This window comes from Pseudomonas sp. D1-36 (assembly GCF_051132205.1).
GTDB lineage: Bacteria > Pseudomonadota > Gammaproteobacteria > Pseudomonadales > Pseudomonadaceae > Aquipseudomonas.
Genome location: NZ_CP071674.1, coordinates 4,074,658 through 4,131,802 on the forward strand (window position 1 = coordinate 4,074,658; position 57,145 = coordinate 4,131,802).

At 59.9% G+C, this 57,145-nt stretch carries 54 protein-coding genes and 2 pseudogenes (2 of these 56 running past the window's edge); 21 read left to right on the plus strand and 35 right to left on the minus strand.

Features of this window, described 5'->3' with window-relative positions:
• Positions 1-207: the 3' portion of a TorF family putative porin gene (locus J3P76_RS18030; RefSeq protein WP_434610197.1), read on the plus strand. The gene continues 504 nt to the left of window position 1, outside the view; 207 of the gene's 711 nt are visible here — the last part of the coding sequence; its start codon lies off the left edge, out of view; it ends in the stop codon at positions 205-207.
• A gap of 81 nt (positions 208-288) precedes the next feature.
• Positions 289-1,155 (plus strand): DUF6279 family lipoprotein, encoded by an 867-nt coding sequence (locus J3P76_RS18035; protein WP_434610195.1) that lies wholly within the window; start codon positions 289-291, stop codon positions 1,153-1,155.
• A 136-nt stretch (positions 1,156-1,291) separates the two neighbouring features.
• Here the strand turns inward: J3P76_RS18035 and J3P76_RS18040 are convergent, their stop codons facing one another.
• Positions 1,292-1,684: a hypothetical protein gene (locus tag J3P76_RS18040; RefSeq protein ID WP_030141150.1), complete on the minus strand. Its 393-nt coding sequence runs from the start codon at positions 1,682-1,684 to the stop codon at positions 1,292-1,294.
• Between the two features lie 188 nt (positions 1,685-1,872).
• Between J3P76_RS18040 and J3P76_RS18045 the strand changes: the two genes are divergently transcribed.
• Entirely contained in the window at positions 1,873-2,604 is a 732-nt protein-coding gene (locus J3P76_RS18045) for a DUF899 domain-containing protein (protein WP_434610193.1), read from the plus strand.
• 199 nt (positions 2,605-2,803) lie between these two features.
• Here the strand turns inward: J3P76_RS18045 and J3P76_RS18050 are convergent, their stop codons facing one another.
• Both J3P76_RS18050 and J3P76_RS18055 read right to left on the minus strand, forming a co-directional pair.
• Positions 2,804-3,061 (minus strand): BrnA antitoxin family protein, encoded by a 258-nt coding sequence (locus tag J3P76_RS18050; RefSeq protein ID WP_053186480.1) that lies wholly within the window; start codon positions 3,059-3,061, stop codon positions 2,804-2,806.
• Positions 3,039-3,317, minus strand: coding sequence for a BrnT family toxin (locus J3P76_RS18055; protein ID WP_434701062.1), 279 nt, complete (start codon positions 3,315-3,317; stop codon positions 3,039-3,041). The genes J3P76_RS18050 and J3P76_RS18055 overlap by 23 nt, the downstream gene beginning before the upstream one ends.
• Before the next feature lie 755 nt (positions 3,318-4,072).
• On the opposite strand from J3P76_RS18055, the gene J3P76_RS18060 reads away from it, so the two are divergent.
• The gene (locus J3P76_RS18060; RefSeq protein ID WP_434610188.1) at positions 4,073-4,345 is read left to right on the plus strand and encodes a hypothetical protein; all 273 of its coding nucleotides are present in this window, start codon (positions 4,073-4,075) and stop codon (positions 4,343-4,345) included.
• Between the two features lie 259 nt (positions 4,346-4,604).
• On the opposite strand, the gene J3P76_RS18065 is transcribed toward J3P76_RS18060, so the two are convergent.
• From J3P76_RS18065 to J3P76_RS18085, 5 genes and pseudogenes are all read right to left on the minus strand, one after another.
• Positions 4,605-5,051 (minus strand): hypothetical protein, encoded by a 447-nt coding sequence (locus J3P76_RS18065; protein ID WP_434610185.1) that lies wholly within the window; start codon positions 5,049-5,051, stop codon positions 4,605-4,607.
• A 362-nt stretch (positions 5,052-5,413) separates the two neighbouring features.
• Positions 5,414-5,770 (minus strand): hypothetical protein, encoded by a 357-nt coding sequence (locus tag J3P76_RS18070; protein ID WP_434610183.1) that lies wholly within the window; start codon positions 5,768-5,770, stop codon positions 5,414-5,416.
• Positions 5,771-5,861: 91 nt separating this feature from the next.
• Positions 5,862-6,564, minus strand: a pseudogene (locus J3P76_RS18075) (transposase).
• A gap of 527 nt (positions 6,565-7,091) precedes the next feature.
• The gene (locus tag J3P76_RS18080) at positions 7,092-7,538 is read right to left on the minus strand and encodes a hypothetical protein (RefSeq protein WP_434610181.1); all 447 of its coding nucleotides are present in this window, start codon (positions 7,536-7,538) and stop codon (positions 7,092-7,094) included.
• Positions 7,535-10,966, minus strand: a pseudogene (locus J3P76_RS18085) (DUF637 domain-containing protein); the annotation flags it as partial. The gene J3P76_RS18080 and the pseudogene J3P76_RS18085, both read right to left, overlap by 4 nt.
• A 156-nt stretch (positions 10,967-11,122) precedes the next feature.
• Between J3P76_RS18085 and J3P76_RS18090 the strand changes: the two are divergent.
• A complete protein-coding gene (locus tag J3P76_RS18090; RefSeq protein ID WP_434562903.1) occupies positions 11,123-11,398 on the plus strand; it encodes a hypothetical protein in 276 nt (91 codons plus the stop codon).
• 223 nt (positions 11,399-11,621) lie between these two features.
• On the opposite strand, the gene J3P76_RS18095 is transcribed toward J3P76_RS18090, so the two are convergent.
• Entirely contained in the window at positions 11,622-12,968 is a 1,347-nt protein-coding gene (locus tag J3P76_RS18095) for a DEAD/DEAH box helicase (protein ID WP_434610178.1), read from the minus strand.
• Between the two features lie 192 nt (positions 12,969-13,160).
• Here J3P76_RS18095 and J3P76_RS18100 point away from each other — a divergent pair, with 192 nt between their 5' ends.
• Positions 13,161-14,459 (plus strand): mechanosensitive ion channel family protein, encoded by a 1,299-nt coding sequence (locus J3P76_RS18100; protein ID WP_434610176.1) that lies wholly within the window; start codon positions 13,161-13,163, stop codon positions 14,457-14,459.
• Positions 14,460-14,569: 110 nt separating this feature from the next.
• On the opposite strand, the gene J3P76_RS18105 is transcribed toward J3P76_RS18100, so the two are convergent.
• From J3P76_RS18105 to J3P76_RS18115, 3 genes are all read right to left on the minus strand, one after another.
• Entirely contained in the window at positions 14,570-15,436 is an 867-nt protein-coding gene (locus J3P76_RS18105; RefSeq protein ID WP_420766658.1) for a carboxylate/amino acid/amine transporter, read from the minus strand.
• Positions 15,437-15,781: 345 nt separating this feature from the next.
• A complete protein-coding gene (locus tag J3P76_RS18110) occupies positions 15,782-16,381 on the minus strand; it encodes an FMN-dependent NADH-azoreductase (RefSeq protein WP_434610174.1) in 600 nt (199 codons plus the stop codon).
• A 150-nt stretch (positions 16,382-16,531) separates the two neighbouring features.
• Positions 16,532-16,846, minus strand: coding sequence for a 3-phosphoglycerate kinase (locus J3P76_RS18115; protein ID WP_434610172.1), 315 nt, complete (start codon positions 16,844-16,846; stop codon positions 16,532-16,534).
• A gap of 50 nt (positions 16,847-16,896) precedes the next feature.
• Between J3P76_RS18115 and J3P76_RS18120 the strand changes: the two genes are divergently transcribed.
• From J3P76_RS18120 to J3P76_RS18135, 4 genes are all read left to right on the plus strand, one after another.
• The gene (locus tag J3P76_RS18120; protein WP_256233402.1) at positions 16,897-17,820 is read left to right on the plus strand and encodes a LysR family transcriptional regulator; all 924 of its coding nucleotides are present in this window, start codon (positions 16,897-16,899) and stop codon (positions 17,818-17,820) included.
• Between the two features lie 14 nt (positions 17,821-17,834).
• Positions 17,835-18,638 (plus strand): alpha/beta fold hydrolase, encoded by an 804-nt coding sequence (locus tag J3P76_RS18125; protein ID WP_434610169.1) that lies wholly within the window; start codon positions 17,835-17,837, stop codon positions 18,636-18,638.
• A gap of 4 nt (positions 18,639-18,642) precedes the next feature.
• Entirely contained in the window at positions 18,643-19,206 is a 564-nt protein-coding gene (locus J3P76_RS18130; protein ID WP_420766662.1) for a peptidylprolyl isomerase, read from the plus strand.
• 84 nt (positions 19,207-19,290) lie between these two features.
• On the plus strand, positions 19,291-21,123 hold the full coding sequence (locus tag J3P76_RS18135; RefSeq protein ID WP_434610167.1) for an ABC transporter ATP-binding protein: 1,833 nt from the start codon (positions 19,291-19,293) through the stop codon (positions 21,121-21,123).
• Positions 21,124-21,286: 163 nt separating this feature from the next.
• On the opposite strand, the gene J3P76_RS18140 is transcribed toward J3P76_RS18135, so the two are convergent.
• The 5 genes from J3P76_RS18140 to aceK form a co-directional block, all read right to left on the minus strand.
• On the minus strand, positions 21,287-22,411 hold the full coding sequence (locus J3P76_RS18140) for a GNAT family N-acetyltransferase (RefSeq protein WP_434610164.1): 1,125 nt from the start codon (positions 22,409-22,411) through the stop codon (positions 21,287-21,289).
• 140 nt (positions 22,412-22,551) lie between these two features.
• On the minus strand, positions 22,552-23,862 hold the full coding sequence (locus J3P76_RS18145) for an OprO/OprP family phosphate-selective porin (protein WP_434562888.1): 1,311 nt from the start codon (positions 23,860-23,862) through the stop codon (positions 22,552-22,554).
• Between the two features lie 289 nt (positions 23,863-24,151).
• Entirely contained in the window at positions 24,152-25,273 is a 1,122-nt protein-coding gene (locus J3P76_RS18150; RefSeq protein WP_420766666.1) for a beta-ketoacyl-ACP synthase III, read from the minus strand.
• Between the two features lie 240 nt (positions 25,274-25,513).
• Positions 25,514-29,425 (minus strand): ATP-dependent RNA helicase HrpA, encoded by a 3,912-nt coding sequence (gene hrpA / locus J3P76_RS18155; RefSeq protein ID WP_434610162.1) that lies wholly within the window; start codon positions 29,423-29,425, stop codon positions 25,514-25,516.
• A 210-nt stretch (positions 29,426-29,635) separates the two neighbouring features.
• Complete coding sequence (gene aceK / locus J3P76_RS18160; protein ID WP_420766668.1) at positions 29,636-31,357, minus strand: bifunctional isocitrate dehydrogenase kinase/phosphatase; 1,722 nt, start codon at positions 31,355-31,357, stop codon at positions 29,636-29,638.
• A 130-nt stretch (positions 31,358-31,487) separates the two neighbouring features.
• Between aceK and J3P76_RS18165 the strand changes: the two genes are divergently transcribed.
• On the plus strand, positions 31,488-32,396 hold the full coding sequence (locus tag J3P76_RS18165) for a DMT family transporter (protein WP_420766669.1): 909 nt from the start codon (positions 31,488-31,490) through the stop codon (positions 32,394-32,396).
• 114 nt (positions 32,397-32,510) lie between these two features.
• Here J3P76_RS18165 and J3P76_RS18170 read toward each other — a convergent pair whose 3' ends face one another.
• The 3 genes from J3P76_RS18170 to cysK form a co-directional block, all read right to left on the minus strand.
• Positions 32,511-33,374 carry a DMT family transporter gene (locus J3P76_RS18170; protein ID WP_434610159.1) on the minus strand — a complete coding sequence of 288 codons (864 nt, stop codon included), beginning with the start codon at positions 33,372-33,374 and terminating at the stop codon, positions 32,511-32,513.
• Between the two features lie 335 nt (positions 33,375-33,709).
• Entirely contained in the window at positions 33,710-34,648 is a 939-nt protein-coding gene (locus J3P76_RS18175) for an aspartyl/asparaginyl beta-hydroxylase domain-containing protein (protein WP_434562878.1), read from the minus strand.
• A 349-nt stretch (positions 34,649-34,997) separates the two neighbouring features.
• Positions 34,998-35,972: a cysteine synthase A gene (cysK, locus tag J3P76_RS18180; protein WP_434610156.1), complete on the minus strand. Its 975-nt coding sequence runs from the start codon at positions 35,970-35,972 to the stop codon at positions 34,998-35,000.
• Positions 35,973-36,098: 126 nt separating this feature from the next.
• Here cysK and J3P76_RS18185 point away from each other — a divergent pair, with 126 nt between their 5' ends.
• The 3 genes from J3P76_RS18185 to J3P76_RS18195 all read left to right on the plus strand — a co-directional run bounded on the left by J3P76_RS18185 (position 36,099) and on the right by J3P76_RS18195 (position 39,540).
• A complete protein-coding gene (locus J3P76_RS18185) occupies positions 36,099-37,175 on the plus strand; it encodes a DUF748 domain-containing protein (RefSeq protein WP_434610153.1) in 1,077 nt (358 codons plus the stop codon).
• Between the two features lie 306 nt (positions 37,176-37,481).
• On the plus strand, positions 37,482-38,327 hold the full coding sequence (locus J3P76_RS18190) for an AAA family ATPase (protein WP_053143593.1): 846 nt from the start codon (positions 37,482-37,484) through the stop codon (positions 38,325-38,327).
• Between the two features lie 34 nt (positions 38,328-38,361).
• Positions 38,362-39,540, plus strand: a complete 1,179-nt coding sequence (locus J3P76_RS18195; protein WP_003198888.1) for a vWA domain-containing protein — start codon at positions 38,362-38,364, stop codon at positions 39,538-39,540.
• Positions 39,541-39,659: 119 nt separating this feature from the next.
• On the opposite strand, the gene J3P76_RS18200 is transcribed toward J3P76_RS18195, so the two are convergent.
• The 7 genes from J3P76_RS18200 to J3P76_RS18230 form a co-directional block, all read right to left on the minus strand.
• Positions 39,660-40,580: a biotin-dependent carboxyltransferase family protein gene (locus J3P76_RS18200; protein WP_434701063.1), complete on the minus strand. Its 921-nt coding sequence runs from the start codon at positions 40,578-40,580 to the stop codon at positions 39,660-39,662.
• Positions 40,577-41,281, minus strand: coding sequence for a 5-oxoprolinase subunit PxpB (gene pxpB / locus J3P76_RS18205; protein ID WP_434701064.1), 705 nt, complete (start codon positions 41,279-41,281; stop codon positions 40,577-40,579). The genes J3P76_RS18200 and pxpB overlap by 4 nt, the downstream gene beginning before the upstream one ends.
• Positions 41,278-42,030, minus strand: coding sequence for a 5-oxoprolinase subunit PxpA (locus tag J3P76_RS18210; protein ID WP_434701065.1), 753 nt, complete (start codon positions 42,028-42,030; stop codon positions 41,278-41,280). Before J3P76_RS18210 ends, pxpB begins: the two co-directional genes overlap by 4 nt.
• A 62-nt stretch (positions 42,031-42,092) precedes the next feature.
• Positions 42,093-43,379, minus strand: a complete 1,287-nt coding sequence (locus J3P76_RS18215) for an MFS transporter (RefSeq protein WP_420766678.1) — start codon at positions 43,377-43,379, stop codon at positions 42,093-42,095.
• Between the two features lie 293 nt (positions 43,380-43,672).
• Positions 43,673-44,215, minus strand: a complete 543-nt coding sequence (locus J3P76_RS18220; RefSeq protein ID WP_003184238.1) for a DUF2937 family protein — start codon at positions 44,213-44,215, stop codon at positions 43,673-43,675.
• Positions 44,216-44,227: 12 nt separating this feature from the next.
• Complete coding sequence (locus tag J3P76_RS18225; RefSeq protein WP_434675221.1) at positions 44,228-45,004, minus strand: class II glutamine amidotransferase; 777 nt, start codon at positions 45,002-45,004, stop codon at positions 44,228-44,230.
• Positions 45,005-45,035: 31 nt separating this feature from the next.
• The gene (locus J3P76_RS18230; protein ID WP_434701066.1) at positions 45,036-45,530 is read right to left on the minus strand and encodes an MFS transporter; all 495 of its coding nucleotides are present in this window, start codon (positions 45,528-45,530) and stop codon (positions 45,036-45,038) included.
• A gap of 159 nt (positions 45,531-45,689) precedes the next feature.
• Here J3P76_RS18230 and J3P76_RS18235 point away from each other — a divergent pair, with 159 nt between their 5' ends.
• Both J3P76_RS18235 and J3P76_RS18240 read left to right on the plus strand, forming a co-directional pair.
• Complete coding sequence (locus J3P76_RS18235; protein WP_434701067.1) at positions 45,690-47,744, plus strand: S9 family peptidase; 2,055 nt, start codon at positions 45,690-45,692, stop codon at positions 47,742-47,744.
• A gap of 130 nt (positions 47,745-47,874) precedes the next feature.
• Positions 47,875-48,348, plus strand: a complete 474-nt coding sequence (locus tag J3P76_RS18240; RefSeq protein ID WP_420766683.1) for a cyclic nucleotide-binding domain-containing protein — start codon at positions 47,875-47,877, stop codon at positions 48,346-48,348.
• Between the two features lie 72 nt (positions 48,349-48,420).
• Here the strand turns inward: J3P76_RS18240 and J3P76_RS18245 are convergent, their stop codons facing one another.
• Positions 48,421-48,705, minus strand: a complete 285-nt coding sequence (locus J3P76_RS18245) for a hypothetical protein (protein ID WP_434675222.1) — start codon at positions 48,703-48,705, stop codon at positions 48,421-48,423.
• Between the two features lie 76 nt (positions 48,706-48,781).
• On the opposite strand from J3P76_RS18245, the gene J3P76_RS18250 reads away from it, so the two are divergent.
• The 4 genes from J3P76_RS18250 to J3P76_RS18265 all read left to right on the plus strand — a co-directional run bounded on the left by J3P76_RS18250 (position 48,782) and on the right by J3P76_RS18265 (position 51,019).
• Positions 48,782-49,468 (plus strand): spermidine synthase, encoded by a 687-nt coding sequence (locus J3P76_RS18250; RefSeq protein ID WP_039593339.1) that lies wholly within the window; start codon positions 48,782-48,784, stop codon positions 49,466-49,468.
• Positions 49,469-49,516: 48 nt separating this feature from the next.
• Entirely contained in the window at positions 49,517-49,891 is a 375-nt protein-coding gene (locus J3P76_RS18255) for a YajD family HNH nuclease (RefSeq protein ID WP_434701068.1), read from the plus strand.
• Between the two features lie 202 nt (positions 49,892-50,093).
• On the plus strand, positions 50,094-50,564 hold the full coding sequence (locus J3P76_RS18260) for an RNA methyltransferase (protein WP_420766685.1): 471 nt from the start codon (positions 50,094-50,096) through the stop codon (positions 50,562-50,564).
• Between the two features lie 77 nt (positions 50,565-50,641).
• Positions 50,642-51,019 carry a YgaP family membrane protein gene (locus tag J3P76_RS18265; RefSeq protein WP_434610137.1) on the plus strand — a complete coding sequence of 126 codons (378 nt, stop codon included), beginning with the start codon at positions 50,642-50,644 and terminating at the stop codon, positions 51,017-51,019.
• Between the two features lie 121 nt (positions 51,020-51,140).
• Here J3P76_RS18265 and J3P76_RS18270 read toward each other — a convergent pair whose 3' ends face one another.
• Together J3P76_RS18270 and J3P76_RS18275 are read right to left on the minus strand one after the other, a co-directional pair.
• Entirely contained in the window at positions 51,141-52,370 is a 1,230-nt protein-coding gene (locus J3P76_RS18270; RefSeq protein ID WP_434701069.1) for a hypothetical protein, read from the minus strand.
• A 35-nt stretch (positions 52,371-52,405) separates the two neighbouring features.
• Positions 52,406-52,855 (minus strand): YcgN family cysteine cluster protein, encoded by a 450-nt coding sequence (locus J3P76_RS18275; protein ID WP_420766688.1) that lies wholly within the window; start codon positions 52,853-52,855, stop codon positions 52,406-52,408.
• A 159-nt stretch (positions 52,856-53,014) separates the two neighbouring features.
• Between J3P76_RS18275 and J3P76_RS18280 the strand changes: the two genes are divergently transcribed.
• Entirely contained in the window at positions 53,015-53,608 is a 594-nt protein-coding gene (locus tag J3P76_RS18280; protein ID WP_434610131.1) for a nitroreductase family protein, read from the plus strand.
• Positions 53,609-53,729: 121 nt separating this feature from the next.
• Here the strand turns inward: J3P76_RS18280 and J3P76_RS18285 are convergent, their stop codons facing one another.
• The 5 genes from J3P76_RS18285 to J3P76_RS18305 all read right to left on the minus strand — a co-directional run.
• Entirely contained in the window at positions 53,730-54,662 is a 933-nt protein-coding gene (locus tag J3P76_RS18285; protein WP_434650226.1) for a D-2-hydroxyacid dehydrogenase, read from the minus strand.
• Positions 54,663-54,784: 122 nt separating this feature from the next.
• On the minus strand, positions 54,785-55,078 hold the full coding sequence (locus J3P76_RS18290) for a YcgL domain-containing protein (RefSeq protein ID WP_420766691.1): 294 nt from the start codon (positions 55,076-55,078) through the stop codon (positions 54,785-54,787).
• Entirely contained in the window at positions 55,075-56,208 is a 1,134-nt protein-coding gene (gene rnd, locus J3P76_RS18295; protein WP_420766692.1) for a ribonuclease D, read from the minus strand. Before rnd ends, J3P76_RS18290 begins: the two co-directional genes overlap by 4 nt.
• Positions 56,209-56,329: 121 nt before the next feature.
• Positions 56,330-56,971 carry a class I SAM-dependent methyltransferase gene (locus tag J3P76_RS18300; protein WP_434610123.1) on the minus strand — a complete coding sequence of 214 codons (642 nt, stop codon included), beginning with the start codon at positions 56,969-56,971 and terminating at the stop codon, positions 56,330-56,332.
• A gap of 64 nt (positions 56,972-57,035) precedes the next feature.
• On the minus strand, positions 57,036-57,145 hold the final stretch of the coding sequence (locus J3P76_RS18305) for a phosphoethanolamine transferase (RefSeq protein ID WP_434701070.1). The gene runs 1,540 nt beyond the window's last position; only the last 110 of its 1,650 coding nucleotides appear in the window; its start codon lies beyond the right edge, outside the window; its stop codon occupies positions 57,036-57,038.

The following is a 57,145-nucleotide window of genomic DNA, read 5'->3' on the forward strand; positions in this document are numbered from 1 at the left end:
CTCAATACCCCGGTCTCGGTGGAGAATGGTTACGTAGGCAGTTTCAGCGACTGGTCGTTGAAAATATCCCGTCCCTGGAAAGGTATCGACCTGGACCTGATCTACAGCGACTCAAGCCTCAGCGGCAGCAGTTGCTCGGCCTATTCCGGGCACAACAGCGAATGCGACAGCCTGCTGACCCTGAAGATGGCCCATCCTTTTTACTAAGCGTTACTTATTCGTTCGGCTGAACTGCCGCGCGCCTGCCATGCTCAAACAAATCACCTCCGCCTTCGCAAGGACCCGCTCATGTCGCGCTGGTTAACACGCACCGCCATGTTCATCGCCCTGCTGCTGACACTCACCGCTTGCAGCCGTGTCGGCCTGGCCTACCGCAACCTCGACCTGATCATTCCCTGGACCCTCAACGATTACCTGGAGATCAACGGCGAGCAAAAGGACTGGTTCGACGATCGCCTCAAGGAACACCTGAGCTGGCACTGCACCACGCAACTACCAGGCTACCTCGATTGGCTGGACCGCCTGAAGACCATGGTGCAAACCAACGCGGTAACCGACGAAGCCCTGCAGCAACGCACCCGCGAAGCCAAGGCCGCCATCGCCGAAACCGCCCGGGCAATCACCCCGTCGGCCATCGAACTGCTGCAAGGCCTGAGCGACGAACAAGTCGCCGACATGGACGCCGCGTTCGTCAAGGATCAACAAAAGCGTCAGCGCGAATACCTCAAGCCGACGTTGCAGCAGCAGATCCAGGAACGTGCCGAGCGCATGGAGAAACGGCTCAACGACTGGATCGGCCCGCTCAACGACGCCCAGCGCCAGCGTGTGATGGCTTGGTCTACCGCTCTTGGCGATCAAAACCAGCAATGGATCGCCAACCGCGCACACTGGCAAAACCAGTTCAGCGAGGCCGTCGCCCAACGCCACAGCCCCGACTTCCCGAAACGCATCGAGCAACTGCTGGTAAACCGCGAAAGCTTGTGGACCCCGGCCTACCGCGAGGCCTACAACAAAACCGAAGCCCAGGCTCGCAGCCTGCTGGTGGATCTGATGGCCGACAGCACCCCGGCACAGCGTGAACGGCTATTGCAGAAAATCGACGGCGTAAAGAAGGATTTCAGCGATCTGAAATGCTTGAAGGCAGCACGATCATAAACCACTGAGATCCATGTGGAAGAACCAATGTGGGAGCGAGCTTGCTCGCGATAGCGGCCTGACATTCAACAGGTGTTTTGCCTGTTTAATCGCCATCGCGAGCAAGCTCGCTCCCACCGGGTTCAGTGCCAGCCTTTCAGGCAATCTGCGCCTTAGAAGCCAGATCATCAAAGGTAAACTCATCCAGCGCATCTTCCTGCTCATCCAGCACCTGGCGCGGATGATCATTGCCCGGAATGCTGCTGTCGATCAGGCTCAACAACCGCGAGCCGCGAGGCGTCAGCACAAAATTCTCGCCATTGCCGCCCTCTTCCTCCGGCCGAGGCTCGATATACCCACGCTCCAGCAGTAATTTTTCGTACTCTCCGGCGACCGCTTTCAGATGATCAAGGTTCTCGATTTCCTCGCCCTGAGCCGCCTTTTCCGCCGCGTGCTGCTCCGCGTAGGGCCGAGGGGTAAAACTGTGGCCGGCGCCGTTCTGCACTTCGTGCAGCAACCGTTCGATCAAGTCCCAGTTATAAGTCGTCATCCTGGTCCATCCTCTAATGCTTAAGAGTGAGATGCCTACTTAAGGTGTGACCTAGGCGGTTCAGCGCCGTTCAGCTTGGTTTTCCAACGGGTCCGCCAGCCAGCCGACCAACGGTGTGTCGAAACCGTGGCCGCCCAAACGACTAGGCATTGCAAACGTCGATAATTGAATCCCTGAGGAGAAGCCCCATGAACATCGAGCACCATCAGGTCGTCTCGCGGGAAGCCTGGCTCGCCGCCCGCCGCGAACACCTGGCCCACGAAAAAGCCTTCACCCGTGAACGAGACAAACTCAGCGCCGAACGCCGCGCCCTGCCCTGGGTAAAAATCGACAAACCCTACCGCTTCCAAGGCCCCCACGGCGAATTGAGCCTCGCCGACCTGTTCGGCGGCCGCAGCCAACTGATCATCTACCACTTCATGTTCGGCCCCGGCTGGACCGAAGGCTGCCAAGGCTGCTCGTTCCTGTCCGACCACATCGACGGCGCCAACCAACACCTGGCCCACCACGACGTCGCCGTCGTAGCCGTCTCCCGCGCGCCCTTCACCGAATTCCAACCCTTCAAACGCCGCATGGGCTGGGCCTTCGATTGGGTCTCGTCGCAAGGCTGCGACTTCAACTACGACTTCGGCGTCAGCTTCAAAACCGAAGACACCGCCGCCGGAACAGCCACCTACAACTACGAAAAAACCGACACCACCGAAGGCGAACTCCCCGGCCTGAGTGTCTTCTATCGCAACGAAGCCGGCGACATCTTCCACACCTACTCCACCTACGCCCGCGGCCTCGACATCCTCGTCGGCACCTACAACTACCTCGACCTCACGCCCAAGGGCCGCAATGAAGACGAGATCATGGATTGGGTGAGGCATCATGATAAGTATGAAGAGGCCAGGCCGCGTGGTTGCTGCCACAGTTGATGCGCCAAGCAGCCCAGTCGAGCCCAGTCCCCGTGGCGAGGGAGCTTGCTCCCGCTCGACTGCGCAGCAGTCGCCAGTTTTGTCTTAACCACAGCGCCACGCGAGAGGATTGATCGAATCGGAAGACCTGCGAGCGCAGCTAACAGAATCAATGACAACGGGCGACTTCTCAGTCGCCCGCTTCATAGCATTGATTTGCTCATCGCCGATGGCCCTGCTGGGCCTGCATGTATTGGCGAAGAAGCTGATTGATGCGTGTCTGATAGCCCGCGCCCTGCCCCTTGAACCACTCGACCACATCGGCATCAAGGCGAATAGTCACCGCCTGCTTTACCGGCACACGCAGCTCGGCGCGACGGAAGAAATCCTCATCCAATTCGGGGATATCGCTGGTATCGATGTCCGCATCATCTAACTTGGCCAAGCGCTCCCAGTCAGTTTTCGATGTTTTCGACATAACGTATGGCCTCCTGCTTAGTGGCTTTTCGGGCGGAGATGATGCGGATCACATCGTCCCGCCGTTCGGTATACACGACCACGCCAATCAACGCTTTGATCAATCCGATAGTGATCCAACGCTCTTCCCCGTAAGCCATTCGGTCATCGTGGAAGACCAGCATCGGATGCTGGAAAATGCCCGGCACGTCGTTGAAGTCGATGCCGTGCTTAAGAATGTTGGCCCGGTTCGTGGCTTCGTCCCATTTAAATAGCATGGGACCTTCTGTACTTACTTACGTACATACACACTACTCTCCTCTGCAGAAATACACAGCCCCGGTAGCTCGATGAGATGACCATCGGATCACTAGCGACATTGGAAACGGCTCAGAAGGCGCAACCGTATTCGACACATGACGCCTCTTTCCCGAAGATTACTGTCGTAACCGTCCATCCGAAATCAGACGCATCCTGTAAAAAAGTGCGAAAGGTCCTGCGCAGAGGTGGAAACCTCCTGCAAAACGGACAGACAAGATGGCAAACAGGTCGTAGTAAGAAACGGGGACTGGCTCCGCATCGCGATGAATACGAAGCAGAAATGCCCGCGGTTGCTGATGCGACTAAGCGCAATCCTCAAGTCGTCACCGCTCCCGTGGCGAGGGAGCTTGCTCCCGCTCGACTGCGCAGCAGTCGCTTGCTTTAAGCCGACAAATGCTAGGTCAAACGTCCTACATGAAGCTCGGAAAGCGGTGTCTTGTGGCATTGGAACAAGCCAGCCTATAGTCCCTCGTCGCCCAAAAAGGCGATTCGGGTTTGGCGACTCGATTACAGAGAATGCGAAAGCTACCGGCTGATTGCAGGTACCGACGCACCCGCAAAGCCGCTATATTCCACGGCGGCTGTGCGCGGGAGATCCTCGGATCTGCCGGTTTTCTCTGTAACCGGTTCGCCAACCTGCGCACAGCCACCACCCAATCGTTTGGCGACGATTGAGTGATGGCTTTCAGCCAATCAAACAGAGATATTCAAAATGAATCGATACATGCCCATCACCGGCGTCGACTGTACCCCGGCCACCCTTCTCATCGACACCGAAGCCCCACTCGACGTCCTCTTCGAAACCGCTGACTACCGCATCCGCACCGTGACCCAACTGCTGGAAAACATCGCGTTTCGTTCGGATATCAGTTCCGATACGCTGGTGCTTTCAGACTTTTGCAAGATGCTGACGATAGCGTTGCGTGATGGGTGTGATGTGATGGATGTGATTGGGAGACGATTGCGGGCGCTAGCTGCTGAATAACGAAAACGGGCGACCTTTGGGTCGCCGTTTTCATATAAGTATTTGTTGCTAAACACGACGCCAAGTTTGGTGAAGAGCTGGCACCGATCATCATGTTAGAAACCGATGACATAGACCGGTTTGCAAAGGTCGGTAACTTGGCCTCTTACGCTCGCATGCTGATGAAAATACGTCGATTAGCCAGGGCCGAAGTCAGGAAAAATGGTCAGGTCACCCGAAGAAGGTTAAGTAAGAGCCATTCAAATCTGTCCCCTTTTCTTCATGGATATATACCGAGCCGCTCAAGCTCAGAGAAAAAATATTCCATACCTTCCCGCATGCTATCTGTATCTTTTCTTATTACAACATCGTTATTTGTCGACGTATTTAAAATAAAAGTATAAATATTACACTCTCTTTCACCATCCACCTTAAAGATGAAAAAACCCTTACTTTTCATCGCCACCAACTCTAGTATTTGAATAAACTCCTCTAGCCCGACGCTATTCATACTTGGCGAACCGAAACGAGCCGCATATTTTTCAGAAAGCTCATTGAAAGACATTAATCCCGCCCTCTTAATGCTTTTGAAACGTCTTGGACATGGAAAAACGGGGACAGACCACGTTTTCCTGCTATCTGGGAAACGCACAGATAACGTGGTCTGTCCCCGTTTTTCCGCCGCAACAGGTTTGAAACCAGGTCCTGACAAGGACTTGAAATCCAATATCAATCAACTCCTTAGAACACACAGGACGTACGGTTAGTTCGTTCTGAACGGTCTCATCCATAGGAAAATACCAAACGCCATGCTGTTCGATATCTCGCGCAGTCAAATCACACACCTGCTTATCAAACATAAACCACCTACTCAATTAAATGTTTGATAAGCTCAAAGAGCTCGGGACGCCCAATATCCTTGTAAGCCTGCTGCAACCCAGTTTTTATTTGATCAGAGGTATAGATTGCTTTTTTACCTTCCTTCATTGGCGGCAAATATTGATTGATCGCTTAAATCCCTCAGGGACAGACCACGATTCCTATCTGGGAAACGCACATAAAACGTGGTCTGCCCCCCGATTCTGTTCGTTACTCTTCATCCCAAAAAACTCCCGGAGGCGCATACTCCCCACCCTGTAAGACAGCGCACCAGCCGTAACTTCTATAGAACATCTCAAGATCAAGGATCTTGTAAACGCCTTCATCGACTTTCTGCAACGTAATCAAACCATAAGCGAAATGCGTATATCGACCACCCGCCCCTGCAACTGCTCTTAGCTCCAGCTCTCTACGATCCCAGCCTGATACCACCCCCGACGACTCAGGAACAGTATCCGAAAATGAAATTTCAAACTCATTTGAAACCTTGCAAAAGCAAGGAATTCGTTCCTGCCTAAGTAATTCATCCGTGATCATGTTTTTAGGGAAATCAATATTTAATTTCACTTAAGTGCCCTCCGAGGAACAACAACCTCACCTGAAAAATTTCTTTGAAAAATACTTATAGGACTAAAATATTGACAAAAACGGGACGGATTTATTTTCCGGTCTTCACCCTTGGCCGCCCCTGACCTCGTTGTTCTACCCGGATACCAACTATCCGCTCTACCTCATCAACGAAGCGTCCCGTCCCAGTCAACTGGCCTCGCTGCAACGCATCACGGATCAAACGGACCTGCTCTGCAGGTATGGCCTCGCACACGAAAGCCTCATACCTACGACGCCGCTCCAAAGCCGTAGCGCCTAGAGCAACGAAGCAGGGATCGACATCCAGCCATTCGCTGTCAGGCCCATCACACACCCTGCTTCTGTAGCTCGACCAAAGGTAGTCCGCCAACATCGGCCACCATTTGAGCGCGTACGGGATTCAATTCAATGTAACGACAACAGGCAAGGAGATAGGCATCTGATTGCACCACGCTGGATTTGTAACGACTTTCCCATAGCGTACCGGAGCGCCCTTCGAGTCGATTGCGGTAACGCGTGGCTCGCGCCGCTAAAGCCTTCATCATCTGTCCCAATCCAGCGATGGACTCACCCGGAGCCAGTAACAGATGAACATGATTGGTCATCAAACAATAGGCGTAGACCCTGACCCCAAACGCGTCCTTGAGCTCGCGCAGATCCGTCAGGTAGCGTTGATAATCCTCGGCGACCGCAAAAACTACCTGACGGTTGTGACCGCGTTGCACGATATGGTGTGGGTAATTCGGCAAAACAATACGTCCCATCCTGGGCATATTTGACCTCTCCTCCGTGGAAGCTTCCAGCGTAGCAAAGGCTTAGAAAATAAATCTGTCCCCTTTTCTAGTCCCCTTTTCTCAGCGACTAAAAGAGACAGCTTGCCGGGCCAATAAAACGGGCCAACCTTGAAAAAAGGACCAGTTCTGTGGGGCTGCCGCTGTGTATAACAAATGCTATACAACTCACGTCAGTGCTTGCTGGGTGAAACACTCGTTTTGTATTACAAATGTATAACAGCACCCAGAAGACAGAAACCGGATAACTAATTGATACATATAGAAAATACCCACCTCGCGAGAGGTGCGTGTTGTGTATTGAGATTTTGCTCCTGTTAAGGGGCGAAAAATCATGCTCAAAAAGGGCGTATTGGTTAGGTAGACCGAAGGTCGTCAGACTGGGGTGCAGAAAGACTACAGAACGGGTGCAACTTGAGTGCAGAGAGGGCGCAATCAGGGTGCAGCAGCAACTGAAAATACCGGCGCAAGAGTGCGCCGGATCACAGACAAAGCAAAATACCTGCTGATTAAGACTCTGGCAAAACCGAAAGTACTGCTTTAAAAATATAAGCTCCATCATCAACGGCTGATGATGCCTCATATATTGCTTCGGTCGCTGTCATAAGCGAATCCTCTCCACCAGCTAAGGACAGCGCCGATACAGCGCGGGCCTGGCTAAACAACTGAAGTCCTTCTTCATTTAAGTTTTGCCCTTCATCCAGGCTGTCTTGCAAGTCAAAATACTTCTCATCTAACTGTGCAGCTAAAGCATCTAGCCCAGAAACCTGATCAGTCGTGAGTTTATTACCAGATCGTAGCTGCCTAAGAGATTCGACAACAATAGGCACCTCTACTGGACAGGCCTGAAAAGCAAGTTCACAAGCCACTTTTACAGCACTTCTTCGTTGCTCTTGACTGACTAACTTAAGCTTTTCTACAAGGCCTTTCTCAACCTTTTCTAAACGCATAATCATTGTTTAGCCTTTGGCAGTGGTTTTAATGGTGTTGACACATTGGCCCCTGTCGGCTCAATTACGTTCTGACATGATGCACAGACAGGGCGTGTCGCACCGATATCAACAACTTTCAATCCGTTAGCGTTGGCATAGCTGACAATATCCGCTTCTGCGTGGCCAGTTCCAACAACTACTTTCTCGCCTTCTTGCAAACTCACTCCAGGGCGAAGATAGCCACGAGGTTCACTTGTACTGACCAGAACAGAGCGAACACCATTCGCATCCTCTACTACCGCGACCCCCATAGTTATTCGGCCTTGAGAGTTCGCAGGTATTTGTGACTGAATTTCACTTACACGATTTTGGACAAGGTTTGATGGGTTGTCATAGGCAAGACCTCGCTCTAAGGATGTACCTGCGCCTTTTGCACCCACCACCACCGCATCAGCACCACCAGCCGCAGCAAGCCGCCTAGCCAGCAAGGCCCTTAATACCGCAGGCGCCCCCGTAACTGCAAGCGCAGCATCCAAATCCCAGGTAACCCTTTCGATCCCACCGCCGACTATAGTTGAAACCCTTTGCACCAGGTCGTCGAACTCTTGCCGGCTACTGGAAACTCCAGCGATTTCCCTAAGATAAGTGACGGCGTCCCGACCGAATTGCTCCCTCCAAGCCGTGGGAACGATCTCAGGCTCATTGGCCCAATTGTTGTTGCTGGACCATTGGGAGGCGGTATTGAACAAGGCCGGATCAACAAACTGAGCCGTCGTCGCCTGAAACGCATGTACCTCGGCGCCGTTGGCGACAATTGTGCGGCCATCACTCCATGTAAGGGCAGTGTTCCGAGCAGCTAGGCTTTGAATGCTACTGGTCGCCTTTAACAAGTCTTGCGCAAGATGCTGACCTTCAGGGTTGCCCGGGGGAAAGCTGTTTACCAGTGCCTGCAATCGCGCATTTTCGGTAGCATCCACTTGAGCATTGGCCGCGAGGAGCAGTACCTCTTCCCAAGACATATCTGACTTGGGCTTGCCCAATTTCTCTTCTAGAGCCTTCGCCTCATCAGCAAGCGCTTTTTTCTCCGACGAATGCAACAGCCGGTTATAGGAAGTCGCACTGCCCGCTACCCATGACCCGGTCTGAAGGCTCTTCGCATCCCCTCCCTGCGCGGCGGCTGCAAGCACGCCTACTATTTGGGAGTTCATCACCAGAAGCCGATTCTTCTGTTCCAAGGTCATCTCGGTGTACTGCTCGGCCAAGCTATCAATCAGCAACTCATTGACACCCGCAGCCAATGCGCCGGTTTTGAAATCACCGCCGGCCGCCTCAGCGGCCAGTCCGCCCATGACCGCGTGCAAGCCAACCTTGGCCAGCCCCCCTTCTTTCAAATCGAATTTCTTGCCAAGATCCCCAACGAGATTGAATCCCGCGGCAGCAAAGGTATTCGCCAAACTGGAACGCAGGGCATTATCGAACTGACTGTCACCACCCAGCGCCCGGTCCAATAGTGTTGACGTACCGTTCTGCAACAGCTGGTTCGCGCCGAAGCGACCGATGCCTTCCAAACTTCCTAAGCCGCCTTCGGCAATTACCTTGCCTGCATTCGGCAACGCCCCCTCCAGCGAGGTGGTGGTACTGGTCATCTTGTCGAAGATGCCGGCCGTCAACCCCGCCGTCACCCCCGACACGACATAACCGCGCAAGGCATCCGAAGAAGTTACATCCTTGAATACGGCCCCCAGATTTCCACCGTTATTGATAAAGCTGACCGTGGCGTTGCTCGCAGCCCCCGTTGCGACAGCCGTGAGCGCCACGTTCGCCCAACCTGCGGCCACGGTTGACCCAGCTGCCGCGCCACCGGCCACCGCTGATGTGGTGGCTGTTCCGGCTGCTGCAAAGGCTGTACCTGAACCAGCAGCAGCGGTGCTTCCGGCCATAGTGCCAATCAAGCCACTGGCAGCACCCGCGGTGAAATAGACGACAAGGATCGCGATGATCATCTGCACAGCCGGCCCCATGCCGGAGTGGCTGTATTTATAAGAGTCGTGGACTTCCCTGACCTTGCGCCAATCCACATCGCCGCGCTTCTCGGCTTCGGCCAACCACGCCAGTTGCGGGTCCGCATCGACCATGGCTTTGATCGATTGATGGACGCTTTCTTGATTGACCTGCTTGATGTCGATGTTCAACCCATCGACAGCTTTGATCGCAATGGCACCGGCAGCAACCATCTGCGTCTGGCGCAGTGTTTCGTCGGTATTGCCTTTGCCCGACATCGAGCTCCAGGCCATGCTGCTTTTGCTTTTTGCGTGGTCCTCTTTATGCAAATCCTTCACGGCTTCGAAGGTAATCGAACCGCCACTGTCCAGCGTGATGTCCTTGCCACTTTCAAGCTTCGCCACCTGATATCGCTGGTCATCCCCGCTCTTGATGACCAGATCGCCCCCCGTCGTGATCTCACTCCCAATGTTCTTCACATCAGTCACTTCATCACGCTGAGTCTTCTTGCTCCCCCAACTCCCCTTTTTCTTCTCGTCATACAGTGAGTAATCGCTGTTCTGCGCCGCGATCAACCCCAGTTTCCCCCCCGCCACCAGGTAGGCCTCGTCACCCGCCGTGATCCGGCTGGCGACCATCATCAGGTTCTTGCCCGCCGCCAAGGCAACATCGCCGCCGGCGGTGATTTGGGCCTTGACCTGCCGGACATGGTCTTCCTGGATCGTCAGCTTCTTGCTCTTGTACAGAAAGTGCTGTTCATCCGCCGCCGAGCTGATGTTGACGTTCTCGGTCGCGGCCATGTCGACGTCGCGCTTGGCGTCGATCTGGCTGGCAACGACATTGAGGTCCCGGCCGGCCGTAGCCGATACATCTCGCCCGGCGCTGACGCTGGCGCCGTACTGGGTGATGGTGCTGCTGTTGCGGTTGACGTCGCGGATCAGGTTGTCGACGGTCTGCGCAGCGACGAGGTTGACGTCGTTTCCGGCATTCAAGCGGATGTCGCGCCCACTTTGCAGGGCACCGCCGATGTTGTTGAGGCTGCCGCCCGCCGAGAGGCTCAGGTCATTGGCGGCTTCGATGCGCGCCGCGCTGTCGGCGAAATCGTTGCGATCCTGGACCTGGCCGTAGGCAATTTGCGATGACGTCACCGTGCGCTCGTTGACCACATCCCCCATCAACGCCGTGGCAGAGACATCCCGACCGGTGATAATGCCACCCGCCCTGTTGACGAGATGGTTGCCGGCCAAAAGGTCGAGACGCTCACCTGCTTGCACCAAGCCGCTGTTGACCAGATTCTCCCCCGCCGAAGCTGACAGGTTACTGGTCGCCTTCAGCGTACCTACGTTAGCCAGGTTCTTGCCGGCGACCAGGTTGAGGTTGTTGCCCTCAATCAACGCCCCATTCGGCGAGAGGCGGTTATTGGCGTTGGCCAGGTACAGGACTGGCGTCAGAAAAAACGGGGACAGACCACGTTTTCCTGTTTTAGCTCCTTCACCTCAGCGACGAGTCGATTTCGATCGCCACTCACCAACAACCAAATGAAACTTTCCCTCCCGCCTCAGCCTCAACCGAATATCCGCCCATCAAAGGAATACGAGGCCCGAGCCATGAAAACCTTCCTTAAACTCACCCTCGCCGCCACCCTCGCCTGCGCCCTGCCGGCCTGGGCTACGTGCACGCCTGAAGAAGCCACCATCAAGCGTGAGCAGCTGGCGGACAAAGTCGCCAAGCTCACCGAGCAGGACCCATCCAAGGCAAAAGAGATGAATGAAGAACTGCAGGCCATGAACATGGAGACATCCAGCAAGGACGTGCCGGACAAGTGCCAGTTGATCGACAAGCGTCTGCAGGAGTTGGAAGAGGCGCAGAAGAAGGCGGAGTGATGAGTCGGGCACGACCCGCTTTTGTGGCGAGGGAGCTTGCTCCCGCTGGGCTGCGCAGCAGCCCCAATAAAAGCCCCCCGTTTGCTCCTGGCACACCGAGTCGGTGGTTTTAGGGCTGCTTCGCAGCCCAGCGGGAGCAAGCTCCCTCGCCACAGGGTTTGTGGAATTCTCTCAATAAAAAACCGGACCCAAGGTCCGGTTTTTATGCAGCGTTAACGCGATTTCACTCAGCCGCCGGCGCCTCTGGCTTGCGGCGCTTGAGCGGGGCCATGCCGTCCTTGCTGACCAGAGACGGCGCGTCGGTCTTCGGGCGGTTGGCGGTCTTGCGTTTGGTCGGGGCCTTGGCGCCGGTCTTTTTCTTGTCGCCCTTGCCGTCGACCTTTTTCTTCTTCACGCCAACGGCCTTGCCCGATGCCTTGACCTTCTTCGGTCCGCTGTAGGTGCCTTTGACTTCCTTGATGGTGCGGCGCTCGAAGCTCTGCTTCAGGTAGCGCTCGATGCTCGACATCAGGTTCCAGTCGCCGTGGCAAATCAGCGAGATCGCCAAGCCATCGTTGCCAGCACGACCGGTACGGCCGATGCGGTGAACGTATTCATCACCACTGCGGGGCATGTCGAAGTTGATGACCATGTCCAGGCCTTCCACGTCCAGGCCACGAGCGGCGACGTCGGTGGCGACGAGGATTTTCACGCCGCCCTGCTTCAGACGGTCGATGGCCAGCTTGCGGTCCTTTTGATCCTTCTCGCCGTGCAGCACGAACGCCTTGTATTCCTGGGCAACGAGGCGGCCGTAGATGCGGTCGGCCATGGCCCGGGTGTTGGTGAAGATGATGGCCTTTTCGTAGGTCTCGTTGGCCAGCAGCCAGTTCACGATCTGTTCTTTGTGCTGGTTATGGTCAGCGGTGATGATCTGCTGGCGGGTGGTGGAGTTCAGCTGGCTGACCGCGTTGAGCTGCAGGTGCTCGGGGTTGTTCAGCACCTTGGCGATCATCTCGCGCAGGCCCGAACCGCCGGTGGTGGCGGAGAATAGCATGGTCTGCTGGCGGTTCACGCACTCGTCTACCAGGCGTCGCACGTCTTCGGCAAAACCCATGTCGAGCATGCGGTCGGCTTCGTCGAGCACAAGCACTTCGACTTCCTTGAGGTCGAGGTTGCCGGCGTTCAGCTGCTCGATCATCCGCCCAGGGGTGCCAATCAGGATGTCCGGAACCTTGCGCAGCATGGCGGCCTGGACCTTGAAATCTTCGCCGCCGGTGATCAGGCCGGACTTGATGAAGGTGAACTGCGAGAAGCGCTCCACTTCCTTCAAGGTCTGCTGGGCCAGTTCACGGGTTGGCAGCAGGATCAGCGTCTTGATGCTGACACGGACCTTGGCCGGGCCGATCAGGCGATTGAGGATCGGCAGCACGAACGCGGCCGTTTTGCCGCTCCCGGTCTGCGCCGTCACCCGCAGGTCACGCCCTTGGAGCGCGAGCGGAATAGCCGCTGCCTGCACCGGCGTTGGCTCGACAAATTTAAGCTCGGCCACGGCTTTGAGCAGGCGTTCGTGCAGGGCGAATTGGGAAAACACGGGTGCTACCTCGAAGAAATGCAAAAAAACAGCTGCATAGGGTAACGGTTTCGAGCGCGAAGGCCGAGTTTCTTTATGCAAACGGCCGCAAATCAGTGTGTTGTCATGATTGGATTCACGATCAACGGTCACTTCCCGCCGCTTAAAATGCTCTAATTCGCCCCTCGCGCTCATAAAAGAACCGTCTCGCCCATGGATATCAAACAACTCTGGCTCAACCTCCAGGATTTCTGGGGCGCCCTTGATCAACATCCGATCCTGCATTCGAGCCTTGCGCTGGTGTTGCTGCTGGCGATCGCGCTGGTGCTTGGACGGGTGGCGCGCTATTTGATCCTGCACGGCGCCAAGCTGATCGGCCGCCAGCCGGCGCTGCACTGGGTCAACGACCTGCGCCAGAACAAAGTTTTTCATCGCCTGGCGCAGACGACGCCGTCGCTGATCATTCAGTTCGGCTTGCACCTGGTGCCAGGGCTGAGCAAGACCAGCATGATTTTCCTGGGCAATGTCGCGCTGTCCTTCACCATCCTGTTCATGTTGCTGGCCATCAGCGCCTTGCTCAGCGCCCTGCTGGACGTCTACGCCCGCACCGAACACGCGCGCACCCGCTCGATCAAAGGCTACGTGCAGCTCACGAAAATGGTGTTGTACGTGTTTGGCGCGATCATCATTGTCGCCACGCTGATCGATCGTTCGCCGCTGTTGCTGCTGTCGGGCCTGGGTGCGATGTCGGCGGTGATCCTGTTGGTCTACAAGGACACCCTGCTGTCGTTCGTCGCCAGCGTGCAGCTGACCAGCAACGACATGCTGCGGGTTGGCGATTGGATCGAAATGCCACAAGTGGGCGCCGACGGTGATGTAGTGGACATCACGCTGCACACGGTGAAGGTGCAGAATTTCGACAAGACCATCGTCTCGATCCCCACCTGGCGGTTGATGTCCGAGTCGTTCAAGAACTGGCGCGGCATGCAGCAATCCGGCGGACGACGGATCAAGCGCAGCCTGTTCATCGACGCCAGTGGCGTGCGCTTCCTGCATGACGACGAAGAGCAGCGCCTGTCCCAGGTTCGCCTGCTGACTGATTACATCGGCCGCAAACAGGCCGAGCTCAAGGCCTGGAACGAAGCCCAGGGCAACGTCGCGGCGATGTCGGCCAACCGTCGGCGCATGACCAACCTGGGCACCTTTCGCGCCTATGCCCTGGCCTATCTGAAAAGCCACCCCGAGATCCAGCCGAACATGACCTGCATGGTCCGGCAGCTACAGACCACCGCCCAAGGGATCCCGCTGGAGATCTACTGCTTCACGGGTACCACCGTGTGGGCCGACTACGAGCGCATCCAGGGGGATATTTTCGATTACCTGCTGGCGGTGATGCCGGAGTTCGGGCTGGGCTTGTACCAGCAGCCGAGCGGCACGGATTTGCGGGCGGGACTGCTGCCGGCGGCGCTGGGGGCGAGTCACTTGTCGGAGCCGGAGAAGCAGGCGGTATAAAGCCAACCCCATTCGCCTGTGGGAGCGAGCTTGCTCGCGATAGCAGTGTGTCAGAAACATAGATGCTGACTGATACAACGCCATCGCGAGCAGGCTCGCTCCCACAGAGGTCAGCGTGTAACGAGCGGTTGGCGAACCCCCAACCGACTGATCCACACCGCCGCCAGTATCACCGAACCACCCAACACCAACCGCCCCAGCGCCTCGTGCTGGTTCCAGATCAGCAGGTTCACCAGCAACCCCACCGGCACGTGCAGGTTATTCATCACCGCCAGCGTGCCGCCGTTGACCAGGCACGCGCCTTTGTTCCACCAGTAGAGGCCCAACGCGGTGGAAACCAGGCCGAGGAAGACCAGCACGCCCCACTGCAACGGCGCTTGCGGCCAGAAGTCGGCTTTGCCGAACAGCAGGAACGCCGGCAACGCCACCATCAATGCACCGAGGTAGAAATAACCGAAACGCCGGTAATGCGGCAGATCGCTTGGGTGACGCGCCACCAAGTGCTTGTAAAGCACCTGCCCGGCCGCGTAGGTGAAGTTGGCCAGTTGCAGCAGCAGGAAACCCATGAAGAAGTCCGGGTTGATCCTGTCATAACGAATCACCGCCGCACCGGCCACGGCCACCAGTGCCGCAACCAATGCCCAGGGATTGAAGCGCCGATTGAGGGCGTCTTCGATCAAGGTCACGTGCAGGGGTGTAAGGATGGTGAACAGCAGCACTTCCGGGACCGTCAACACCCGGAAACTCAGGTAGAGGCAGACGTAGGTCACACCAAACTGCAAGGCACCGATCAACAGCATGCCGCGCATGAACGACGGCTCGACCTGGCGCCAGCGCGTCAGGGGGATGAACACCAGCCCCGCCAGCACGACCCGCACCAGCACCGCGAAATAACTGTCGACATGCCCCGCCAGGTATTCGCCGATCAGGCTGAAGGAAAACGCCTGGATCAGCGTTACAAAAAGTAGATAGCCCATACCGCCCCTCGTTTTGAATGGCGGCGAAGATAGCGGGTTTTGGTGGTTGTCGCTAATTACCTCAATACACAGATCCTGTGGGAGCGAGCCTGCTCGCGATAGCGGAGTGTCACGTAGCAAATGTTTGGCTGACATGACGCCTTCGCGAGCAGGCTCGCTCCCACATCGGGTTATTGAGCTGGTTTGAAATAGCAGGCAAAAAAAAGCCCGATCTCGCTTAAGCGTTCAATCGGGCGGGTGCACTCAGGAGCTGTGAAAGTGCGAAGGGAGGTTCGATGCGCAAAACGGTTTGAAGGGAAGCGCCGAGTCACTAGAACACCCGGCGATTATCCGAAGATTAACGGCTTAGGCGACCTGGGAAAGCTTGGCGTTGGCCTGGTTCAAACCCTTCTCCTGGAAGTCGCCACCCAGGTTCATGCCCTCGGCGTGAATGAAGGTCACGTCGTGGATACCGATGAAACCCATCACTTGGCGCAGGTACGGTTCCTGGTGATCGGTGGCGCCGCCGGCGTGGATGCCGCCGCGAGCGGTGAGCACGAAGGCGCGCTTTTCGGTCAGCAGACCTTGAGGACCGGTGGGGGTGTATTTGAAGGTCACACCAGCACGCAGCACATGGTCGAGCCAGGCTTTCAAAGTGCTGGGAATGGCGAAGTTGTACATCGGCGCCGCCATCACCAGGACGTCGGCGGCCAGCAGCTCGTCAGTCAGTTCGTTGGAGCGTTCCAGCGAAGCGTTCTCGATGTCGTTGCGTTGCTCGGCAGGCTTCATCCAGCCGCCCAGCAGGTTGGCATCCAGGTGCGGCACCGGATTGATTGCCAGGTCGCGGACGCTGATCTCATCGGCCGGGTGCGCGGCTTTCCACTGGCTGATAAACGTTTGGGTCAGTTGGCGGGAAACCGAATGTTGCTGGCGGGCGCTGCTTTCGATGATCAGGACGCGGGACATGGCTTGTAGGCTCCATCTGAGAATGTTGTCAGTCGATGGAGTGAAGGTTAAGCGTGATCATATCGATGAGAAAGCGCAAATAATTGCTGCGAACCATCGATATTTTCGTTTATAAGCGGAGCAAGCTTTGTGATGCCGCCCCGCCGCTGGCTATTTCGGCTTGCAGGTCAGCTCGATGCGCAGCTTGATGATGTTGCGGTTGAACTTGGCGGTGGCGTTCTTGAACTTGCCGGCGGCGACTTCGATGGTGCGGGTGCGCGGCGCCTCCGGGCCGTTGCGGAACACTACTTTGCAGGTTGCATCGGTGCTGCCGTAGTTGTTGACCTGGATCGAGCCGATGTCGGCGTCGGTGTCATAGGCGTTGTAGTCGATGCTCAGGCCGTTGAGGTGTTTTTCCACATCGATCGGGTAGGCAAATGCAGTCAGCGGCAGCAGGGCCAGCACCGCACAACAGATTTTTTTCATTCGGCAGTCTCCACCAAGGGACCGCCAGCTTAGGACAAGAGGAGCTCAATATGAAAGCGCCCCGCGTGACCCTTGATCAATGGCGAACGTTGCAGGCGGTGGTGGACCACGGTGGTTTCGCCCAGGCCGCCGAAGTGCTGCACCGCTCGCAATCGTCGGTGAGCTACACCGTGGCTCGCATGCAAGACCAGCTCGGCGTGCCGCTGCTGCGCATCGATGGACGCAAGGCGGTGCTGACCGAGGCCGGCGGCGTGCTGCTGCGCCGCTCGCGGCAACTGGTGAAGCAGGCCAGCCAACTGGAAGACCTGGCCCACCACATGGAGCAAGGCTGGGAAGCGGAAGTGCGTCTGGTGGTGGATGCGGCCTACCCCAACGCCCGCCTCGTCCGCGCCCTCACGGCATTCATGCCACAAAGCCGGGGCTGCCGGGTGCGCCTGCGCGAAGAAGTGTTGTCGGGCGTCGAAGAAGTGCTGCTCGAAGGCGTGGCCGACCTGGCCATCAGCGGCTTCAGCATCCCTGGTTACCTGGGCGCGGAGTTGAGCGACGTCGAATTCGTCGCGGTGGCCCACCCCGAACATGCCCTGCATCGCCTCAACCGCGAACTGAGTTTCCAGGACCTGGAAAGCCAGCTGCAAGTGGTCATCCGCGACTCCGGTCGCCAGCAGCCCAGGGACGTCGGCTGGCTCGGTGCCGAACAACGCTGGACCGTAGGCAGCCTGGCCACCGCCGCGACGTTTGTCGGCAGCGGCCTGGGGTTCGCCTGGCTGCCGCGGCACATGATCGAACGAGAGCTCAAGGAAGGCTTGCTCAAGCGTCTACCCTTGGAGCAAGGAGGCAGCCGCAACTCGACTTTCTATCTGTTCTCCAACAAGGAAAAACCTCTGGGCCCGGCCACGCAAATCCTCATCGAGCTGCTGCGCACCTTTGATACCGCGCCGCTGGATGCGCCGTTCGCCGCACCTGAACAAGCCTGACAAGGAATTCGCCGATGGCCTATTTTGCGCACGAAGGTTGCAACCTGCACTATGAGGAATATGGCCACGGCGCGCCCCTGGTGCTGGTCCACGGGTTGGGCTCCAGCACACGGGATTGGGAAAAGCAGATCCCGGTGCTGTCCGCCCGCTATCGCCTGATCGTGTTGGATGTGCGCGGACACGGTCGGTCCGACAAGCCGCGTGAGCGCTACAGCATCGAAGGCTTCAGCGACGACCTGAGCGCCCTGATCGATTACCTCGACCTGGGCGCGGTGCATCTGGTGGGCTGGTCCATGGGCGGCATGATCTGCTTCCAACTGGCCGTGGACGAACCCACGCGGGTCAAGAGCCTGTGCATCGTCAACAGCGCCCCGGAGGTCAAGGTCCGCACGCCCGACGATTGCTGGCAATGGTTCAAGCGCTGGAGCCTGATGCGGCTGCTCAGCCTGGAAACCATCGGCAAGGCCCTCGGTGCCAAGCTGTTCCCCAAGCCCGAACAGACCGAGTTGCGCCTGGAAATGGCCCGGCGCTGGGCAATGAATGACAAACGTGCTTATCTGGCCAGCTTCGACGCCATTGTCGGCTGGAGCGTACAGGAACGCCTGTCGCAAGTTGCCTGTCCAACCCTCATCATTTGCGCCGACCACGACTACACCCCGGTGGCGCTGAAAGAAGCCTATTCAAAGCGTTTGCCTGACGCACGACTGGCAGTCATCACCGATTCACGGCACGCTACGCCGCTGGATCAACCCGAACGCTTCAACCAAACCCTGCTCGAATTCTTGATCGCAATCGATTCCACTACTCAGGATCACTGAACCCATGCTGAAAAAAATCGCCCTCGCCGCCGGCTCCGTCCTCTTTGCTGCCAACCTGATGGCCGCGCAACCGGCCAAGGCCCCTCACGTATTGCTGGACACCACCAACGGTCAGATTGAAATCGAACTGGACCCGGTCAAGGCCCCTATCAGTACCAAGAATTTTCTTGAGTACGTTGACAGCGGCTTCTACAACAACACGATTTTCCACCGTGTGATCCCGGGCTTCATGGCCCAGGGCGGCGGTTTCACCCAACAGATGCAACAGAAAGACACCAAGGCGCCGATCAAGAACGAAGCCAGCAATGGCCTGCACAACGTACGCGGCACCTTGTCGATGGCCCGCACATCCAACCCGGATTCGGCCACCAGCCAGTTCTTCATCAACGTGGCCGACAACGCCTTCCTGGATCCGGGTCGCGACGCTGGTTACGCGGTGTTCGCCAAGGTGGTCAAGGGGATGGACGTGGTGGACATCATCGTCAACTCCCAGACCACCACCAAGCAAGGCATGCAAAACGTGCCGATCGACCCTGTGATCATCAAGTCGGCCAAGCGCATCGACTAAACCCACAGGGCAAGCCTGGGCGGCGTCGGCGATCCCGCGCCGCCCACAGCAAAAAAGGAGAGCCCTGCCCGGGCTAGGTACCCCATGGTTTATCGCCGTTTCGAAAAACTGATCGACATCTTCCGCGACGCCCCGACTTCGGCCCCGCCGAACCGCGTCCTGCCCTTTTACACGTATTACCTGAAACAGGTCTGGCCCAGCTTCGCCGTGCTGCTGGTGGTCGGCCTGATCGGCGCGCTGATCGAAGTGGCGCTGTTCAGCTACCTGAGCCGCATCATCGACCTGACCCAGGCCACGCCCAACGCAGAGTTCTTCAAGCTCCACGGCCTCGAATTGGCCTGGATGGCGGTGGTCGCACTGGTTCTTCGGCCGATTTTCGTCGCCCTGCATGACTTGCTGGTTCACCAGACCCTGAGCCCCAGCATGACCAGCCTGATCCGCTGGCAAAACCACAGCTATGTGCTCAAGCAGAGCCTCAACTTCTTCCAGAACGATTTTGCCGGGCGTATCGCCCAACGCATCATGCAGACCGGCAACTCGCTGCGGGACTCGGCGGTGCAGGCCGTGGATGCGTTGTGGCACGTGCTGATCTACGCCGTCAGCTCGCTGGTGCTGTTCGCCGAAGCCGATTGGCGCCTGATGATCCCGCTGTTGATGTGGATCGCCGCCTACATCGGCGCGCTCTATTACTTCGTCCCCCGGGTCAAGGAACGCTCGGTGGTGTCCTCCGATGCCCGTTCAAAGCTCATGGGGCGGATCGTCGATGGCTATACCAACATCACTACCCTGAAGCTGTTCGCCCACACCAACTTCGAACAGCAATACGCTCGCGAAGCCATCGAAGAGCAGACTCAAAAAGCCCAGCTCGCCGGTCGCGTCGTGACCAGCATGGATGTGGTCATCACCAGCATGAACGGGCTGCTGATCGTCGGCACCACAGCCCTGGCGCTGTGGCTGTGGACCCAGTCGCTGATCAGCGTCGGCGCGATTGCACTGGCCACCGGACTGGTGATCCGCATCGTCAACATGTCCGGCTGGATCATGTGGGTGGTCACCGGCATTTTTGAGAATATCGGCATGGTCCAGGACGGATTGCAGACCATCTCCCAGCCCGTCAGCGTCATCGACCGAGATCAGGCCAAGCCGTTGGCGGTAGCCCAGGGCGAAGTGCGTTTCGAGCAGGTGGATTTTCACTACGGCAAGAAAAGCGGCGTGATCAGCGACCTCAACCTGGTGATCAAGCCGGGCGAGAAAATCGGCCTGATCGGCCCGTCCGGCGCCGGCAAATCGACCTTGGTCAACCTGCTGCTGCGCCTTTATGACGTGCAGGGCGGGCGCATCCTCATCGACGGCCAGGACATCGCCCACGTCGGCCAGGAAAGCCTGCGCGCACGCATCGGCATGATCACCCAGGACACGTCGCTGCTGCACCGTTCGATTCGCGACAACCTGCTTTACGGCAAGCCCGACGCCACCGACGCGCAACTCTGGGAAGCGGTACACAAGGCCCGGGCCGATGAATTCATCCCGTTGCTCTCAGACGCTGAGGGCCGCACCGGTTTCGATGCCCACGTGGGCGAGCGCGGCGTGAAGCTCTCTGGCGGCCAGCGTCAGCGCATCGCTATTGCCCGGGTGCTGCTCAAGGACGCGCCAATCCTGATCATGGACGAAGCGACCTCCGCGCTGGACTCGGAAGTCGAGGCGGCCATCCAGGAAAGCCTCGAGACGCTGATGCAAGGCAAAACCGTGATCGCCATCGCCCACCGCCTCTCCACCATCGCCCGGATGGACCGGCTGGTGGTGCTGGAGAAGGGTCGCATCGCCGAGACCGGCAGCCATGCCGAGTTGCTGGCCCAGGGTGGGTTGTACGCGCGGCTGTGGCAGCATCAGACGGGTGGGTTCGTCGGGATCGACTGAACCCTGGTTATGCACAAAACCCCGTGGCGAGGGAGCTTGCTCCCGCTGGGTTGCGTAGCAGCCCCAAACTGTATCTGGCACTGCGATGTGTCAGATACACCGCAGGGGCCTGCTGCGCAGTCCAGCGGGAGCAAGCTCCCTCGCCACGGGGGCTCAGAGAACTTCAGCACTGCCGATAAGGCAGTGCCGTTTTCGCTTCTTCGGCATACGCCATCACGCCCTCCTGCTCGCGCGCAAGAAAATCCGCCACCGCCGCTTTCAAGCCCGGATGGCGAAGGTAGTGCCATGAACGGGTGATCACCGGTTCGAAGCCGCGAATCAACTTGTGCTCACCCTGGGCCCCGGCGTCAAAACGCTGCACGCCGTTGGCAATCGCGTAGTCCATGCCTTGATAGAAACACGTCTCGAAATGCAGCCGATCGAACTCTGCCAGGCAGCCCCAATAACGCCCATAAAAACTGTCGCCCGCCAACAGGCTGAACGCCATCGCCACCGGCCGTGAACCTTGCTTGGCCAGTACCACGCGAATGGCCTCGGGCATGCGCTCGGCCAGCAGGCTGAAAAAAGCACGGGTCAGATAAGGCGCCTGCCGACGCACCGCGTAGGTATTGGCGTAACAGGCGTAGACAAAATCCCACTGCGCCTCGTCCAATTGATGGCCTTCCAGCCATTCGAAATCAATGCCCTGCCCCGCCACCTGCTCGCGCTCCTTGCGCATCTGCTTGCGCTTGCGGGAACTGAGCGCGTCGAGGAAATCCTGGAAATCCCGATAGCCGCGATTCTGCCAGTGGTACTGGCAACCGATTCGCTGCAACCAGCCCTCCTGCCTGGCCAATGCCTCGTCGGTGAAGGCGTCGGTGAAGTTGATGTGGGCGCTGGATAGCCCTTCGATCTCCAGATAGCCCGGCAGGCTGCCCAGCAGTTCCAAGCCATCCTCAACACGCGCCGTCAGCAGTCGCGGGCCGCTCACCGGACTGAATGGCACCGCCGTCAGTAGCTTGGGGTAATAGTCGATGCCGGCCCGGGCACAAGCGTCGGCCCAGCCATGATCGAACACGTACTCACCGTAGGAATGCCACTTGCGATAGCTGGGCAAAGCCGCCAGCAGCCGCCCCTCTTCAAGGTGCAGCAGATGCTCGGGCTGCCACCCGGAATGCGAACCCAGGCTGGCGCTGTCTTCCAGGGCGGTGAGAAAAGCGTGGCGCAGGAAGGGTTGGTTGACGGGCACCAGCGCGTCCCACTCATGTGGCGCGATGGCGGACAGGCTGTCCAAGACGTGAAGCGGCATGCGGTTCCCCGATATCCAGACGACGGATTGGGCGAGTATCGCCGATCCGAATCGCAAGGGGATAAAAAAACCCCGCCAGAGGCGGGGTTCAAAGGAGCTGTAACGGATGAAAGTGCAGCGGTGTATCAGGTCAAAAGGGCTTAGAACACGTACTGGGCACGGACTACGAAACCGTCGCCATCATCATCGCCATTGGCGTTGGTGACTTTATCGGTCTTGGCCTTGACGTAGGCACCGGTGATTTTCACCGCTTCGTTGGCGTACCAGTTCACACCCAGGTTGTGCACCTTGGCTTCGGCATCGCCCACTTCGCGGGTCGCCGAGGCGGTGGTGATGTTGTCGTCTTCGACGGTCATGCTGTCGAAGCGGTAGAACACTTCCCAAGCGCCGATGGATTTGTTCTGAGGCTTGATGGCGTCGAATTTGCCGAGTTTATAACCACGGGATTCACCAGTGAGGGTGTAGGCACCCTGGACGTAGAAGCCGTGACCTTTTAGGTCTTCGAAGGCGTCGCTGTCAGCCTTGGTCTTGCGGGAGATGTATTCACCCTGGATAGACGCTGGGCCCATGGCGAAAGCGGCTTCCAGACCGAAGGCAGTGTCGGTGTCGTAGGAACCGGCCGGCGAGTTGTTGGCGCCGCCCAGGACCGGACGGTTGCCGTTAGGGCCGGCGTCATTGCCGCCCAGGGTTTCAACGCCACGCATGCCCAGACGGGAGCGATAACGAGCGTCGAATGCGGTGTCCGAAACGTCGCGCGAGGCCACGTTCAAACCGAAGTGCAGCACGTTGCCAGCTTCGTGCATCGGGGCGAACACGAAACGACCATTGGCTTGCTTGATGCTGTTGCCGTCGGTGTCGTCGGTGTCTTTGCTGAACACACCGGCCGAGACGTAGAACGAATCAGCGAAGACGCCGGATGCTTGCAGGCCCAGGCCGTTCTGGTGGCCGTTGGCCCAGTCGATCAGGTCGTAGGCGGCATTACGCTCAGGTGCGGTGACCCATTTGGAGCTGGTGGCTTTTTCAAGGCCGAAATCCGGGTCGAAACGGCCGACCTTGATCGAAACCGGCTTGAAGCCGTTGTAGGCCAAGGAAGCTTCGTCGAAGTAGCCGTTATCGGAATCGCCGCTGTTGTGGGAGAAATCGTAGTTGATGGTGTAGGCCCAGTCCGTGTACAGCACACCGGACAACTCCAGGAAGCCACGGCGGATGTAAGCGGCATCGGCTTTGTCACCGTTGTCGGTGTAGATGCCATCGAACTGGCTGTAGTCAGCCTGCAAACGACCGCCGAGCTTGAAGCTGAACTCTTTGTCAGTGGTAGCGACCTCCAGGCCGCCCTTGGTCTTGACCACGATATCGGCGCCGTCTGTGGTCACGGTGCCGGCGAAAGCCTGGGCGGTTACTGCCATTGCCAGAGCGCTGGCGGCAAAACCTGCGAAGTGCTTACGGATCATCGAAGAATTCCCCTATCTGGTAGTCTATGCGTTAGAAAACACGCGGAACTGGGCCCGCTGGTGTTGGGAGGGGATCTTGGCGACGGGGTGTGTCAGGCAAGTTGCTATCACATAAAGATTTTATGACAGCGGAACTTTTTACTTCGAAAGGGAATAACAGAAATGCCACAAAAATGTGGGAGCGAGCCTGCTCGCGAAGGCGGTGGATCAGTCAGATTCAAGTTGACAGATCTTCCGCCTTCGCGAGCAGGCTCGCTCCCACAGGAGTTTTTTTACATTGAACGAGAGTTCAACGCTTGCGCAGGATCACGCTGCCGATCGAATAGCCGGCGCCAAACGAGCTGAGCACCGCGACGGAGCCGCTGGGCAGGTCGTCCTGATACAGGTGGAACGAAATCACCGAGCCGGCCGAGCTGGTGTTGGCGTAGCGGTCGAGGATCACCGGGGCTTCCTCTTCGCTGGCTTCGCGTCCCAGCAACTTGCGCACGATCAGCTGGTTCATGCTCAGGTTGGCCTGATGCAGCCAGAATCGCTTCACTTCGCCGACGTTCAGCTGGTTTTCCTCCAAATGGGCGCCGATCAGTTCAGCCACCATCGGGCAGACGTCGCGGAACACCTTGCGTCCTTCCTGAACGAACAGTTTGTCCCGGGTGCCGATGCCCTCCTCCGCCGCGCGGTTGAGGAAGCCGAAGTTGTTGCGGATGTTGTTGGAAAACTTGGTGAGCAGCTTGGTGCTGACCACATCGAACTGATACGGCGACGTGGCCTGGTCCGCGCGCTCGATGATCACGGCGGTGGCCGCGTCGCCGAAGATGAAGTGGCTGTCGCGGTCACGGAAATTCAGGTGGCCTGTGCAGACTTCCGGGTTGACCATGAGGATCGCCCGGGCCTGGCCCAGTTGCACGCTGTTGGCGGCGGCCTGGATGCCGAACGTCGCCGAAGAACAGGCCACGTTCATGTCGAAACCGAAACCTTCGATGCCCAGGGCTTCCTGTACTTCGATGGCGATGGCCGGGTAAGGACGCTGCAAGTTCGAACAAGCCACGATCACGCCGTCGATGTCGGCGGCGGTGCGACCGGCGCGTTCCAGGGCCTGCTTCGCGGCGCCGACGGCCATTTCGCAGAGCACCGACCACTCGTCATTGGAGCGCTCGGGCAGGCGCGGCGTCATGCGTTGTGGATCAAGAATGCCGTCCTTGTCCATGACAAAGCGGCTCTTGATGCCGGAAGCCTTCTCGATGAACGCGGCGTTGGATTCGGTCAATGCTTGCACTTCGCCGCGCTCGATGGCCTCGGCGTTATCGGCGTTGAACTGCGCGACGTAAGTATTGAAGGATTGCACCAGCTCTTCGTTGGAGATGCTGTTGGCCGGGGTGTACAGGCCGGTGCCGCTGATGACGACGTTATGCATGGTCGTGTCTCTATTCTGTTCAGGCAGAAAGTATTGGCACCGACGTACCAACACGCAAAGGGACTTTTCCCATCCCGGGGAAGCAGCCCTGGCATCGCTTTATTCCGATCCGCCCGTGACCTTGAAGAGCAAAACCACGGGACCGGTATTTATAGGCGCGAAGTTTGCCATAAACGCTGGCTTTTGGCCCATGTTCCCTTTTACCAGACAAGAATCCACAGGGAATAGGTGGTGGTCTGATCAACCCTCCACCAACCCCCACTGCTTACCCAGGCGCTTGTCGGAAATCGGCACCTTGGTCCCCAACTGCTGGGCGAACAGCGACACGCGGTATTCCTCCAGCCACCAACGGTAGAGCTCCAGTTGCGGGTCGCGCTTGCCTTCCTGGGCGTGTTTGCTGGCGCGGGCCTGGTATTGAGCCCAGAGATTGGAGAGCTCGCCGCTCCAGACCCGGTCCTTCTGGACCTGGCTGCCCAGCTTCTCGAAACGTTGCTCGATTGCCTTGAGATAGCGTGGCAGCTCCTTGAGCCATTGATGGGGGGTTTCCCGCACGAAGCCTGGGTACACCAAGTGGCCGAGCTGTTGCTTGATGTCGTTCAGCGCCACGGCCTGGGCCAGGTCGATCTTGCCCTTGAAGCGTTTTTGCAGGCCGTGCCAGAGCTTGAGGATGTCCAGGGTCAGCTTCGCCAGGCGTTCGGCGTGCTCGGTCCAGGCGCCGCGCTTGCGTTCGGCCAGGGCCGCCAGCGCGGCACCGTCACGGGGCAGGCTCGGCTCGCCTTCGAGGATGCAGCTGTCGAGGCTCGCCAGCAGGATGTCTTCCACCAGAGCGTCGACGCGCCCCAATTCACGATAGAGCAGGCCCAACTCCGTCAATCCCGGCAGCTTGCCACGGAGGAATTTCGCCGTTTCGGCCAATTGCTGCATGAGCAAACGCTGCAAGGCACGACGGTGCTGGAACTCGGCTTCGGCCGGGGTCGGGAAGCGCCCTTCCTTGACCACGCCGCCCTCTTCCACCAACGCCGGGTACACCGTCATCGACAACCCGGCGATCTTCTGCTGGGTTTTCTCGGCCACCGGTGCGAAGACTTTCGCCTCCACCGGTTCCTGGCTCTTGGCTGTTTGCGGCACGGCCAAGGCGGCCTGGCTGGCCTCGGCAAAACGCGCCGTCAGCTCGGCCAGGTCGCGGCCTTCACCGAGGAACTTGCCCTGGCCATCGACGATTTCCAGGTTCATGCGCAAATGGCTTTCTACCTGCTGCGCCGCTTCCGCCCAGGCGTCATCGCTGACCCGCGCACCGGTCATGCGCAGCAATTCGCGCCCCAGGGATTGCGGCAACGAACCTTCGGCAAACGTGATGCGTTGCAACGCGGCCTTGACGAAGTCCGGCACTGGCACGAAGTTCTTGCGCAAGGCCTTGGGCAGGTTGCGCACCAGCGCGATGCACTTGGCTTCGATCATCCCCGGCACCAGCCATTCCAGGCGCTCAGGTGGCAGCATCGGCAGCAGCGGCGCCGGTACACGCAACGTGACGCCGTCGCGGGGATGGTTGGGCTCGAAGTGATAGCTTAACGGCAACGTCAAGTCGCCGACGCGCAAGGTGTCGGGGTACTGGTTGGCCGTCACCTCGCTGGCCTCCCGGGCCAGCACGTCTTCTTCGCGCATGATCAACAGCTGCGGATCTTTCTGGCTGTTGATCCGATACCAGCTGTCAAACGTCGCGGTCTGATGAATTTCGGCAGGCAGGCGCGCGTCGTAGAAGGCGAACAGCGTTTCCTCGTCCGCGAGGATGTCGCGGCGACGGGCCTTGGCTTCGAGCTCGTCGAGTTGTTCAAGCAACCGCGTATTGGCGCTCAGGCACTTGGCCTTGGACTGGATCTCGCCACGCACCAGCGCCTCGCGGATGAACAATTCACGGGACACCACCGGGTCCACCGGCCCGTAGTGAACGGGCCGACGACCAACGACGATCAGCCCGAACAAGGTGATCTGCTCATAAGCCACCACTTGCCCGCGCTTCTTCTCCCAATGGGGCTCGAAGTGGTTTTTCTTGATCAGGTGCCCCGCCAGCGGTTCGATCCAGTCCGGCTCGATCTTCGCCACCATGCGCGCGTACAACTTGGTGGTTTCCACCAGTTCGGCGGTCATCAGCCACTGCGGACGCTTCTTGCCCAGGCCTGACGATGGATGGACCCAGAAGCGCCGCTGGCGAGCGCCGAGGTAATCGCCGTCTTCGGTTTTCTGGCCGATCTGGCTCAACAGCCCCGAGAGCACCGCCTTGTGCAGTTTCGGGTAATCGGCCGGCTCTTTGTTGAGGCTCAACTGCATGTCGCGGCAGATCAGGCTCAACTGGCGGTGGGAATCACGCCATTCGCGCAGGCGCAGGTAATTCAGGAAGTTCTTGCGGCACCAGTTGCGCAGCGGGTTGGCGGTCAGGGCCTGGCGCTGTTCTTCGAAACCTCGCCACAGATTGACCAGCCCGGCGAAGTCCGAATCCGCGTCCTTCCATTGGGCGTGAGCCTGGTCGGCGGCCTGTTGGCGCTCGGGCGGACGCTCGCGCGGATCCTGGATCGACATGGCGCTGGCGACAATCAGCACTTCCTGCAGGCTGCCCAGCTTCGCTGCTTCCAACAGCATGCGGCCCATGCGCGGATCCACCGGCAAACGCGCCAATTGCCGACCCAACGGCGTCAATTGGCTGTTACGGTCCACCGCCGACAATTCTTGCAGCAGGTTGAATCCGTCGCTGATGGCCTTGCCGTCCGGCGGCTCGATGAACGGGAAATCGGTGATCTCGCCGAGACGCAGGTGCAGCATCTGCAGGATCACCGCCGCCAGGTTGGTGCGCAGGATTTCCGGATCGGTGAATTCAGGGCGACTGATGAAATCCTCTTCGCTGTACAACCGCACGCAGATCCCCGGCTCGACCCGCCCGCAACGGCCTTTGCGCTGGTTGGCGCTGGCCTGGGATATGGCTTCGATGGGCAGGCGCTGGACCTTCGCGCGATAGCTGTAGCGGCTGATGCGCGCGGTGCCGCTGTCGATTACGTAGCGGATACCCGGCACGGTCAATGAGGTTTCGGCGACGTTGGTGGCCAGCACCACGCGACGGCCCGGGTGGGACTGGAAGATCCGTTGTTGTTCGGCCGGCGACAAGCGCGCGTACAGCGGCAGGATCTCGGTGTGCTTGAGTTGGGCCTTGCGCAGCATTTCCGCGGCGTCGCGAATCTCCCGCTCGCCCGGCAGGAACACCAGCACGTCGCCGGGGCTGCGCCGTTCGCTGCGCTCGTAAGCAGCGATTTCGTCGAGGGTGGCGAGAATCGCCTGGTCGACGGTCAAGTCATCCTCGACCCGGTTACCCTCCTCGTCTTGCTCAAGGGTCAGCGGGCGATACCAGGTTTCCACCGGGAAGGTGCGGCCCGAGACTTCAACGATGGGGGCGTCATCGAAGTGCTTGGAGAAACGCTCCAGGTCGATGGTCGCCGACGTAATGATGACTTTCAGATCGGGGCGACGCGGCAACAGGGTCTTGAGGTAGCCCAGCAGGAAGTCGATATTCAGGCTGCGCTCGTGGGCTTCGTCGACGATGATCGTGTCGTAACGTTCGAGGTAGCGGTCGTTCTGGGTTTCCGCCAGCAGGATGCCATCGGTCATCAACTTGATGAGCGTGTTGGCGTCGCTCTGGTCCTCGAAACGCACCTGATAACCCACCAGCGCCCCCAGGGGGGTCGCCAGCTCTTCGGCGACACGGCTCGCCACGCTGCGGGCGGCGATGCGGCGTGGCTGGGTGTGGCCGATCAAACCCTGCTGGCCACGGCCGATCTCCAGGCAGATCTTCGGCAACTGGGTGGTTTTGCCCGAGCCGGTTTCTCCGGCGATGATCAGCACCTGATGCTTGAGCAGCGCCTCCTTGATCTCGTCGCGCTTGGCGGCGATCGGCAAGTTGTCGTCGTAGCGAATCGACGGCACGCTCGCCTTGCGCGCCAGCACCAGGTCGCACGACGCTTGCATCCGCGCTACCCACTGGGCCAGCTTGGCCTCGTCGGGCTTCTTGCGCAGCTCGAGCAACTGCCGCCGCAACCGGTGCCGGTCGGCGAGCATGGCGTGATCGAGGTTTTTCAGCAGTTTGTCGATAGCGGGGGTTTGGTCAGTCATCAGGTACGCAGGGTTCGTCGGTTTGAGCGAGGGGGCGATTGTCGCAGATTTGCGGCTATTGCGCCGAACACCAGAAGTGGCCTCACCACCGTCCCCTTGTGGGAGAGAGCTTGCTCGCGATAGCGGTGGATCAGCAATCGTTGATGTTAACTGGCACACCGTCATCGCGAGCAAGCTCGCTCCCACAGGTGGCTTTTGCTTGCCTGCTGGTTATTCGCTGTCCAGGTCTTTACGCCGATACGGGAACACATCGATCACCTTTCCCGCCCGGATCGCGTCCTGCAGGCCTTTCCAGTAGTCAGCGTTGTACAACTCGCCGTGCAACTGGTCGAACAGCTTGCGCTGCCCGGCGTCGGCGAACAGGAACGGCGGGAACTCTTCAGGGAAAACGTCCAGCGGGCCGATGGAATACCAAGGCTCGGACGCCATCTCATCTTCCGGCGTGCGCGGCTGGGGGATATGGCGGAAGTTGGCCTCGGTGAGAAAGCAGATCTCATCGTAATCGTAGAACACCACGCGGCCATGGCGGGTTACGCCGAAGTTCTTGAGCAGCATGTCGCCGGGGAAGATATTGGCGGCCGCCAGTTGCTTGATCGCCAGGCCATAATCTTCCAGCGCCTCGCGCACCTGAGCTTCGTTGGCGTTTTCCAGGTAGAGGTTCAGAGGCGTCATCCGGCGTTCGGTCCAGCAGTGGCGGATCAACACCGTGTCGCCCTCCACCGACACCGTGGACGGCGCCACATCCAGCAGTTCTTCCAGGCAGGCCGGCTCGAATTTGCTCAGGGGGAAGCGGAAGTCGGCGAACTCCTGGGTGTCGGCCATGCGCCCGACCCGGTCAACGCTTTTCACCAATCGGTATTTCTCGATGACCGTGGCCCGGTCGACGTTCTTCGACGGCGAGAAACGGTCCTTGATGATCTTGAACACGGTGTTGAAGCCCGGCAGGGTGAACACGCTCATGACCATGCCGCGCACGCCAGGCGCCATGATGAACTGGTCATCGGTGTTCGCCAGGTGGTTGATCAGCGCCCGGTAGAACTCCGACTTGCCGTGCTTGTAGAAACCAATCGAAGTGTACAGCTCGGCAATGTGCTTGCCCGGCAGGATGCGCTTGAGAAAGCCAATGAATTCCGCCGGCACCGGCACGTCCACCATGAAATACGAACGGGTGAACGAGAAGATGATCGACACCTGCGCCTCGTCGGTGATCAGCGCGTCGATCTGGATACCCCGGCCTTCGCGGTGCAGCAACGGGATCACCAGGGGCCACTGATCGTCATGGGTGTAGATGCGGCCCACCAGGTAGGCGCCCTTGTTGCGATAGAGCACCGAGGAAAACAGTTCGACCGTCAGTTCCGGGTCCTTGCAGACCCAATCCGGCAGGTTTTCGCGCAGCTGGCTTTCGAGACGTCGCAGGTCGCCGGGCAGGTCGGCGTACTCTTCACTGAAGCGATAATCGGCAAAGATCGCCGCGAGCATTTTGTCCAGTTGCCCTTCGGGTTTATAGGTGCGGGTCTGTGCCGCGCGAGCACGACGCAGGCTCGGCCGGGTCGTGTGGATGAACATGGTGCCGTCGCTGATCAGATCATGGCTGAACAGGCCGCAGAAGATCGAGTTGTACCAGGTCTCCGACAATTCATCGTCGAAGCGCAGGTCGATCAGGCTGATATAGGCGCTCTTCACCAATGGCCAGCAACCAACGTCCATCAAGGCCTCGGCGCTAAAGGCCTGGCGCAACCGGGCGACGGTTTCGAAGACTTTTTCTTCATACAGATTGATGCGCGCCGCCGAGGCCGCCTGCGCCTCCAACCATTGCGCCTGCTCGAACCGGGCGCGGGCGCCGTCGGTGATCTGCCGGAAATGCTCACGATAATCGTCGAAACCGTCGAGGATCGAACGGGCGATATCGGTCGCGGGCCATGGCTGCGGCATAGGGTAAACCTCGGCGGGTCATGCTTGTTATTGGCGACTGAGCTTAGAGGCCAATCCCTGGGCAACGCAACCATTGCCATCGGTGTTTAGCGGGGTGACACTTGCGACCCGATCAAGGAAGGATGCACCCGTGAACCTCGTCGATATCCTGCGCTTGCTGTCACTGGCCGCCATCTGGGGCGCGAGCTTCTTGTTCATGCGCATTATCGCTCCGGTCATCGGTACGATTCCCACGGCTTTCTTTCGCGTCTCCATTGCCTTCGTCGGCCTGCTGGTCATTCTTGCGCTGATGCGTGTCGACTGGAATTTTCGCGGCAAGCTAAAAGCCGTGATGGTTTTGGGCTTGATCAATTCCGGCATTCCCGCAACGTTCTACTCCCTGGCGGCCCAAGTGTTGCCGGCGGGCTACTCGGCGATCTTCAACGCGACGACGCCGCTGATGGGCGTGCTGATCGGTGGGTTGTTTTTCCGTGAGCCACTCACGGCGGCCAAGGTCAGCGGGGTTTTTCTCGGCCTGATGGGCGTCGCGATCCTCACCCGCGCAGGTCCGGTGGCGTTCGACCAGCAACTGTTGATGGGCGCCCTCGCCTGCCTGCTCGCCACGACCTGCTATGGCTTTGCCGGTTTTCTGACCCGGCGCTGGCTCGATCATCAAGGCGGGTTGGACAGCCGCTTGTCCGCCCTTGGCAGCATGTTCGGCGCCACGATCTTCCTGTTGCCGCTGTTTGGCTACAGTGTCATCACCCAACCACCGGCCAGCTGGGGCGGCTGGAGCGTATGGCTGTCGCTGCTGGGCCTGGGCCTGGTGTGTACGGCGCTGGCGTACATTCTTTATTTCCGCTTGCTCAGCTCCATTGGCCCAGTCAAATCCATGACAACGACCTTTCTGATCCCGCCGTTCGGCGTGCTGTGGGGCGCATTGCTGCTGGATGAGCCACTGGGCATGGCCCATGTGTATGGCGGGGTGTTGATTGCGGCGGCGTTGTGGTTGGTGTTGAAGCCTGGGGTGGTCAAGCCGGTTGGAGCGTCTGCCCGGTAATTCATCGGTGTAGCGGAGTAGGCCATCGCGAGCAAGCTCGCTCCCACAGGGTTATGCGCAGCCTTTTGTGGGAGCGAGCTTGCTCGCGATAGCGGTGGAACTGCCAGCGATCAGCTAGCGACTTTTACGAAACACAAACAGCAACCCCACGATGATCAACCCCATCCCCAGCAAGCTCAACAACGCCAACCGGTTGCCGAACACCAGGTAGTCCATGATCGCCGTCACCGCCGGCACCAGGTAGAACAGGCTGGTGACGTTGACCAGATTGCCCCGGGCAATCAGCCGGTACAGCAGCAACGTCGCCAACACCGACACCACCAGCCCCATCCACAACACCGGCACGATGAAACCCGCGCTGCGCTCGAAGTGGAAGGGTTGGAACGGCACGAACACCGAGCACAACACCAGCCCGGCCAGGTACTGCACCGGCAGCGTGCCCAGTGGGTTGTCGGTGATGCGCTTCTGCATGATGGAGCCCGCCGTCATGCTCACCAGCGCCAGCAACCCGCACAGCATGCCCGCCAGGGACATGCCGGCCAGGCCAATGCCTTGGTAAACCACCATCACCAACCCCACCAGCCCCAGCGCCAGGCCGAACATGCGCTGCCATGAACGCTGACGCTCCATGAGCACCACGGTAAGGATCGGCTGCACGCCCATGAGCGTCGCCATTACTCCAGGGGTGACGTTCAGTTGCAGCGCCAGCAGATAGAAAATCTGATAGGCACCCAACAGCACCAGTCCCGTCGCCGCCGCGTACAGCATCGGCTTGCCGGTGCCGGGCAGCTTGAACTTCAACATGGGGATCAACAGCACCAATGCGCACAACGCGATGGCGAAGCGGATCAGCAGGAAGGCGAAAGGTGACGCGTGGGCCAGGCCCAATTTGGAGAAGATCGCCCCGCTGCTCCACAACAGAACGAACAGGCTCGTCGAAGCCGTCGCCAATAAGGCGTTTTTGGAAAAGGAAAACATGAAAAACCACCTGTAGTCAGGCAAAAAGCCAACTCAGCCGAAGCTGAAATCCAGTCGTTTTTTCAGGCGGGCGCAGGGAACGGCAACCGTTGCCGATCAGCCCTGAACGCCAACACCCGGCGGTGATACGCAGGCGTATACCGGTGAGCGACTGACAGGTGGAGGGTATTGACCGATCTGCTCAGGCGACCTGTTCCCGCACGGCACGACGCCAGCGTTGAACGCTGGGACCACGACCGCGGTGACTGGGAATGAAGGCATGAGCCGATCTCTTGGAGGGTGGGTTCGAAAACCGAGCGCTGACTATAACCAGCGCTCGACATGTAACGCAATGTTTAAACAAACAACCAGTAGCCGAGCGCCGTCAGCACAGCCACGGCCAGCACCGGCCGCATCACCCGATACGCCTTGGGGTGCTTGCGCTTGAATTGCTTGACCCTACCGCTGATGCCGTCACTGAACGACTTGCTCCAGGCGTAGGCCCGGTTGATACCGCCGACGCGTTCGTCGTCGAGGTTCTGCGGCGCGGTAGCGCGGCCAAGGAATGCACTGATAGCGCGATTGAGACGAGTCATCAGCGGGTTTTTAAGTGGACGCTCGACATCGCAGAACAGGATAACGCGGGTCTGCGGCGTTTCGTTCTTGACCCAGTGCACGTAGGTTTCGTCGAACATGACGTCTTCACCGTCGCGCCAGGCGTAGATTTGTCCGTCTACGAAGATCCGGCAATCATCGGAGTTGGGCGTGGACAACCCGAGGTGATAGCGCAGGGACCCAGCGAACGGATCGCGATGGGGGTTCAGGTGACTGTCGCCCGGCAGCAGGGCAAACATCGCGCCCCGAACGTTGGGAATTCGATTGACCAGCTCAACGGTCCTTGGGCAGAGCTGCTTCGCCGAGGGCAGCGGCTTGTCATACCACTTGAGATAGAAGCGCTTCCAGCCCTTCTTGAAGAAAGAGCCGAAGCCGGCATCGTTGTTCTTCTCGGCGGCGCGAATATAACCCTCGTCGAACAGGCGCATGGCTTCGTCGCGGATCACTTGCCAGTTCTCCTTGAGCACATCCAGCTCTGGGAACTGGCTGCGATCCAGATAAGGCTTGGACGGCACGCTGGAGAACAAGTACATCAGGGCGTTATAGGGCGCGAAGAATGCCGAGTGGTTGACGAACTGGCGCAGGACAGGCAAACGCGCCTTGCCACGTAAATGCACGTAAAGCGTGCTGCCCAAAAACAGCAGCAATACCGAAGCCTTCGCGACAAACGAAACGGTCATTTCTTTTTCAACTCCTTGTTTAAATGCAACTTGCGCTACGCCATCTGCCCGACGCGGCGGCCGGCCATGTTAAATATCCCTGTCCAGGTTAAACATCGCCGGAGGCGACATTCACCGTTGAGAAAAATGCAACAAAGCCCTTGTTACCATGCGTCGCCTGAACCTTGGCTGACGCACTCTCAAACGTGACTCCTTTTCGTGGCTAGGGAGCTTGCTCCCGCTCGACTGCGCAGCAGTCGCCTCCAACCGCAAGGATCGCCGGGGCGCGCTTCGCATTCCAGCGGGAGCAAGCTCCATCGCCACATGGATCAAGCTTCCACAGAAAGCTATTTCGCCATTGCACAGAGGTCTACTGCTGGGTCTCCTGCTCGGTAAACAAGTCACTGAACAACATGCTCGACAGGTATCGTTCGCCCGAATCCGGCAGGATTACCACGATGGTCTTGCCCTGCATTTCCGGCTTTTCCGCCAGGCGTGCCGCCACGGCCATCGCCGCGCCGCAAGAGATGCCGCAGAGAATTCCCTCTTCCTGCATCAAGCGCAGGGCCATGGCCTTGGACTCGTCATCGGTCACCCGCTCCACCTGATCGACGATCGACAGATCGAGGTTCTTCGGCACGAAGCCCGCGCCGATACCCTGGATCTTGTGGGGGCTGGGCTTGATTTCCTGCCCCGCCATCACCTGGGTGATCACCGGGGAAGCCTCGGGCTCTACCGCCACCGACAGGATCGGTTTGCCGCACGTATTCTTGATATACCGCGAGACACCGGTAATGGTTCCGCCCGTCCCGACGCCCGCGACCAGAACGTCCACCGCGCCATCGGTGTCGTTCCAGATTTCCGGGCCGGTGGTTTTCTCGTGGATCGCCGGGTTGGCCGGATTCTCGAACTGCTGCGGCATGAAGTATTTCGAGGGGTCGCTGGCCATGATCTCGGCGGCTTTCTCGATGGCACCTTTCATGCCCTTGGCCGGCTCGGTGAGCACCAGTTCCGCCCCCAGGGCCTTGAGCACCTTGCGCCGCTCGATGCTCATGGACGCCGGCATGGTCAGCATCAATTTATAGCCACGGGCGGCGGCCACGAATGCCAGGCCAATGCCGGTGTTGCCCGAAGTCGGTTCGACGATGGTCATGCCGGGCTTGAGTTTGCCGGAGCTTTCGGCGTCCCAGATCATGTTCGCGCCTATCCGGCACTTGACCGAATAACCCGGGTTGCGCCCTTCGATCTTGGCCAGGATGGTCACGCCGCGCGGGGCGATGCGATTGATCTGCACCAGTGGCGTATTGCCAATGGAATGGGCGTTGTCAGCGTATATACGACTCATGACCGGGTCCTTAATGCAGAGGGAATTTAGCGCTTAAAGGTAAGCCTGTTGCCCAAAGGCGTCCAGTTGCACCGAACGTTCCCGTTGTTACAAGAGTCAATGGCTTTAACAACGGAGACTACTGTCATGAAGCGTCGATACAGCTGGCCACTGTGGGCCTTCGTCGCCATCGTTGCGCTGTTGGTGGCCCTGCATTTCGCATTGCCTTACCTGGTGCGCAACTACCTCAACGACAAACTGGCGGACATGGGTGATTACCGCGGCCAGGTCGTCGATGTCGACCTGGCCCTCTGGCGTGGAGCCTACCGGATCAATGGCTTGAAGATCGTCAAGGTCGACGGCAAGGTGCCGGTGCCATTCGTCGATGCTCCGGTGGTCGACCTGTCCGTGAGCTGGCACTCGCTGTGGTATGACCATGCGGTGGTGGCCGAAGTGGAATTTGCCCGTCCCGAAGTCAACTTCGTCGACGGCGGGGCCGACCGGCAAAACTCCCAGACCGGCCAGGGCACCAACTGGCGCGAGCAGTTGAGCAAACTGTTGCCTATCACCTTCAACGAAGTGCGCCTGCGGGATGGCAAGGTCACCTTTCGCAATTTCAACTCCAAGCCACCGGTCAACCTGCGGGCCACAGAGGTCAACGCCAGCTTCTATAACCTGACCAACGTGGTCGACACCGAAGGCAAGCGCGACGCCCGGTTCGAGGGCAAGGCCCTGGTGGCCGAACACGCGCCCCTGGAGGTGCAAGCGACCTTCGATCCCTTGAGCAATTTCGAGGACTTCGACTTCCGTCTGCGGGCCAGAAACATCGAGTTGAAACGCCTGAACGACTTTGCCGCGGCCTATGGGAAATTCGACTTCAATGCCGGTCACGGCGATCTGGTGGTCGAAGCCGAAGCTGACAATGCTCGGCTCAGCGGCTACATCAAGCCGCTGCTTCGCGACGTCGACGTGTTCGATTGGCAGCAGGACGTGGAGAACGAGAAAAAGAACATCTTCCGCTCGGTCTGGGAAGCCTTGGTCGGCACGGGCGAAACGGCCCTGAAAAATCAGAGCAAGAACCAGTTCGCCACGCGGGTGGAGCTGAGTGGCAACGTGCATCAGCAGAACATCAGTGCCTTCGAAGCCTTCCTGCAAATCCTGCGCAACGGTTTCGTACAGGCCTTCAATGCCCGGTACGAGCAACCGCCGCCTTCCAAAGATTAGATCTTGCGTTATTGGTGGCGAGGGGATACATCCCCGCCAGGGTGCGAAGCGGCCCCAAACCAGGCAACTCGGTGTGCAAGGTAAAACGGGTTCACTGCCTTAGGGCTGCTGCACAGCCCAGCGGAGCGGTGCGACGTTTCGCTTAATCCCCTCGGCACAAGACTGAGTCAACATGTGACGCTCCATTCAGAGACTGAATACAGCGTCTGCGTTCACAGTCGGCGGGGCCTCGCGGTATAGTCGGGCACGACATTTATTTCGCGCGCCCCGCCTCGCCGGGCCGGCGACACGTTCGAGGAATTGCAGATGAAGTTCGAAGGCACCAGCGCCTACGTGGCCACCGATGACCTGAAACTGGCCGTCAACGCCGCCATCACCCTGGAGCGGCCGCTGTTGGTCAAGGGCGAACCGGGCACTGGCAAGACCATGCTCGCCGAACAACTGGCGGAGTCCTTCGGCGCGCGCCTGATCACCTGGCACATCAAGTCCACCACCAAGGCCCACCAGGGCCTGTACGAGTACGATGCGGTCAGCCGCCTGCGGGACTCGCAGTTGGGCGTGGACAAGGTCCACGACGTGCGCAACTACTTGAAGAAGGGCAAGCTCTGGGAAGCCTTCGAGTCCGAAGAACGGGTGATCCTGCTGATCGACGAGATCGATAAGGCCGACATCGAGTTCCCCAACGACCTGCTGCAAGAGCTCGACAAGATGGAGTTCTACGTCTACGAGACCGACGAAACCATCAAGGCCAAGCAGCGCCCGATCATCATCATTACCTCCAACAACGAAAAGGAACTGCCGGACGCCTTCCTGCGTCGCTGCTTCTTCCACTACATCGCATTTCCCGACCGCGCCACCCTGCAGAAAATCGTCGACGTGCATTACCCGGATATCAAGAAGGACCTGGTCAGCGAAGCGCTGGACGTGTTTTTCGATGTGCGCAAAGTCCCGGGCCTGAAGAAAAAGCCTTCCACCTCCGAGTTGGTGGATTGGCTCAAGCTGCTGATGGCCGACAACATCGGCGAAGCGGTGCTGCGCGAGCGTGATCCGACCAAGGCCATTCCGCCGCTGGCCGGCGCCTTGGTCAAGAACGAACAGGACGTGCAATTGCTTGAGCGCCTGGCGTTCATGAGCCGTCGCGGCACTCGCTGATCCTCTTCGTCCAACAAGAGCGAGGGCGATTGCCATGCTGCTTAACCTGTTCAATGAGATGCGCGCCGCCAAGGTGCCCGTGTCGGTGCGAGAACTGCTGGACCTGATCAACGCGCTGAAACAGCGGGTGATCTTTGCCGACATGGATGAGTTCTATTACCTGTCCCGGGCCATCCTGGTGAAGGACGAGCGGCATTTCGACAAGTTCGACCGGGCGTTCGCCGCGTATTTCAATGGCCTGGAGAAACTCGACGATCACCTCCAGGCGCTGATTCCCGAAGACTGGCTGCGCAAGGAATTCGAGCGCTCGTTGACCGACGAGGAACGGGCGCAGATCCAATCCCTGGGCGGCCTGGACAAGCTGATCGAAGAATTCAAGAAGCGCCTGGAAGAACAAAAGGAACGCCATGCCGGCGGCAACAAGTGGATCGGCACTGGCGGCACCAGCCCGTTCGGTTCCGGCGGCTTCAACCCCGAAGGCATTCGCGTCGGCGACGCCGGCAAGCGCCAGGGCAAGGCCGTCAAGGTCTGGGACCAGCGCGAATACAAGAACCTCGACGACCAGGTCGAACTGGGCACCCGCAACATCAAGATCGCCCTGCGCCGCCTGCGCAAGTTTGCCCGTCAGGGCGCGGCGGAAGAGCTGGACATCGACGGCACCATCGACCACACCGCCCGGGATGCCGGCCTGCTGAATATCCAGATGCGCCCGGAGCGACGCAACACCGTCAAGCTCCTGTTGCTGTTCGATATCGGCGGTTCGATGGACGCCCACGTGAAGATCTGCGAAGAGTTGTTCTCGGCCTGCAAGACCGAGTTCAAGCACCTGGAATACTTCTACTTCCATAACTTTGTGTATGAATCGGTTTGGAAGAACAACCTGCGCCGTACCTCGGAGCGCACGTCGACTCAGGATTTGTTGCACAAGTATGGCGCCGACTACAAAGTGATCTTCATCGGCGACGCCGCCATGGCGCCCTATGAAATCACTCAGGCCGGCGGCAGCGTCGAGCACTGGAACGAAGAAGCCGGTTACGTGTGGATGCAGCGCTTCATGGAGAAGTACAAGAAACTCATCTGGATCAATCCCTACCCCAAAGACACCTGGGGTTATACCGCCTCGACCAACATCGTGCGCGAGCTGGTGGAAGACCGGATGTATCCGCTGACCTTGCGGGGGCTGGAGGAAGGGATGCGGTTTCTTTCCAAGTAAAGTTCTTTGGTGCCTTTCAGGGCCTCATCGCGAGCAGGCTCGCTCCCACAGGGGTCTTGTATACGACGAAGATCCAGTGTGGGAGCGAGCCTGCTCCGGGCGGCGATCCGACGATGCTTTTAGCGGTTTAACAGCGCCCGCATACACTCCACCTGCTGCCGATGCGCAACCGCCTGCACCACCGGACGCAACCGCACCTGAGTTCCCGGCAGGCATTGCGCCAACCGTGCCAGGGACAGCGGCGTCAACGCACCCAGGCGTGGGTAACCGCCGATGGTTTGCCGATCATTGAGCAACACGATCGGCTGGCCGTCCGGCGGTACCTGCACGGCACCGAGGGGAATGCCCTCCGAGATCATCGCCGGCCCCTGATACTCCAGCGCAGTCCCCAGCAAACGCATGCCCATGCGGTCGGCGCGACTGTCCAGCGTCCACGGGCTGTTGAACGCATCGAACAGGCTCCGTCCGCTGAACTCGCCATTCTGCGCACCCAGGATCAGATCCAGCGGCTGTACCTGCTGGAAATCCGGAATCCGCGTATGCGGCATGGGCCGAGGCGTCGCCGAGCCTGAATAGCTCAAGCGCGCCCCACGATTCAGGGCCCGCCCTCGCCCATCCAGGCCACCGAGTTCTTCGCGCACGACGGTCGAACGGCTGCCCAGGACTTGCGGTGCATCGAACCCGCCAGGCGCCGCCAGGTAGGCCCGGGCACCGAGCACGGGCTGGGTCAGCGCCAGCACCTGGCCCTTGCGCAAGCTGAAAAAGCGCCACGACGCCACGCCCTGGCCGTCTATCCGCGCACCCAGGTCCGCTCCGGCCAGGGCCAGCACACAATCCTCTTCAGCCACCACGGTGAAGCCGCCGAGGGTAACCTCCACCACCGCCGCGTCGAGATCATTGCCGAGCATCCAGTTGGCCCACGCCATCGACAACCAATCCGCCGCGCCGCCCTGGGTCACGCCCAAGTGCCTCACGCCGAAGCGGCCGGTGTCCTGCAACAGGCACAGCGGCGTGCTGGCCTCGATCAACAACCGGCTCATGCCTGGGCCTCCAACGGTGTGTCGTCGCCACCCAGGGCGATGAATTCGGCGTGGTCCACGGCAGCGAAACGCACCGTGTCCCCCGGCTGCATCAGGCTGTAGCCGTCGCGCTCACGATCAAACAGTCTGGCCGGGGTGCGCCCGATCAGGTTCCAGCCGCCGGGCGACACCGCCGGATACGCTGCGGTCTGCCGTTCGGCAATGCCGACACTGCCCGCCGCGACCCGTTTGCGCGGCGTGTCGAGGCGCGGGGCGGCCAATGCTTCGTCCACCAGCCCCATGAAGGCGAACCCCGGTGCGAAGCCCAGGGCAAATACCTGGTATTCGCGCTCGCTGTGGCGCCGGATCACCTGCTCCACCGTCAGCCCACTGCGACTCGCCAGCAGGCCCAACTCCGGCCCGACGGTAGCGTCGTACCACACCGGCAGCACGTGGCATTGACCGGCGGATCGGGCGTCCGGTGAAAGGTTATGCAATGCCTCGCTGATCAATTCGCGGGCCTGGACCGGGTTCAGGACGAGCAAATCGTAATGGACCATCAACGTGGTATAGGACGGCACCAGGTCGATCAAACGCTCGGCAAACACCGCTCGCAGGCGCTCGCTGGCGGCCAGCATCCAAGGCATGTTGGCCTCTGCGATTTCGTCGAACAGGCGCACCATCAGGCAGTCCACCGCCACCACTTCCAAGCGTGGTTTCATGGCGCACTCTGCCGATCCAGGGCTTCGCGGATGCGTTGCACAGCGGCTACCGAACTGGCGTTGTCGCCATGTACGCACAACGTAGTGGCGTGCAGGTTCAGGGCGCTGCCATCGCTGGCCGTCAACGGATCGCCGCGAGCAATTGTCAGGGCCTGCGCGATGATGACCTCGGGGTCGTGATGCACCGCGCCCGGCGTTTGCCGCGAAACCAGGCGGCCGGCACTGTCATAAGCACGATCGGCGAAGGCTTCGAACCACAGCGTCAGGCCATACTCATCGCCCAGGGCCTGGGCGGCGCTGTTGTCCCGGGTCGCCATGAGCATCAACGGCAACCCGCGATCATAAGCGGCAACGGCCTGGATGACGGCGCGCAGTTGCGCCGGGCTGGCCATCATGTCGTTGTACATCGCGCCGTGGGGCTTGACGTAGCTGACCTGCCCGCCCTGGGCCCGGCAAATGCCGTCCAGCGCGCCGATCTGATAATGCAGCAAGTCCTGCAGTTCCTGGGGGCCATAAGCCATGGAACGCCGGCCGAAGCCCGCCAGGTCCTGATAGGCCGGGTGGGCGCCTATGCGCACGTCGTGGCTCAGGGCCAGGCCGACGGTCTTGCGCATGATGCTCGGGTCGCCGGCATGGAAACCGCAGGCGATGTTGGCGCAATCGATGAAGGGCATCACCTCGGCATCCAGACCCATGGTCCAGCTGCCGAAACTTTCGCCTATGTCACAATTCAATAGCAGGCGGTTCACGGTGAACGCTCCTGTAAGTTCTTTCTTTTAAGCCTGTGGGACCTCGTCCCCCAGGGTATCAGTTACTCGGCTTCCAGCTGCTTGCCTTGGGTTTCCGGCAGGCTCAGGGCCGCCAGGATCACCACGCCGTAGGACACTGCGGCAAACGCACCAATGCCAACACTCAACGGCACCTTCTGGCTCAAGATACCGATCAGCAGCGGAAACAGTGCCGCCACCGCCCTGCCAATGTTGTAGCAGAAACCCTGGCCAGAACCCCGGATGCGCGTGGGAAACAGCTCGGTGAGAAACGAGCCCATGCCACTGAACATACCCGATGCGAAAAAGCCCAGGGGAAAGCCCAGCCAGAGCATCACGTTATTGCTCACCGGCACCTGGGTGTACAGCAAGACGATGGTGAACGAGCCTACGGCATACAGGACGAAATTCTTCTTTCGTCCCAGGATGTCCGACAGGTACGCACTGATGACGTAACCCACGTAGGAGCCGACGATCACCATGGCCAGATAGCCACCGGTGCCCAGGACGCTCAGGCCACGTTCGTTCTTGAGAAAAGTCGGCAGCCAGGACGTGATCGCGTAGTAACCACCCAGCGCGCCGGTGGTCAGCAACGAGGCTCGTATCGTGGTGAAGAGAATGCCGGGGGCGAAAATCTCGTAGAACTTCGCTGGGTTTTCCGGCGTCAGGCGGGCCTTGGTCTGGTTATAGACTTCCGGATCCTTGACCAACCGGCGGACGAAAATCACGAACACGGCGGGCACGATGCCGAGAATGAACAATGCGCGCCAGGCGTCTTCCGGCGGCAGCACCGAAAACAGCAGCGCATACAGGATCGCCGTCATGCCCCAACCCAGCGCCCAGCCCGATTGCACCATGCCCACCGCTTTACCGCGGTCCTTGGCGCGAATAACTTCGCCCATCAACACCGCGCCGGCGGTCCACTCGCCGCCGAAACCGAAGCCCATCAGCGTGCGGGCGATCAACAGTTGTTCGTAGTTTTGGGCAAAGCCGCACAGAAAAGTGAAGAATGCGAACCACAGCACCGTCAGTTGCAGGGTACGGACCCGGCCGATGCGGTCAGAGAGAATGCCCGCCACCCAGCCGCCAATGGCGGAGGCGATCAAGGTGCTGGTGTGGATCAGGCCTGCCTGCCCGGTGGTGATGCCCCACATCGCGATCAGGGTCGGCACCACGAAACTGAGCATTTGCGTGTCCATGCCGTCCAGGGCGTAACCGATCTTGCAGCTCCAGAAGGTGCGCCGTTCCTGCTGGTTGATGTTGCGATACCAATCGAACGGGCCGGACCGGGCCTGGGGTTGGGGGACGCCGAGCGTGTCGGGTGCACTCATGGTGGTTCTCCACGGTTTTATTGTTGTGAGTCTCGACGATGCTGGCGCGGAGACCGTTGCCCCGATTCTTGAGCGCGCAGCCGATCCCGTCCAACGAATAAAACCTTGGCCGGGTCATAAGAAAAATTTGATTGGGCAGGCAAGATTGCCGGAAAACTTGGAGGACACCGTTGTGGCGAGGGGATTTATCCCCGCTGGGTCGCGAAGCGGCCCCCAACAAGGCCAAACAGGATTATCTAATTGACTGCAATGGGGGCTGCTTTGCAGCCCAGCGGGGATAAATCCCCTCGCCACTAGAGCCCGCGCAGGTCACGCTCTTCGATCGGCCGGCTCTGGCGCAAGCGCTTGCCGCCCAGCACCACCCAGTCGATCAGGCGGAACAGGCATTCCAGGCCGAACGACAGCAACATCGCGCCGCTGATGCCCCAGATCATCGCCTCGGGGGTCAGCAGGATCTGGTAGCTGTAGCCGTTCCATGTTTCCTTGCGGATGTCCGGATCGGCGGCCAGCGCCACTTGCAGCAGGCGGATGTACCACGGGCCTTGCATCGCCTGGAATTGCTTGTCCAGGGCCTGCTGGCGCACGAGCAAGGTGTTCAGGCTGTCGGCATCGCTGCGAAAGATCGGGTCTTCGCTGGCGCGGTAATGGGCCACGAGGGCCTGCATGTCGCCTTTGAAGAATTGATTGGCGGTGCCCTGGAAACCTTGCAGGCCAGTCTGCGCCTCGATCAGGTGAGCCTCGACCCGCTTGGCGTAGTCATTGATGAACCCCGGAACCTGGACCCCCACCAACAGGCCCACCGCGAACAACACCAGCCGTAGATAACTGAGCAACATAACGTGACGTCCTTATTCGGTCCGGCCGTGGCTGACGCATTCGCCGCGCCGCCACAGGCTCCATTGGCCCGGCTCGTAGCGGGTCCAGGTTTCGTTTTCGGTCAAGGGTTCGGTAGCGATCACCGTGACCACGTCGTTGGGGGTGGTTTCCGCCTGGAAATCGACAATCACGTCCACGTCCTTGAGCCGCGCCGGGCCGAACGGCGCGCGACGGGTTATCTGCGCCAGTTTGGTCGAGCAATAGCAGAACAGCCAGTCGCCATCGCTGAGCAAGCAGTTGAACACGCCTTTGCTGCGGTATTCGGTACAGGCCTCGATCAACGACGGCAGCAAGTGTTCCACGTCCACTGGCTCGGGAAACGCCTGGCGCACGCGGTTAAGCAGGTCGCAGAACGCCGCTTCGCTGTCGGTATCACCCACCGGACGGTAGAAGCTTGCGCCCGGCTGGAAATCAGCGAGCTGGCCGTTGTGGGCGAAACACCAGTTGCGTCCCCATAACTCCCGCACGAACGGGTGCGTATTGGACAGGCAGACCTTGCCGACGTTGGCCTGGCGGATATGCCCGATCACCACTTCGCTCTTGATCGGATAACGCTGCACCAGGTTCGCCACTTCAGACTCGCTGCTCGCGGCCGGGTCCTGGAACAGGCGCAGGCCACGGCCCTCGTAAAAGGCGATGCCCCAGCCGTCGCGGTGCGGCCCGGTCTTGCCGCCGCGCTGCATCAGCCCAGTGAAGCTGAACACGATGTCGGTCGGCACATTCGCGCTCATGCCCAATAACTCACACATGCTCGAACCCTCGTTTGATTGGGCGGCCCGGTTACAGGCGCGGTTCGATACGCGAACGCTGGGGGTTGCTCGGCACGGGTGGGCGACCGTAACGGTCGTCACCGGCCACGCCGAACGGCGGCTCGTCGTCAGGCTCGGCAGCGGCGGCGGCTTTAGCGGCGGCGGCCCGTTCCCTGCGAGCGTTGGCAGCGCGTTCGATGGGGAAGCGGATCAGCACGAAAATCAGATAAAGGCCGAACGCGACCATGCCGTACATAAGCAGGTCGGACGCTGCGCGCCATACGTTGTTGCCGACCTTGAACAATACGTCCAGGGCGACGATGGCCAAGGCCGGCGCGACTTTTTCCTTCACCGGGTCGACGATGGTGGGGCTGAACAGCAACACCGCCATCAGCAGCCGCAGCGGCTCGCGCAACCAGCGCCACATGAAGCGGGTCATGCGCATCCAAACCAGGAGGCAGCCCACGGCGGCAAAGGCGTACAGGCCCCAGGCAATCAGATAGTCGTTCTCGGTCATGGTGTCCATGGCAAGGCAGGCAAAGAGGCGCTTATAGTAACGGCTTTTCGCTCGTCAGGCTGCCCCGGCATCCAGCGGATGCCCGGCATGGAGAGTTTTTCGGTCCGGCGGCAGAACTGACCCCGCCAGGCACTTGTCCCTTTTCGTATCACGCTCGAGAGTTTTTCCATGCCCCGATCTGCCCACGTTACCGATGCCCCGATTGCCCGCAAGGCCCCTGGTATCGACCCGTATGCCTGGCTGCAAGACCGCGACACCGACGCCGTGCTCGATTACCTAAAGGCTGAAAACAGCTACCAGGAGGCCCTGCTTGCCGACCAGGCTGAACTGCGCGAAACGCTGTTCCAGGAAATCAAGGGACGGATCCTCGAAACCGACCTGTCCCTGCCCTCGCCCTGGGGTCCCTACCTGTATTACACCCGCACCACGGCGGGCGACGAATACCCGCGCCACTACCGCTGCCCGCGTCCGGCCGACGACAGCCTGACCGTGGATGAAAGCCATGAACAGCTGTTGCTGGACCCGAACGCCCTGGCCGGGGGCGGATTCTTTGCCCTGGGCGCGTTCAGCATCAGCCCCGATCACCAACGCTTGGCCTACAGCCTGGATACCACGGGTGATGAGATCTACACGCTGTTCGTGAAGGAATTGTCCAACGACAGGGTCAGCGAACTGTCCTTCGAAAACTGTGATGGCAGCATGACCTGGGCCAACGACAGCCTGACGCTGTTCTTTGGCGAACTGGACGACACCCATCGCCCGCATAAGCTGTTTCGTTATCGTTTGGACGGCACCGCCGCCGAAGAGGTCTTCCATGAGCCGGACGGGCGGTTTTTCCTGCATTGCTACCGCTCCAGCTCGGAAAAACAGTTAATCCTGTCCCTGAGCAGCAAGACCACGAGTGAAGTCTGGGTGCTCGACGCGGCGCAGCCGCAACAACCGTTTACCTGCGTGGCGCCACGGGTGGAAAACCATGAGTACGACGTCGACCACGGCTTGCTCGATGATCGTTGGACCTGGTTTATCCGCAGCAACCGTGACGGCATCAACTTCGCGCTGTACGAGGCCGTCGACACGGGCGAGGCGCCGACCGAGGCCGACTGGCAGAACCTGATCCCCCACAGCGACACGGTGATGATCGACGGCCTAAGCCTGAACGCCATGGCCATGACCTTGAGCTTGCGCGAAGGCGGCCTGCCGATCATCGAAGTTCACCCACAGGGATCGCCGACATATCGGGTGCAACTTCCAGACGCGGCCTACAGCCTGCACGTACAGAACAGCCTGGAATTCGTCAGTGAGCGCATCCGCCTGCGCTACGAGGCACTGAATCGCCCGGCCCAGATCCGCCAGTTGGACCTGGCCAGCGGCAACCAGGTCGTGCTCAAGCAAACCCCGGTATTGGGTCCGTTCGATGCCGACGCCTATGTCAGCCAACGGCTTTGGGCCACGGCACCGGACGGCACGCAAGTGCCCATCAGCCTGGTGGTCAAGCGCGAGGCCCTGGGTCGGCCAGTGCCGCTGTATCTGTATGGCTACGGCGCCTATGGCGAAAGCCTCGACCCGTGGTTTTCCCATTCACGGTTGAGCCTGCTGGACCGCGGCGTGGCGTTTGCCATCGCCCATGTGCGCGGTGGCGGTGAACTGGGCGAAGCCTGGTATCGCGCCGGCAAGCAAGAGCACAAGCACAACACCTTCAGCGACTTCATCGCCTGCGCCGAACACCTGATCGCCAATGGCTTCACCACCGCCGGCCAGTTGGCGATCAGCGGCGGCAGCGCCGGTGGGCTATTGATCGGCGCGGTGCTCAACCAGCGCCCGGAGCTGTTCAAGGTCGCGATCGCCGAAGTGCCGTTTGTCGATGTTCTCAACACCATGCTCGATCCCGAGTTGCCATTGACGGTGACCGAATACGACGAATGGGGTAATCCCGAGGAGCCGCAGGTCTATGATCGGATCAGGGCCTACGCCCCGTACGAAAACGTCCGCGCCCAGGAATATCCGGCGATGCTGGTGATCGCTGGCTACAACGACAGCCGCGTGCAGTACTGGGAAGCGGCCAAGTGGGTCGCGAAGCTGCGGGCCACCAAGACCGACGACAACCTGCTGCTGCTCAAGACCGAACTGGGCGCCGGCCATGGCGGCATGAGCGGTCGCTACCAGGGATTGCGTGACGTAGCGCTCGAATATGCGTTTGTGTTGAAGGTTTTGGGAGTGGCCTGAGGAACTCTGTGTGAAGGCCGGGTCTTAGCTCCATGCGCTGGGCCCGGATTTGACACAATCCTCTGTGGGAATTGGCTGATACCCAAGCACTCCAAAACCGCAACGAGCACAAGAAAAAGACCGTGACGACATGTCAGAACCGACCTTACTGAACAACCAAATCCGCGATTGGCTGATGGACTGCGGTCTGTTCGACCAACTGCTGCCCGTCGACTTCGCCGCCGCATCGGGTTACTTCAGCATCAGCACCGTCGCCGAGGGCGAGGCGATTTTTCGCGAGGGCGATGCCGGCAGTTTCATGTGCATCCTTCATACAGGGCAGGTGGCCGTGCAGAAAACCGGCCCCGACGGCCAACCCGTGACCATTGCCACACTGCGCAGCGGCAGGGCGTTCGGCGAAATGGCCGTGCTCGACGGCGAACGGCGCTCGGCCAGCTGCATCGCGGCCACTCACTGCCAATTGCTGAACCTGGGGAAGGACTCATTGGAAAAAATGCTCAACGACGCACCGAAGGTCGCCGCCAAGATCATCCGCGCCCTCGCCGTCTCCCTCTCCAAGCGTCTGCGCATGGCGGATGGACAGCTGCTGTCGCAGCAGGTCTAGCCCCTAGCTGAAACACAGACCTGTGGGAGCGAGCAAGCTCGCTCCCACAGGGGATGGCGTCGTATTCGCAATCTACCCCCCCGGTGACTTGGCCTTCTCCGGCTTCGGCTCCATACCCGGTATCGGCTGGTCCTTGGGCGGCCTGGGCATTTCGATGGGCGGCAACAGGGGCGGGCCGTTTCCTGGCGCCACCTTTGGGACGCCGCTGGGCGTAACCGGCGGATACGGCACGGGCGTGGCGGTGCCGGGAGAGCCGGGAATGCTCGGCGGCGCGACCGGAATCGTCGGTTGTTGGGCCTGGGCGCAACTTATCGAGAGCGTCACCAGCGCAATGGCCGTTAGAATGATGCACTTCATCAATGGCTCCGTGGCTATTGTCTGCTTTCAGGCTAGCCCCTGCCGGGCCGGTCTGCTTCTTCTCCATGAGATTTCCATGAAACGTTTTGTTCTGCTCGACACCACGCCTATCCCCGACAACGGCGGCGCCTTGTGCCTGTTCGAGTATGGCGAGGACTTCGTCATCAAGATCCAGGGCGGCGACGGCGGGCAACTGATGAACACCCGCATGCACGGTTCCGAAGACGCCTTGGCCGAGATCCCCTGCCGCAAGGTCGCCGGTCGCCCCGGCTCGCGCGTGCTGATCGGCGGGCTTGGCATGGGCTTTACCCTCGCCTCGGCCCTCAAGCATTTGGGCAAGAGCGCTGAAGTGGTGGTGGCTGAACTGGTGCCAGGCGTGGTGGAGTGGAATCGTGGCCCCTTGGGCGAAAAAGCCGGGCGACCGCTGTCGGACCCACGCACGGTGATCCGCCTGGAGGACGTTGCCAAGGTGTTGCAAGCCGAACCTCAGGGGTTCGACGCGATCATGCTGGATGTCGACAACGGCCCCGAAGGCCTGACCCAGAAAGCCAATAGCTGGCTGTATTCGGCCGGTGGCCTGGCCGCCTGCGCCAAGGCCCTGCGGCCCAAGGGCGTACTGGCCGTATGGTCGGCCAGCGCCGACCGGCAGTTTTCCGACAAGCTGAAGAAGGCCGGTTTCAAGGCTGAAGAGGTGCAGGTGTTCGCCCATGGCAACAAAGGCACCCGCCACACCATCTGGATTGCCGAGAAGCTCAAGGGCTGAGCTAAACTCTATCCAACCGTCATCAGTCTTTTCTACAAAGGTGAACCCATGAGTTCGTCCACCCCGCCGTCCAACACTGCCAAGCTGGACCGTATCCTCGCCGACGCCCAGCGCGACCGGGAGATGGGCTACCGCGACAAAGCCCTGAAAATGTACCCCCACGTCTGCGGCCGCTGCGCCCGTGAATTTTCCGGCAAGCGCCTGAGCGAACTGACCGTTCACCACCGCGACCACAACCACGACAACAACCCGCAGGACGGTTCCAACTGGGAACTGCTGTGCTTGTATTGCCACGACAACGAGCACTCGCGCTACACCGACCAGCAGTATTTCGGCGACGGCTCCCTGAGTACGCCGAAGACTGCCAAGGCGACCCACAACCCCTTCGCCGCGTTGGCGGGGTTGATGAAAAAAGACGAGTGATTGGCATCACCGAAGAATCTTTACAGGCTGCAAGGCCGCCATCGCGAGCAGGCTCGCTCCCACAATTTTTTGAACGCCAAAAAATCCAATGTGGGAGCGAGCCTGCTCGCGATGACGATCGAACGAACACCACACATCTCGAACCTGACCACCCTCCCCCATTCCCCGTATAATCGCGCCTTTTCCCAAAGGCACCCCGTCCGTGGCCAACAAACGCTACAGCTGCATCGGTCTGTTCAACCCCAAGTCACCGGAAAACGTCGGTTCGGTCATGCGCGCCGCCGGCTGCTACGGCGTGGCATCGGTGTTCTACACCGGCAAACGCTATGAACGCGCGGCCGACTTTGTCACCGACACCAAGAAAGTCCACTACGACATCCCGCTGATCGGCATCGACGACTTGAAAAAGATCCTGCCCCTGGGCTGCGTGCCGGTGGCCGTCGAACTGGTGGAAGGCGCCCGTCCGTTGCCCGAATACACCCATCCGGACCGCGCCTTGTATATCTTCGGCCCGGAAGACGGCTCGCTGGACAAAGACATCCGCGACTGGTGCGAAGACGTGATCTACATCCCCACTCATGGCTGCATGAACCTGGCGGCCACGGTCAACGTCGTGCTGTACGACCGGATGGCCAAAGGCAACAACACGCGCTCGGGACCGCAATTCCGCTGACCGGCGGGAAATTCCATGGAACGACGGATTCGCTCTGGCAGTCAGCTTTATACAAATTCCCACACTGGAGACAGATCATGAGCGATAACAATCCGTTCGGGCCGGTTGAAACCACCCCCTTCCAATCCCACAGCCCCCAGAACGTTCACGGCTGGGAGCGCATTGGTTCATTGGCCGGCGGGGTGCTGATGATGGGCAAGGGTCTGCGTCGCGGCGGGGTGATCGGCCTGGCGCAACTGGCAATCGGTGGCATGGCCCTGGCGCGCGGCATCACCGGGCATTGTTCGGCCAAGAGCATGCTGGAAAGAAATCGTCAGCATCTGCATGACGCCCGCGCCCGCATCGAACAGGCCGGCGACGAACTGAGCCGCATGAAGGCCAATGCCGAGGCGGCGACTGGCACGGCTACCGTGACCGGGAATGATTCGTTGGTTTCGCCAAAGGCTGGGCTCTGATTTTTTTCAGTGCCGCTGATGGCCTCATCGCGAGCAGGCTGGCTCCCACATTGGATTTGTGGTGTTTACAAGAACCCTGTGGAGCGAGCCTGCTCCGGGCGGCGTTTCTACGATAGCGGTATTACTGAAGTAACCGGGTATCCAGAACAGTTGAACCACCACCCAGAATGCTCTCGCTGAGCTGCACAAATTCCTCGGTGTCGACCGTTTCCAGGCGCATCGCCGCCTGCAGCACATCATCGAGCGAGCGCTTGTTGCGCGTCTTCAGGCGAATCTCCCGGTCCAGCTCCTGTAACAACAGCACCGCCCTGGACACCATCGCGGGGCTCATCTGCTCGCCGCGCAGCGTGGTGACGCCCTTGCTGTCCCGGGCGAGCCGATCGTTCAGGGCCTGATAACGCTCATCGCTCATGCCTCCGGCTCGGCGCAGCAATTCGATGGCGTAGTATTCATTGAACCCTTCGCTGATCCAGTCGCTGCGATCATGATCGTTGATACGCGCCAGCACCTGCATCAACTCGCGCAGCAAAGGGCTGCTGCCTCGCTCGCTGACCAACGGTGGGCGGCTATGCAGATAAATCGATTCGCGGCCGGCCTGGGCGCCACGCCACAACGGATCGCCAGCGCCGACAATCAGCAACTTGCCGGGATGACGCGGCACCACCGCCTGGACCTGCGGCCAGACAAACGTCAGCAGTGTCAGTACGTCCATCCTGCGCATGCCCTGGCCCTTGGGCGAAGTCACCGTCACGTCGGTCTCGCCCAGGCGCGTGCGGCGACTGCCGAGCTTGCCGGCAAGCATCCAACCGGTGGGGCGATCGAAGAGGCGAGATGGATTATCGATACGAAAGCGTTGCTTGCCGATACGCGGCCAGGCCGTCTCGATGCTTTGCCAGCCGCCCGGCAACTCGAACGCCAGGCGCGACACCAGCTCAACGCCGTCCTGCTGGTCCAGCTTCGCCGGCGGCACCAGGGCGTCGCCGCGCAGCAGCGCCCAGCCAGGGGTCATGCGGGTTTCGAAAGAGCCGTTCTTGCGCGACTCGCTGATGCGTACGCGGTAAGTCAGGCTCGCCTTGTCAGCAGCGGGACGCCAGACGCCTCGCGACGCCTTGCCGGATGTGAGCTGCCATTGGCCGTCCGCCTTGAAATCGCTGTAGCGGCCATCATCGCCGAGGTCAAAATCCAGGCTGCGCACCGCCGAGCCCCGCGCGAGGGTCAGGCGCACTTCAGCCTGGTCGCTCTGCGGCAACAAATGCACCTGATAATCCAGATCGACTTTCTGCGCCGCCCACAGCGGCCCGCACACCGCCAGCAGCCCCGCCGCCAGTGTCTGTCTCAATCCTGAAGCCATGGGCGCTCCCGTGATGCGATGCGATGTCTTTTGATTCAACCAGCGCGGAAAATCAGATGATCTTCCCAATCTTCTTCAGCCACGCTGCCTTCGGCCAGCATGCGCCCCGACTGGGAAATGCGCTCGTGATGCACGGCATCCCGGTCGCCACAGACCAAGTGGTGCCACAGCGGCAAATCCTTGCCCTCGCTGACCAGGCGATAACCGCAGGTCGGCGGCAGCCATTTGAACTCGTCGGCCTTGCCCGGCGTAAGCTGGATGCAATCGGGAACGAAGTCGCGGCGGTTGGGGTAGTCGGTGCACTGGCAGGTCTTCAGGTCCAGCAGTTTGCAGGCGATGCGCGTGTAATAGACGGCGTTGTCGTCTTCGTCCTCGAGCTTTTGCAGGCAGCACAGGCCACAGCCATCGCACAACGATTCCCACTCCTGCGGATCGAGCTGATCGAGGGTTTTGCGTATCCAGAACGGTTCGACTTTGGCGGCCATGGCTCGAGCATCAACATCACGTGGTGAAAAGGCCGACAGTCTAGTGCCGAGGCCTCGTGAGGCCAAGCATTGGCGACTGTCGGTAGAAGGGACTTGTCAGGCCACACACCGAGACGTAGGTTGCGTCATCAGATTCCCTGACCTAGCCAAGGTGAACCCATGAGCGCCAACTCCCGCATTGCCGACTACGCGATCCATCCCCAATTCATCGAACGCTGGTCCCCCCGCGCTTTCACCGGCGAACATATTGCGGAAGAAACCTTGCTGAGTTTCTTCGAAGCTGCGCGCTGGGCGCCTTCGGCCTACAACTCACAGCCGTGGCGCTTCCTTTATGCCCGTCGTGACACGCCGAACTGGGAGCGTTACCTGGGCCTGCTCAACGAGTTCAACCGTGGCTGGGCCCAGCACGCCTCGGCGCTGGTGATCATTGCCTCGAAAACCACGTTCGCGGTGCCCGGCGCCACCGAAGAAACCCCGGCGCAATGCCACACCTTCGACACCGGCGCGGCGTGGGGCCATCTGGCGCTGCAAGCGAGCCTAAGCGGCTGGCATACCCATGGCATGGCCGGCTTCGACCAGGAGCTGACCCGCAAGGAATTGAAAATCCCGGACGGCTACGCCCTGCATGCCGCCGTGGCGATCGGCAAGCTGGGGGATAAATCCACCTTGGCCGACTACCTCCAGGCCCGCGAAGTCCCAAGCCCGCGCCGACCGTTGAGCGAACTGGTGGCCGAGGGGGATTTCACTCTCTGAGCGTCACAAGCAACAGTGGGAGCGAGCTTGCTCGCGATGGCGTCAGGCCAGTCACTTTTGATGGCAACTGACACACCGCTATCGCGAGCAAGCTCGCTCCCACAGTTTGATCGGGGCTTGCTCAATAGCCCCGACTGAAATCCACCTCCCCACGCAGCGCTTCGCCAGCCTGGTAAGCGCGCAGGTTCTCCAGGAACAGCTGCACCATCATGGACGGCGAGGTCGGTGCCGAGCTATGCCCCGTCAACAGCAAGCCCCAAGCCGTCCAGAACGGATGGCGCTGCGGCAACGGCTCCTGGCGACACACATCGATCACCGCCCCGGCCAGGTGCCCGTCCTTCAAGGCTTGCACCAGGTCGGCATCAACCACGGCCACGCCACGGCCGACATTGATAAACAAACCGGTGGGCTTGAATTGCTTGAACAGCGCGGCGTCGTAGATGTCATGGGTATCCGGCGTGTTCGGCAGCAGGTTGATCACATAATCCATCTCGCCCACCAACCGCGGCAAATCCGCCAGCGCACCGACTTCGATAAACGGCGCCAACTCACGGGCTTCACTGGCGATGCCGTACAACTGCACGCCAAACGGCACCAGGAACTGCGCCACGCGCTGGCCGATATCGCCGGTTCCGACGATCAGCACCTTGCGCCCCGCCAGGCTTTGCCCCTGGCGGTTGTCCCACTTGCGCTCCACCTGGCTGACCAGCCGAGCCAGCACCTCGCGCTCATGCCCCAGCATGTAGGTCAATACATATTCAGCCATCACTTGGCCAAAGATGCCCACTGCGCGGGTCAGGCGGTACTCGCGGGTCAGGCCCTCGGCCAGCAGCGGCGTGATGCCCGCCCACGTCGATTGCAACCAACGGGGTCGATGGCCCTGACGCAACAGCGTCGCCAATAGATCAGGCTGGCCGAGCCAGACCGGGCAGTCGGTGGCAAGCCGCGACAGCTCGGCGGAATCGCCGCTGGTCAGCACTTCGATATCGGGTGCAGCCTGACGCAGGAGCTGGGCATAGACCGCGTGGTCGTGTTCGGCAATCAGAACGCGCATGAATCAAACCTTTCAAAAACAGTGCAGACGACCGCTGACAGAGTATCGCTCCATCCTTGCGGCCAATCGCCAATAATCATTTTTCGTTTTCAACAGGCGCCTGGACAGGCGCCCGGGCATCGTCAGACCGGATCGTTGCGTCGCAGCAACTCTTCAGGCAGATGCTCGATGTACTCATCTTCGGCCGGTGGCATTTGCAGGTGATAACCCTGGGTGTCGAGGTTCTCCAGCACCTTGCCGATGTCCTCCCGGGACAACTGGCGCTCCGGGCTCAATACCAGGTCGAATGCGTGGATGGCCTTGCCGAATGCCGCCATCAACGGTTCCGGCACACGGGCCAACGCGTCGCTCTTGAGCACGTACAGGTACATCTCGTTTTTCTTCGAGCTTCGGTAGATGGAGCAAATTCGTTTCAAGGCTGTTCTCCGGCGGTGGCCAGGCTGTCGAGCAATGCCTGGCCCATCAACTCGCGGCGCCAGCCACGCAGCGAATCGGGCAGTTGGTAAGGGCCCTCGGGAAAGCCACTCTTGATCAGGGCTTCGAGGGTTTTCTTGCGCAGCATCAATTCCGGGGCGATGCCCAGGCGCTCGGCTTCGGCCTGTCCCAGTGCCTTGAGACGCTTGAGCAGCGCCGAGGCCTCGATGGGCAAGGGTTCAGCCACGGCGGGCGGCCACTGTTCGGGCGGCACGCTGCCCGCGCGCTTGATCAGGTCCAGCAGGAACTCACCGTCCTGACGCACGGTACGCGGATGCATGTCTTCGATTTTTGCCAGCGCAGCGAGGTTATCCGGCTGCGTGCGGGCCAGGGGCCACAACGAGTGCTCGCGAATGATCCGGTTGCGCGGCAAATCACGAGCCCTCGCCTCGCGCTCGCGCCAGGCACACAGTTCGCGCAGCACGGCCAACTGCGCGCGGGACAGTTTCCAGGCCAGCTTAGCCTCGCGGTAAACCTCGTAGGGGTCCACTTCGCGACGCAGGTTGGCGACCAGTTCGGCGCCGTCTTCCAGCACCCAGGCGTATTTGTCGTCGCAAAGCTTGGGACGCAGCTCTACAAAGACTTCCGCCAGATGCACCGCGTCCTCCGCGGCGTAGCTGATCTGCGTCTCGGACAAGGGTCGCTGCAGCCAGTCGGAGCGCGTCTCGCCCTTGGGCAACTCGATGCCCAGCACCTCCTGCACCAACCGCGAGTAACCCATGGAAAAACCCAGGTTCAGGTAGGCGGCGGCCAGTTGGGTGTCGAACAGCGGCGCGGGCAGGCTGCCCGTCAGGCGTAGCAGGACTTCCAGGTCTTCGCTGCAGGCATGAAGCACCTTGAGCACAGCCGGATTTTCCAGCAGCGCGGCCAAGGGCTGCCAATTGTCGATGCTCAAGGGGTCGATCAGGTACGCACTTTTACCATCGCCAATCTGCAGCAAGCCGGCGATGGGATAGAAGGTGTCGACCCGCATGAATTCGGTGTCGAGGGCGACGAACGGCAACTGTTGCCATTCGGCGCAAAACCGACCGAGGCTATCGTTGTCGCGAATCCAGTGAATATCGATGGCCACACGGCTCTCCCTTGAAGAATGGCGCGCAGTATATATCGCCGTCGGCGATTGCGAGCATCTACGGAGCAAGAGCTTGAGAGAAATCGCCTACGCAATCGCAAGAATAGTCCTACATCAGAACTTAACTGGCCTTGCGTAATACATAAACCCGTCTCAAGGCGAAACCCGGAAGGAAATCCTGATACCACAGCACACTGAAACCGGCTTCGACAAACTCCCCTTCGACGTCGTTCTTGCCAGCCAGGATTCGCCGCCCAGGCTGGCCGAGCTTGAGACGCCCTTCGATCCGGACCGACACGACCACCGTATCGCGGCTGACCCGATGAAACTCGCGCAACAAGGCCTGGCGATGTTCGCTGGCCTTGATGTGCTGAAACAGTTGCAGGCAGAAAATGCAGTCCACGGCGTTGGCTGACAGCCCAAGGGTAAACGCCGAACTGGGGAAGGTCTTGACCCGCTTGAGCAACGCACCACCGTGGTGGCTGCGTGCGTGATCGAGGGTGTCCGGCGAAGGGTCCGCCGCCAGGATGACCCGGTTGGCATGTTCGGCCAACACCGGCCAGAACCGCCCGGCTCCACACGCGACATCCAACACCAGCCCAGGCTCACCGGCCACTTTCATGGCGTTGCGCACTAATTGCTCGTCACGCCAGAAGGTCAGGCGTAAACGGCGGGGCACCGGCTGGCGACAGATTTGTGCATGCTCTTGGTCATGCTGCCTGGCGAATTCAAGCTCGACGGTGGATGGGGGTTGCCCGGACATACTTACGCTCATGGAAGATTCGACAACAGCTTAAACAACGCCAGGTGAAAAAAAGGTGTAGGAATCATTCCCGGGCAAGCACGCCATCGATCACCGCTCCCCGGCAATTGGCAAACAGATCGAGGTCCGGGTTGTAGGCCTTGCTGTTGACTTCCAACAGCCCAATCATCGAAT

Bases quoted from the DNA above. Each gene is read 5' to 3' on its own strand.
- J3P76_RS18035 (WP_434610195.1), top strand. From the start codon at position 289: ATGTCGCGCTGGTTAACACGCACCGCCATGTTCATCGCCCTGCTGCTG.
- J3P76_RS18040 (WP_030141150.1), bottom strand. From the start codon at position 1,684: ATGACGACTTATAACTGGGACTTGATCGAACGGTTGCTGCACGAAGTG.
- J3P76_RS18045 (WP_434610193.1), top strand. From the start codon at position 1,873: ATGAACATCGAGCACCATCAGGTCGTCTCGCGGGAAGCCTGGCTCGCC.
- J3P76_RS18050 (WP_053186480.1), bottom strand. From the start codon at position 3,061: ATGTCGAAAACATCGAAAACTGACTGGGAGCGCTTGGCCAAGTTAGAT.
- J3P76_RS18055 (WP_434701062.1), bottom strand. From the start codon at position 3,317: ATGCTATTTAAATGGGACGAAGCCACGAACCGGGCCAACATTCTTAAG.
- J3P76_RS18060 (WP_434610188.1), top strand. From the start codon at position 4,073: ATGAATCGATACATGCCCATCACCGGCGTCGACTGTACCCCGGCCACC.
- J3P76_RS18080 (WP_434610181.1), bottom strand. From the start codon at position 7,538: ATGATTATGCGTTTAGAAAAGGTTGAGAAAGGCCTTGTAGAAAAGCTT.
- J3P76_RS18090 (WP_434562903.1), top strand. From the start codon at position 11,123: ATGAAAACCTTCCTTAAACTCACCCTCGCCGCCACCCTCGCCTGCGCC.
- J3P76_RS18100 (WP_434610176.1), top strand. From the start codon at position 13,161: ATGGATATCAAACAACTCTGGCTCAACCTCCAGGATTTCTGGGGCGCC.
- J3P76_RS18105 (WP_420766658.1), bottom strand. From the start codon at position 15,436: ATGGGCTATCTACTTTTTGTAACGCTGATCCAGGCGTTTTCCTTCAGC.
- J3P76_RS18110 (WP_434610174.1), bottom strand. From the start codon at position 16,381: ATGTCCCGCGTCCTGATCATCGAAAGCAGCGCCCGCCAGCAACATTCG.
- J3P76_RS18115 (WP_434610172.1), bottom strand. From the start codon at position 16,846: ATGAAAAAAATCTGTTGTGCGGTGCTGGCCCTGCTGCCGCTGACTGCA.
- J3P76_RS18120 (WP_256233402.1), top strand. From the start codon at position 16,897: ATGAAAGCGCCCCGCGTGACCCTTGATCAATGGCGAACGTTGCAGGCG.
- J3P76_RS18125 (WP_434610169.1), top strand. From the start codon at position 17,835: ATGGCCTATTTTGCGCACGAAGGTTGCAACCTGCACTATGAGGAATAT.
- J3P76_RS18130 (WP_420766662.1), top strand. From the start codon at position 18,643: ATGCTGAAAAAAATCGCCCTCGCCGCCGGCTCCGTCCTCTTTGCTGCC.
- J3P76_RS18135 (WP_434610167.1), top strand. From the start codon at position 19,291: ATGGTTTATCGCCGTTTCGAAAAACTGATCGACATCTTCCGCGACGCC.
- J3P76_RS18140 (WP_434610164.1), bottom strand. From the start codon at position 22,411: ATGCCGCTTCACGTCTTGGACAGCCTGTCCGCCATCGCGCCACATGAG.
- J3P76_RS18145 (WP_434562888.1), bottom strand. From the start codon at position 23,862: ATGATCCGTAAGCACTTCGCAGGTTTTGCCGCCAGCGCTCTGGCAATG.
- J3P76_RS18150 (WP_420766666.1), bottom strand. From the start codon at position 25,273: ATGCATAACGTCGTCATCAGCGGCACCGGCCTGTACACCCCGGCCAAC.
- hrpA (WP_434610162.1), bottom strand. From the start codon at position 29,425: ATGACTGACCAAACCCCCGCTATCGACAAACTGCTGAAAAACCTCGAT.
- aceK (WP_420766668.1), bottom strand. From the start codon at position 31,357: ATGCCGCAGCCATGGCCCGCGACCGATATCGCCCGTTCGATCCTCGAC.
- J3P76_RS18170 (WP_434610159.1), bottom strand. From the start codon at position 33,374: ATGTTTTCCTTTTCCAAAAACGCCTTATTGGCGACGGCTTCGACGAGC.
- J3P76_RS18175 (WP_434562878.1), bottom strand. From the start codon at position 34,648: ATGACCGTTTCGTTTGTCGCGAAGGCTTCGGTATTGCTGCTGTTTTTG.
- cysK (WP_434610156.1), bottom strand. From the start codon at position 35,972: ATGAGTCGTATATACGCTGACAACGCCCATTCCATTGGCAATACGCCA.
- J3P76_RS18185 (WP_434610153.1), top strand. From the start codon at position 36,099: ATGAAGCGTCGATACAGCTGGCCACTGTGGGCCTTCGTCGCCATCGTT.
- J3P76_RS18190 (WP_053143593.1), top strand. From the start codon at position 37,482: ATGAAGTTCGAAGGCACCAGCGCCTACGTGGCCACCGATGACCTGAAA.
- J3P76_RS18195 (WP_003198888.1), top strand. From the start codon at position 38,362: ATGCTGCTTAACCTGTTCAATGAGATGCGCGCCGCCAAGGTGCCCGTG.
- J3P76_RS18200 (WP_434701063.1), bottom strand. From the start codon at position 40,580: ATGAGCCGGTTGTTGATCGAGGCCAGCACGCCGCTGTGCCTGTTGCAG.
- pxpB (WP_434701064.1), bottom strand. From the start codon at position 41,281: ATGAAACCACGCTTGGAAGTGGTGGCGGTGGACTGCCTGATGGTGCGC.
- J3P76_RS18215 (WP_420766678.1), bottom strand. From the start codon at position 43,379: ATGAGTGCACCCGACACGCTCGGCGTCCCCCAACCCCAGGCCCGGTCC.
- J3P76_RS18220 (WP_003184238.1), bottom strand. From the start codon at position 44,215: ATGTTGCTCAGTTATCTACGGCTGGTGTTGTTCGCGGTGGGCCTGTTG.
- J3P76_RS18225 (WP_434675221.1), bottom strand. From the start codon at position 45,004: ATGTGTGAGTTATTGGGCATGAGCGCGAATGTGCCGACCGACATCGTG.
- J3P76_RS18230 (WP_434701066.1), bottom strand. From the start codon at position 45,530: ATGGACACCATGACCGAGAACGACTATCTGATTGCCTGGGGCCTGTAC.
- J3P76_RS18235 (WP_434701067.1), top strand. From the start codon at position 45,690: ATGCCCCGATCTGCCCACGTTACCGATGCCCCGATTGCCCGCAAGGCC.
- J3P76_RS18240 (WP_420766683.1), top strand. From the start codon at position 47,875: ATGTCAGAACCGACCTTACTGAACAACCAAATCCGCGATTGGCTGATG.
- J3P76_RS18245 (WP_434675222.1), bottom strand. From the start codon at position 48,705: ATGAAGTGCATCATTCTAACGGCCATTGCGCTGGTGACGCTCTCGATA.
- J3P76_RS18250 (WP_039593339.1), top strand. From the start codon at position 48,782: ATGAAACGTTTTGTTCTGCTCGACACCACGCCTATCCCCGACAACGGC.
- J3P76_RS18255 (WP_434701068.1), top strand. From the start codon at position 49,517: ATGAGTTCGTCCACCCCGCCGTCCAACACTGCCAAGCTGGACCGTATC.
- J3P76_RS18265 (WP_434610137.1), top strand. From the start codon at position 50,642: ATGAGCGATAACAATCCGTTCGGGCCGGTTGAAACCACCCCCTTCCAA.
- J3P76_RS18270 (WP_434701069.1), bottom strand. From the start codon at position 52,370: ATGGCTTCAGGATTGAGACAGACACTGGCGGCGGGGCTGCTGGCGGTG.
- J3P76_RS18275 (WP_420766688.1), bottom strand. From the start codon at position 52,855: ATGGCCGCCAAAGTCGAACCGTTCTGGATACGCAAAACCCTCGATCAG.
- J3P76_RS18280 (WP_434610131.1), top strand. From the start codon at position 53,015: ATGAGCGCCAACTCCCGCATTGCCGACTACGCGATCCATCCCCAATTC.
- J3P76_RS18285 (WP_434650226.1), bottom strand. From the start codon at position 54,662: ATGCGCGTTCTGATTGCCGAACACGACCACGCGGTCTATGCCCAGCTC.
- J3P76_RS18300 (WP_434610123.1), bottom strand. From the start codon at position 56,971: ATGTCCGGGCAACCCCCATCCACCGTCGAGCTTGAATTCGCCAGGCAG.